Genomic DNA, 57,546 nt, shown 5'->3' with positions numbered 1-57,546 from the left:
TAGGCAGAGCAGAGCCCGAGGGGGGAGTTGAACATGTATTTCGATTCGCAGCAATCCGGTGGCACGGCATGCGCCTGCCCGGAGAGGCCTACGCCCGTCCGGCCGCACGTGGCCGTCCTGGAACGTCCACTCGCGCAGCCGACGCGTTCGACCGTCGGCGCCTTTCCGCTGACCGCAGCGCAGCGATCCATCTGGTTCGCGCAACAGCTCACGCCGGAGGTCCCGTACGTCATCGCCCACTACGTCGAGCTGAACGGGCCGGTCGAACTGGATGCTCTCCGCGACGCCACCCGTCGCGCGAACCGCGAATTCGGCTGGGGATCGGTGCGCCTGGTGGACATCGACGGACAGCCGCATCAGGTCGTGGATCCGACCGTCGACGATCGGGTGCCGACCACCGACCTGCGCGGCGAGGACGATCCCGTCGAAGCAGCGCACCGCTGGATGCGGAACGACCGGACCGCACGCACCGACATGTACGACGGTCCGCTCCTGGTCTCGCACATTCTGCGGCTGGGCGACGATCACTACTACTGGTATTCCCGCGCTCACCACATCGTGTCGGACGGGTACGCCGCGATGATGCTGATGAGCCGCACGGCCGAACTGTACGTCGCCGCGGTCGAGGGCAGAGAGCCCCCGGGTTGCCGGATCGAGGGACCGGAACGTCTCGTGCGGGAAGACGCGACCTACCGCGCCTCCACCCGGTTCGCCCGCGACCGCGACTATTGGCGAGAACAGGGCAGCGGGCCGGCTTCGGTCCTCAGCCTGAGCGGCCGCGCCGCGCGACCGGAGGTCGACGCCCGGACAGCGACCGGGCACACGCCTGCGAGCGGCGGTGTGCGGAATCCGACGGCCGTGACCGTCGCCGCCTTCGCGTCCTATCTCGCCAGGATGACCGGCGCCGACGACGTGGTCCTGTCCCTGCCCGTGTCGGCGCGGACGACGGCCTGCCTCAGGCATGCCGGCGGCTCGGTCTCCAATGTGATCCCGTTGCGGTTGAACGGAATCGGCTCTGCCACCGTGAGTCGTGCGGTCGGAACCGCGGAGGCGGCGTTGACGGCGGCACTGCGCCGTCAACGCTACCGCCGCGAGGACATCGGCCGGGACCTCGCCTCGGGTGGGGTCGAACTCCTGCATTTCGGGCCGGTGGTCAACGTCATGATGTTCACCAAGGAGATCACGCTGGGCGCCGTGCACGGGACGGTCCGGGTACTCACCACCGGTCCCGTCGCGGACCTCGCCGTCAACATCTATCCCGGGGCCGAGGGCAGTGCCCCCCGGATCGACTTCGAGGGAAACCCGGCACTGTACGACGACGCCGAACTGACCGGACACCACTCGCGTTTCCTCGCGTTCCTCGACCGCTTCATCGCATCGGCCGAGTCGGATGCACCGGTTGCCGATCTCGACGTCTTCTTCGCGGGCGAACGCGCGGAATTCGCTCCCGCGCGGGGTCGTCCGGATACGGACGCCGTCACGCTCGACCGTCTCCTGACGGGAACCGTCGCGAACGACCGGGCGGCGATTGCGATCACCGACCGGGGACGCACACTGTCCTACGGCGACCTGGACCGACTCGCCACCCGGTTGGCCCGCCTTCTGGCAGTTCGGGGCATCGGACCCGAGGACGTCGTCGCGGTCTCCATCCCACGGTCGATCGAGTCGGTGCTGGCGCTGTGGGCGGTCGCGAAGGCCGGCGCGGCCTATGTCCCGATCGACCCCTCACACCCGAGCGCTCGCATCGCGTACACCCTGGACGATTGCGGCGCGACGGTCGGGCTGACCGTCCGCTCGGAGCGGTCCCGGCTGCCCGGCACCGTCGCATGGCTGACCGCCGATATCGACGACCTCGACAGCCTCTGTGAAGAAACCCTCCCCGATGCGGAACGGACCCGTCCGCTGCTCGTGGATCATCCCGCGTATCTGATCTACACGTCCGGCTCGACCGGAACACCGAAGGGGGTCGTCGTCACCCACCGGGGTCTCGCCAACCTGGCACAGGAGATCCGGGACAAGTACGCGGTGTCCTCGCGTTCTCGTGTCCTGCATTTCGCCTCACCGAGTTTCGACACGGCGCTGGTCGAAGTACTCGCGGCCTGTATCGGCGGCGCGACGCTCGTCGTGACCCCGCCCGGCGTGTTCGGCGGTGACGAGCTGTCGCGACTGTTGCGCGACGAACACGTCACGCACCTCCTGACGACGCCGTCCGCACTGGCCGCGATCGACCCCGGCGCGACGAACGACCTGGAGTTGGTGCTGGTCGGAGGGGAAGCGTGCCCGCAGGAGTTGGTGCGGCGGTGGGCCGGCAGACAGGACATGCGCAACGCGTACGGTCCGACGGAGACGACGTGCAGCGTCACCCTCACCGATCCGATCTCACCGGACGCGCGACTGACGATCGGCTCCCTGATGCGCGGCGTGGACGCGGTGGTTCTGGATCACCGCCTGCGTCCGCTTCCTGTGGGCGCCGTCGGTGAGCTCTACCTCGCCACCTCGGCACTCGCACGGGGCTATCACCGGCGCCACGGTCTGACCGCCGCACGGTTCGTGGCCAACCCGTTCGGCCGCCGAGGATCCCGGATGTTCCGCACCGGGGACGTCGTCCGGTGGACGGCGACCGGGACACTCGAGTTCCTGGACAGGGCGGACGACCAGATCAAGATCCGCGGATTCCGTGTCGAGCTCGGCGAGATCGACGCCACGCTGACCGCGCAACCGGGCGTCACGTTCGCGGCGACGGTGCTGCACCGGACCTCGGCCGGAAACCCGAACCTGGTGTCCTACATCATGGCCGAGCCGGACGCCTCGATCGATCGTGACATGCTGACAGCGCAGCTGGCACGATTCCTGCCCGACTACATGGTTCCGAAATCGATCATGCTTCTGAATTCGATCCCGTTGACACCGACGGGGAAACTCGACCGGGCAGCGCTGCCGCTGCCGGAGTTCGGCTCGGACTCGGTGCCTCATCGTGACCCCGAGACGCCGGCCGAGCGTCGGGTCGCGCGAGTGTTCGCCCAGGTTCTCGGTGTGGACGCAGTAGGCGCCGACGATTCGTTCTTCGACCTCAGCGGCGACTCGCTGTCGGCGATCAGGGTGGTCGCGCGGATCAACGCCGAGCTCGGCACAAGCATGGGTGTGCGCGACCTCTTCGACGCACCGACGGTCGCTGCACTGGCAGTGACGGTCGCGGAGGCCTGCGCACACTCGCCGGCCATCCGCCCGCAGCGCGGACCGAAGCTGGGTGCCACACCGCTGCCCGCCCTCGTGCCGCTGTCCCCGTCACAAGTCTTCATCGACCGCACCGTCGTGGAACCCGCTCTCCACAACATCCCCTTCACCGTGCGCGTGCGCGGCGAATTCGACGTCGATGCCCTGCGCTCGGCGATGGCGGACGTCCTCGGCAGGCACCGGTCACTGAGGACCGTGTTCCCCGACTCGCCGTCGGGGCCGTACCAGTACGTGCTCGACGTGGCCGACGCGATGCCCGACCTCAGGCCGGTGGTGATCGGCGCGGCGGAAGCGGAAGCCCGGACGTCGAACCTGCTGTCCGCCGGATTCGACGTGCGGCGGGACCCGCCGCTGCGCGCCCGGCTGTTCCGGCTCGGCGACCGAGACCACCTGCTGGCGTGCGTCGTCCACCACATCGCCGCGGACGGCTGGTCGCTCGCGCCGCTGGCACGGGATCTCGCGGACGCCTACGGTGCCCGGTCTGCGGGCGGGGCGCCCGGCTGGGAGCCGCCGACCGCGACGTACGCGGACTACACCGTGTGGCGGCGGGCGCTGCTGGGCGACGAGGACGACCCGGCGAGTGTCGCGTCGAAGCAGATCGCCCACTGGGCGAAGGAACTGTCGGGGCTGCGCGGGGAGCTTGCGCTGCCCACCGATCGCCCCCGGCCGGAGCGGTGGACCTACCGGGCGGGGCGGCTTCCGTTCTCGCTCGACGAGCATGCGCATCGAGGCCTGCTGGCCACCGCGCACGAGCATCATGCCAGCCTGTTCACGGCGCTCAGGGCGGCAGTGGCGATCCTGCTCGCCCGCCTCAGCGGAGATCCCGACATCGCGATCGGCACTCCGATCGCGGGTCGGGGAGACCCGGCGCTCGACGACGTGGTGGGCATGTTCGTCAACACGCTGGTTCTGCGTACCCGGGTCGACCCGAGCATGACGCTGTGCGACATCGTCGAAGGATCCCGCGGCGTGGAGCTTCGCGCTCTGGCGAATGCCGATGTGCAGTTCGAACGACTCGTGCAGGTACTCGACCCGCCCCGGTCGCCCTCCCTGCACCCGCTGTTCCAGGTTGCGCTGTCGCTGAACAACTTCGCTCCCGCCGCCCTGAACGTGTCCGGGCTCGACTTCGAGGTCACTCCGCGTCCGCTCGACATCGCCAAGTGCGATCTGCACTTCCACTTCACCGAACGTCACGACGTCGACGGGAGGCCCGCCGGAATCGACGCCGAACTGGTGTATTCCGCCGACCTCTACGATGCATCCACCGCACAGGGTTTCGTCGACCTGCTGCACACCGTCGTCGACCCGATCGGTAGGTGACCGGGCATCGGACGTGGTAGAGATGCCTGATGAGAGGCTTCCGGAGATCGATTCTGGTGTCATTGCTCGGTGGCGCGGTGCTCCTCGCGCCCGCCGCCTGCTCCGACCCGTCGGGCACGGCGGTGAGCGAGCCGTCGACCGCGTCCGACGCGGGTCCGTCCACGACCGACCCGGCGACCGGTCCGGCGACACCCGCGGGGGTGCCCTACACGGAGTCCGAACTGCAGGTCACCGGTTCCACCGGACGCGTCCGCTACGACGTGCTCATCCCGCAGATCGAGGGCGGCGACCCGGCGGTCACCGCCGAGTTCAACGAATCGATGCGCGCCGCGCTCCAGGACCAGATCGACGGCTGGGGCACCGACGCGTTCACACTGAGCAGCCAGGAACACAGCGTGGCGCACATCGGTGAGCACGTGATCAGCGGGCTGCTCGTGACGTCCTGGAACGCCGATCCGCCCGGGGCGCATCCCACGCCGATCGTCGCGACGGTGGTGGTGAATGCCGACACGTCCGCACCGATCACGCTCGGCGACCTCTTCCCCGACCTGCCTGCCGGGCTGCAGGCGCTGTCGGACAGTTCCGAGCGCCTCCTCCCCGAGACGGTCGCCGGACCGGACTTCGAGCGATCGGGCATCGAGCCGACCGAGGCGAACTTCGCCAACTGGCTGGCCACCCCGGCGGGCATGGAGATCCACTTCAACGACTACCAGGTGGGACCGCACGCCATCGGGCTCGTCACCGTCACCGTGCCGTGGGACGACCTCGCGGACGTGATCGACCCCGAACTGGCTCCCGTCGTATCGAGTTAGCCGCCGCCCGACCGCTCACCGGGAACGAACCTGTAGCTGCCCGGGTGCTCCGACCTACCGTCCCAGACAGGCCTTGCTGCCGAAATGTGTCTGTCGAATGGGAGAGGAGCGCGCCCGTGAGTGCACGCACCGAAGTTGATGCTCGGGCGAATCGGATCGGCGACGTGGACGCGGTCGTCGTCGGCGCGGGATTCGCGGGTCTGTACGCCGTCCACAAACTGCGGAGCCTGGGTCTGACGGTCCAGGGTGTCGAGGCCGCGGACGGCGTCGGCGGAACGTGGTTCTGGAACCGCTACCCCGGCGCCCGGTGCGACGTGGAAAGCGTCGACTACTCGTACTCGTTCTCGCGGGAACTCGAGCAGGAGTGGGACTGGAGCGAGAAGTACGCCACCCAGCCCGAGATCCTGGCGTACATCGATCACGTCGCGGACCGGTTCGACCTCCGCGACCGTTTCCTGTTCGGCACCCGCGTGACGTCCGCGGAACTGGACGAGGACACGCTGCGGTGGGAGGTGCGCACCGACCGCGGCGACGTCCTGACCGCCCGGTACTGCGTCTTCGCGACCGGTGCCTTGTCCACCGCGAACATGCCGAACATCCCGGGACGCGAATCCTTCACCGGCGATACGCATCACACCGGCCACTGGCCGCACGAGGGGGTCGACTTCACCGGCCGCCGGGTCGGGATCATCGGCACCGGTTCCTCGGGCATCCAGTCGATTCCCGTCATCGCCGAGCAGGCGGATCACCTGTACGTGTTCCAGCGCAGCGCCAATTACAGCGTCCCCGCGGGCAACGAGATGTGGGACGACGAGATGCGGCGCGCGATCAAGGCGGGATACGACGAGCGCAGGCGGCTGTCGCGGGAGAGCGGCGGCGGGTCGCCGTACAACGCGCACCCGAAGTCGGCGCTGGAGGTGTCCGAGGAGGAACGCCGCGACGCCTACGAGACGCGATGGAAACTCGGCGGGGTGCTGTTCGCGAAAACCTTTCCGGACCAGACGAAGACCGAGGCCGCGAACGCGACCGCGCGGGAGTTCGCGGAGAACAAGATCCGCCGCCTCGTCGACGACCCCGCGGTCGCGGACAAGCTGATCCCGAACGATCACCCCATCGGGACCAAGCGGATCGTCACCGACACCCACTATTTCGAAACGTACAACCGGCCGAACGTCACCCTGGTGGATCTCAAGGCGGCGCCGATCGAGTCGATCACCCCGTCGGGGATCACCACCGCCGACGCCGACTACGGCCTCGACACGCTGGTGTTCGCCACCGGATTCGACGCCATGACCGGAGCCCTCGACCGCATGCGGATCGTCGGCCGGGACGGCGTGTCCCTCGCCGAGTACTGGAGTGAGGGACCGAAAACCTATCTCGGTCTGGGTGTTCCGGGATTTCCGAACCTGTTCGTCGTGACGGGGCCGGGCAGCCCGTCGGTGCTGGCGAACATGGTGCTCGGCGCCGAGCAGCACGTCGACTGGATCGCGGACTGCATCGAGCACCTGTGGGAGAAGGACTACGACGCGGTCGAGGCGTCGGTCCCGGCCACCGAGCAGTGGGTGGAGCACTGCCGCGAGCTTGCCGCGCAGACCCTGTTCCCGCTGGCGAACTCCTGGTACATGGGCGCCAACATTCCGGGCAAACCCCGCGTGTTCATGCCGTACATCGGGGGCTTCGGCGCGTATGGGCGGATCTGCGCGGACGTCGCGGAGGAGGGGTTCCGCGGGTTCGAGTTCAGCCGGTCCCGGACGCGGCTGGCAGACCCGGTGGGGTAGTTGCCCAGATATTGGTCAGCCGCGCAGGCAATTACCTGCGCGGCTGACCAATTGGTGGGAAAAAGGAGCAGTTCAGTCGGGCAGCGCGTACGTGGCCCAGGCCCGGGCGAGCACGTCGCCGTCGAGCGTGCAGGTGACGGTGACGTCGGTCATGCGCACGCCGTCCTGGACGTACGTCTGCTGCAGCGAAGACGTGAATTCGGCCCCGGACGGCACGGCCCGCCGGATGCGGGTGCGGAACCTGCGGAGCGTCCCGGGAAACTGCTCGGCGCAGTGGCGCTCGAGCAGTTCTGCCGACCGGTCGTCCTGTGTCGAGGCGCCGGTGAAGCTGTTCGTCCAGAATTCGAAGACCAACTGCTCGTCGCGGTTGTGGAAGCGGACCAGCAGGTCGTGGTCGCCCACCCTGCGGACCTGTGCCGTCAGCGCGTCGTCCGGCGTCCGGCGCGGTCGCAGGAGGAGGAAGTCCTGCTCGACGGCCGCCCCCGGCTGGGGTGCGACGATCACCCCGCTCGGGACGGCGTCGGCGCACAGCCGGCGAATCTCTGCTGTGTGCGGCTGCGAAGAGATGAGTGCGGCCATCGGTCCTCCCAATTTCCGGGTATGTGATCCGCACGGTAGTCGCCGCGGCGGGGAAACGGGGGGTGTGGGTCCCTGTGATCGGGACGCGGAAGTTCTGCCGCGATGCGTGGATACGAAAGCCTCTCGCTGAGTGGGAGAGTCGGGTACCGGAACGGACCGCGTGCGCCGACTATGAGCTACACCACACCCCGAGGGTGTTCTTGACGTACAGCGAGGCGGAGGTAGACATGGCGCGCAACAGTGCCGTTGACGGCGACGAAGTCCGGATGATCGAAGTGGGATCGGCACCAACGCGTTTCGCGCGCGGGTGGCATTGCCTGGGTCTGGCGAAGACCTTCAGGGACGGCGCCCCGCATCAGATCGATGCGTTCGGCACGTCGCTGGTGGTGTTCGAGACGTCGGACGGCACCCTGAGCGTGCTCGACGCCTACTGCCGCCACATGGGTGGCAACCTGGCGCACGGCACCGTGAAGGGCGACTCCATCGCCTGCCCGTTCCACGACTGGCGCTGGGGCGGCAACGGCAAGTGCACGGGAATCCCGTATGCGCGGCGCGTCCCGCCGCTGGCGCGGACCCGGGCCTGGACGACCATCGAGCGCAACGGCCAGCTCTACGTCTGGAACGACCCGCAGGGCAACCCGCCGCCCGCCGACGTGACGATTCCCGAGATCGAGGGATTCGGTTCTTCGGAATGGACCGACTGGACCTGGAATTCGCTGCTCGTCGAGGGTTCGCACTGCCGCGAGATCGTCGACAACGTGGTCGACATGGCGCACTTCTACTACGTCCACTTCTCGTTCCCGCGCTACTTCAAGAACGTGTTCGAGGGGCACGTGGCCACCCAGTACATGCAGTCGACGCCCCGCCACGACATCTCGGTGGGCACCAGCTACGACGACCCCAATTCGACGCTGCGCTCGGACGCGTCGTACTTCGGCCCGTCCTACATGATCGACAAGCTGTGGAGCGAGGCGAACGGCATGATGATCGAGACGGTGCTGATCAACTGCCACTACCCGGTCAGCGCCGATTCATTCGTCCTGCAGTGGGGCGCCATGGTGAAGAAGCCCGAGGGGCTGTCGGACGAGGTGGCGAACGGTATGGCGGCCCAGTTCGCGGAGGGCGTGGAGCTCGGGTTCAAGCAGGACGTCGACATCTGGCTGAACAAGTCGCGCATCGACAACCCGCTGCTGTCGGAGGAGGACGGGCCGGTGTACCAGCTGCGCCGCTGGTACCAGCAGTTCTACGTCGACGTCGAGGACATCACCGAAGACATGACGAAGCGCTTCGAATTCGAGATCGACACCACCAGGGCGGTGCAGAGCTGGGAGGCGGAGGTTGCCGACAACCTCGCCAACGGCGTCGTGCCGCTCGACACCAACGCCTGAGCCCGCTCGCAAAAGAAGGACACGACAGATGACCCACGAGGTTCTCGACAACATCATGGCGATCGCGGATCAGCTCCGCGATCAGGCGCCGGAGGCCGAGCGGATCGGCAGGCTGCCAGACGACACGGCGAAGAAACTCCGCGAGGCCGGACCGATCAAGCTGCTTCAGCCCGGCAAGTACGGCGGCCACGAGGCTCACCCGCGCGAGTTCGCGGAGACGGTGATGGCCGCGGCCTCCCTCGATCCGGCAACGGGATGGGTGTGCGGCATCGTCGGAGTGCACCCCTGGCAGCTGGCATTCGCCGACCCGAAGGTGCAGGACGAGGTGTGGGCGGCCGACAACGACACCTGGATGGCCTCGCCGTACGCGCCGACCGGGATCGCGACCCCAGTCGACGGCGGCTACCTCTTCAGCGGCCGCTGGCAGTTCTCCTCGGGCACCGATCACTGCGACTGGATCTTCCTCGGCGCCATGCTCGGCGACAAGGACGGCGCCATGGCGCTGCCGCCGAAGATGCTGCACATGATCCTGCCGCGCAGCGACTATGAGATCGTCGAGGACTCGTGGAACGTCGTCGGGCTCAAGGGCACCGGGTCCAAGGACATCATCGTCCGGAACGCCTTCGTCCCCGACTACCGGGTGATGGACGCCGACGAGGTCATGAACGGCACCGCGGTGCAGAAGTTCGGGCGCACCGAGACGCTGTACAACATGCCGTGGTCGACGATGTTCCCGCTCGGAATCTCCTCCGCCGTGGTGGGAATCGCCGAGGGCGCCCTGGCCGCCCACCTCGACTACCAGCGCGACCGCGTCGGCGCGCAGGGCACCGCGATCAAGGACGACCCGTACGTGCTGTTCGCCGTCGGCGAGGCGGCGGCCGACATCAACGCCGCCCGCCAGGAACTGCTCGCCAACGTCGACAGGATCTGGGATCTCGTCGAGTCGGGCAGGGAGGTCACGTTCGAGGACCGCGCCGCCGGACGCCGGACCCAGGTGCGGGCCGCGTGGCGGGCGGTCACCGCCGTCGACCAGATCTTCGCCCGCTCCGGCGGCAACGCGCTGCGCATGGACAAGCCCCTGCAGCGGTACTGGCGGGACGCGCACGCCGGCCTCGCGCACGCGATCCACGTGCCGAGCACCGTGTACCACGCATCGGCGCTCAGCTCGCTCGGCCTCGACCCGGCCGACAACCTCAAGTCGATGATCTGACCGCCGTCGCCATCTCGAAAACAGCAGAAGGACAACACATGACAGACATCAAGGGCCTGGGCTACGTCAAGATCCAGACCAACGACCTGGAGCGCTGGCGCACGTTCGCGTTCGACGTCCTCGGATTCGCCGAGGGTTCGGGACCGGACGAGGACGCCCTCTACCTCCGCATGGACGAGCGCGCTGCCCGCATCGTGATCGTGCCGGGCGAGTCGGACGAGGTGGTCACCATCGGGTGGGAGGTCCGTGACCATGCGGGCCTGGTCCGCGTCCAGGAGGCCGTCGAGGGCGCGGGCATCGCCGTCAAGCCGCTGTCGGTGGAAGAGGCCGACGCGCGCCGCGTCGAGGAGGTCGTCACGTTCCAGGACCCGACGGGCGCGACGATCGAGATCTTCCACGGCGCCGTCCTCGACCACAGCCCGGTGGTCACCCCGTTCGGCGCGAAGTTCGTGACCGGGGCGCAGGGCCTCGGCCACGTGGTGCTGCCGGTGATGGATTTCAGCGGGGCGTTCGACTTCTACACCGAGGTGCTCGGGTTCCTGCCCCGCGGCGCGTTCCGCATCCCGGCGCCGCCGGAGTTCGGGCCGATGCGGGTGCGCTTCATGGGCGTCAACGAGCGGCACCACAGCCTGGCCCTCTGCCCCGCACCGCACGGCGGCGCGCCGGGACTGGTGCACATCATGGTGGAGGTCGACACGCTCGACGCCGTCGGGCAGGCCCTCGACCGCGTCGTCAAGGACGGGTTCTCCGTCTCCTCGACGCTCGGCCGCCACACCAACGACAAGATGGTGTCGTTCTACGTGCGTGCCCCCGGCGGCTGGGACATCGAGTTCGGCACCGACGGCATGAAGGTGGACGAGACGTACTACTCCGCAGAGGAGATCACCGCCGACAGCTACTGGGGCCACGACTGGTCGGGGAGTGAGCCGCTGGCGGCGATGTAAGGGGTGTCCGGGCCCGGTGTGCGTATCCACTCGATGCGTGCACCGGGCCTTTCGGCTGTTCGGGGCCGTTCCGCCACCCACTATTGCAAATAGGTATATGCCTATTTATAGTAAGTGTCGCCAGTCACACAACGCGGCGCCGCACCGAGCAGCGCCGCTACGGAGGTCCCCATGACGACGACACTCAGCCCCACACCCACCGCCGGCCTCGATCGCGCCGCCCTTCTCCTCGACGCCTTCGACGGCCCGGGCAGGCTCACGCTCGCGCAGATCGTGCGCCGCACGGGGCTCCCGCGATCCTCCGCGCACCGAATGCTCGAGCGTCTCGTCCAGCTGCGGTGGCTCCGCCGGGAGGGCCGGGACTACGAACTCGGCATGCGGCTGTTCGAACTCGGGTCCCTCGCCGTGCACCAGGACCGCCTGCACCGGGCCGCGCTGCCCTTCCTGCACGAACTGCACCGCCTCACCGGGCACGCCGTGCACCTCGCGGTGCTGGAGGGGATCGACGTCGTCTACCTGGAGAAGATCGCCGGACGGTTCGGCGTCGGGCTGCCGTCCCGCGTCGGCGGCCGCCAGCCCGCGCACTGCACGAGCGTCGGCAAGGTGCTGCTGGCCCATTCGCCCGAGTCGGTGGTCGACCGTGTCGTCGAGGCCGGTCTGCCCCGCAGCACACGATTCAGCATCGACTCACCGGCCGCGTTCCGCGCCGAGTTGCAGAAGACCCGCGAACGCGGGGCGGCCTACGACCGCGAAGAGGATCTCGTGGGCGTCAGCTGCGTTGCGGTGCCCGTTGGCACCGAGGACAACGTGGTGGCGGCCATCTCCGTGTGCGGTCCGAGCAGCCAGATCAAGCTCGATCACCGTCTGACCGCACCGATTCGCATGTCCGCCAAGGGCGCCTGGCGCAACTACATGTCGACCGCGACACCGGGCGCCGGACGCGCCGACCGATACTCCGCCTGAGGCGGGACGAAGGAGCACGAATGCCGCTCGACGAGCAGGCCGAGACCATCCTGCGGGGACTGAACGAGAACTTTCCCCGGGTGGAAACCATGACGGGCGCCCAGGCGCGGGCGGCGACGAAGGCGGGACGTAAGGCCGTCGCCGACCCCGAACCGGTCGGTGAGGTGCGCGACCGGGAGATCCCCGGCGGTGCCGGATCGATTGCGGTACGGATCTATTCGCCCGCGGGGAACTCCGCGGGACCCCTTCCCGTCGTCGTCTTCTTCCACGGCGGCGGGTTCGTGATCTGCGACCTCGACAGTCACGACGGCTTCTGCCGCGCCATGTGCAACGGGATCGGCGCCGTCGTCGTCTCCGTCGACTACCGCCTGGCCCCGGAATCGCAATGGCCCGCCGCGGCGGACGACGCCTACGCTGCGACGCGCTGGGTCGCGCAGCACGCCCACGAGTTCGGCGCCGATCCGGACCGTCTGCTCGTCGCCGGCGACAGCAGCGGCGGCAACCTCGCGGCCGTCGCCGCGCTGATGGCCCGAGACCGGCAGGGCCCTGCCGTCGCCGGACAGCTCCTGATCTACCCCGTCATCGAACCGGCCTTCGACACCGAGTCCTACGACGAGTTCGCGGAGGATCACTTCCTCACCCGCGCTGCGATGCAATGGTATTGGGATCAGTACCTGCCGACGCACCGCGAGGCCGTACCCGCCTACGCCGCCCCGGTCCGGGCCGAGGACCTCGGCGGGCTCCCACCCGCAATCGTGATCACCGCCGAACGCGATCCGCTGCGGTACGAGGGGGAGAAGTACGCCGCGGCGCTCGCCGACGCCGGTGTTCCGGTACAGCTCGAGCGGGTCCGGGGAGTGTTCCACGGATTCCTGACGATCGACGCGATGACCGCGGCGCAGACCGAACGCCGGGCGCTGTGGCCCCGGCTCCGGAATCTGGTGGCCGAACGCGTGCGCACCCCGTCCGACTAGTTCTCCGTCTCGGCCTCGTCGCCGGAGTCCCGCGCCGCCTTCATGGCGGCCTGGTACTCCTGCTGCGCCTCGCGGGAGCGCCGGATCGACGGTGATGCGGTGGGTTTCGGCACACCGGGATGTTCCGGCGTCCCTTCTCCGTGCATCCGCTCGACGGCCTCGTCGATGTCGGCGAGCATCTGCTTCGCGAGTTCGCTCTCGGCGGCGTAGTAGCGCTCGGACCACTTGTTGACCATGTGTGCGAATGCCCACGTGGGTTCGACATCGGAATCGCGGGCGTCGAGTGCGGCCTGCCTGCTCATCCCCTCCACATACGAGATATGCTCCTTCAGGGCATCTTTGAGCTGCTCCGGCTCGGTGAGATGGCCGAGCCACATGCGCAGCATCACGCCGTGCTTGAGGACGGGCGGATCGATCGGCGCCTCCCGCGCCCAGCTGCGCATGACGGCCATGCCCGCGTCCGTGATCTTGTACAGGCGCTTGGGTTTCACCCGCGCCTCGTCGTCCACGACTGTCCGCGACGTCACGTATCCCACGTCTTCCAGCTTCTTCAGCTCCGAGTACACCTGACTGAACGACGGGCTCCAGTAGAAGAAGCGAACGCTGTACGAGGCCCACTTCTTGAGGTCGTAGCCGGACAGTTCCTCGCCGAACGACAGGATGCCGAGCACCGGCCAGCTCGTGGATCGGAGGCCGGCGAACCCGGAGCTCTGGGTGGGGTCGGACGAAGGCATTTCCCGAGCCTATCAACCGTGCGCCGCCGGTCGGACACGTGAAACCCTGCCGCTGGGCGGGACGGGGCATTTCCCGCCTGCAGGAGCCGCGGCCAGGCTGAACGCAACCCGTCGATCCGAGGAGACACGATGACCCGAACCGAAGAACCCGTGCCGCCGGTGGCACGTCGCATTGACCCTGCCGACCTCAAGTCGGTGCTCGGGCACTTCTGCACCGGCGTCACGGTGATCACCGCACACGACGGCGAGAATCCGCACGGCTTCACATGCCAGTCGTTCGTGTCGCTGTCGCTGGACCCGCCGTACGTGTCGTTCAGCCCCGCACGGACGTCGACCAGCTGGCCGCGGCTGCGGGCGAGCGAACACGTCTGCGTCAACGTCCTCGCTCACGATCAGCGGGACGTCTGCGGCACGTTCGCGACCAGCGGCGCCGACAAGTTCGCCGGAGTCGGGTGGTCGCACGCCGGCAACGGCGCCCCGGCGCTGGACGGAGTGCTGGCCCGGGTGCAGGCTACCGTCGAATTCGAGCACGACGCCGGAGACCACACGATCGTCGTCGCACGCGTGACCGGACTGGACGTGCTCAGGGATGTGCCGCCGCTCCTGGTGTACCGCGGCGGGCTCGGCATCTTCACCGCCGCCACCTAGCTCTGTCTCCCGCGCGGCGGCGGTGCCGCTGTCTCCCGCTCCGCGGGAAGGGCTGTGGGAAAAAGCAATTGACACCGGCAGGGTGTGATCGAGACCACTTCGGAAGGTGTGCACGATGAGCGTAGACGAGCAGAACTGGGACCGGGAGGTCGATCTCCTGGTGATCGGCAGCGGTGCGGGCGGCATGACCGCCGCACTTGCCGGCGCCGAGCGGGGGCTCGACACCCTCGTCGTCGAAAAGTCCGCGGTGTACGGCGGTTCGACGGCACTGTCCGGCGGCGCCCTGTGGATCCCCAACTCGCCGATCCTCGTCCGTGAAGGCCGCGCCGACGACCCCGGCGACGTCCGGAAGTACCTGGAGTCGATCGTCGGCGACAGCGTGCCCGCCGAACGCCTCGACGCGTACATCGAGCAGGGCCCGGCGATGATGCAGTTCTTCGAACAGCACTGCCCGCATCTCCGGTTCTCCTGGTGCGAGGACTATTCCGACTACCACCCGGAGAACGTGGGCGGACGGCCGAAGGGGCGGACGGTCGAACCGCTGCCGTTCGACATGAACCAGCTCGGCGCCGACCGCGAGCTGCAGCGCCCGAACTCCCTCGCTATGCCGGGCGGGCTCTACATGACGTCCACCGAGTTCCGGCACCTCAACATGTTCTTCCGCACCTGGGCCGGACGCCGGACCGCGCTGGGCGTCGGCTGGCGTTCGGTGGTGGCGATGGTGCGGCGCAGGCGGATGGAGACCCTGGGGCAGGCCCTCGTCGGCAGGCTGCGGCTCAGCCTTCAGGAGGCCGGCGTCCCGCTGTGGCTGAACTCCCCACTGAAGGGGCTGATCACGGACGAGTCCGGGGCCGTCACGGGCGCGGTCGTCGAGTCCGGGACGCGGGAACTGCGCATCCGCGCCCGCCGCGGCGTCATGATGGCCACCGGCGGATTCGAGCAGAGCGAGGAGATGCGGAAGCGGTACCTCCGGGAGGGCGGCAAGGACAACTACAGCGCCGGCTCACCCGACAACACCGGTGACGGAATCGTGGCCGGTGAGCAGGTCGGCGCCGCCCTCGACCTGATGGACGACGCCTGGTGGATGCCGTCGTTCCGGCGCCCGGACGGAATCATGCACGTCCTGGTGTCGGAGCGGTCGATCCCGCCGTCGCTGATCGTCGACCAGAACGGCAAGCGGTTCACCAACGAGGCATCCCCGTACGTGTCGTTCGTCCACGACCAGATCGCAGGCGGTCACGACCCGGTGTGGTTCGTATTCGACTCGAAGGCGAAGAGCCGCTACCAGTTCGGCGGGGTGATGCCCGGGCAGAAGTTCCCGGCGGAATGGTTCGAGACGGGCCTGATGCTGCGTGCGGAGACCCTCGGGGAACTGGCGCAACAGATGAGCGTGCCCGCCGACGCGCTGTCCGCCGAGATCACAAGGTTCAACGGGTTCGCCCGGGCAGGTGTCGACGCCGATTTCGGTCGCGGCGACAGCGCGTACGACCGGTACTACGGCGACCCGCGACTGCCCAACCCGACCCTGGACGAGGTGGACAAGGCCCCGTACTACGCGGTGCGGATGGAGGCCGGCGACCTCGGCACCAAGGGCGGGCTTGTATGCAATGAGTACAGCCAGGTGCTGAGCGGCAGCGGCGAACCGATCCCCGGGCTGTACGCCACCGGAAACACGTCGGCGTCGGTGATGGGCAACGACTACGCGGGCGCGGGCGCGACGATCGGCCCCGCGATGGTGTTCGGCTGGGTCGGCGCACGGCACGCCGCAGCCAGTGCAGAGGCGGTGAACTGAGTGCTTCCCGTCGAATGCCGGCGCTGCGGTAACGCGGTGCTCGTGGAGAAATACAGCGAGGCGCACACGAGCGTGCAGTGGCTGGGCGACGCCGAGCAGACCTGCCCGGAGTTCGCTCTGCGTGCGCAGGAGGGGGAGCACTCGATGTTCGTCCCCACCTGCGGTGCGCTGCGCGGATCGATCGACGACGCGGTGGAGGACGGGCGGGTGGGGCTCTCCCTGCGCAGCTACCCGACCCCCGGCCGCCTGGACTAGAGGGGACAACCGATGTCACGGATGGCAGGCAAGGTCGCCTTCATCACCGGCGCCGGAAACGGCATGGGACGCAGTCACGCGGTCCGGCTCGCGGAGGAGGGCGCAGACGTTATCGCCGTCGACCTTCCGTCGGCCGCAGCCGATCTCGACGAAACCCGAAGACTGGTAGTCGAACTCGGCCGCCGGGCGGTCGTGGCCCACGCCGATGTGCGGGACCCGTCGGCGCTGCGGGCGGCCGTCGACGCCGGAGTCGCGGAACTGGGACCCCTCGACGTCGTCGTCGCGAACGCCGGCATCTGCGACAACCCCGGTCCGGCCTGGACGATCGACGACGAGATCTGGCACCGGTCGCTCGACGTCAACCTCACCGGCGTCTGGAACACGGCGACCGCCGCGGTCCCGGCGATGCGCGACGGCGGCGGTTCCGTCGTGATCGTCAGTTCGACCGCGGGCATCAAGGCGGTGGCCGGGGCCGCCCACTATTCGGCGTCCAAGACCGCGGTGGTCGGGTTGGCCCGGACCCTCGCCACCGAACTCGGACCGCAGTTCATCCGGGTCAACGTGCTGCACCCCGGTGCCGTCGGCACCCGCATGACCCTGAACCCGGAGACGATGGCACGGCTGCGACCGGACCTCGAGAACCCGACCCGTGACGACGTCGTCCCCGTCCTCGCGGCCAACCACGTCCTGCCCGTTCCATGGCTGGACTCGCGGGACGTCAGCAACGCGCTGCTGTTCCTCGCCTCGGACGAATCGCGATACATCACCGGCACACAACTCGTGGTCGACGCCGGACTGACCCAGAAGGTGTAGAGATGACAGGTCGAGTGAACGGAAGAGTCGTCCTGGTCACCGGTGCCGCACGCGGGATCGGCCGGGCGCAGGCACTGCGATTCGCACAGGAGGGCGCGGACGTCGTGGCCGTCGACCTGTGCGGGCCGGTCGGCACGGTGGTGACGCCACCGGCGAGCCCGGAGGATCTCGAGGTGACCGCGAAACTGGTCCGGGACACGGGCCGCCGGATCGTGACTGCGCAGGTGGACGTGCGTGACGGAACGGCGCTCGCGGATGCGGTGACGGCGGCGGCCGGGGAACTGGGCGGGCTGGACTTCGTGTGCGCCACGGCGGGCATCACGTCCTCGGGCGCCGCGCTGGAGCTCGACTCCGAGACGTGGCAGACGATGCTCGACGTCAATCTGACGGGGGTGTGGCAGACGTGCAAGGCGGCGGCCCCGCACCTGATCGAGCGCGGCGGCGGGGCGATGGTCCTGACGAGCTCCATCGCCGGCCTGCGCGGTCTCGTCGGCGTCGCCCATTACACCGCGGCCAAGCACGGGGTGGTGGGCCTGATGCGGTCGCTGGCCAAGGAACTCGCGCCGCACCGGGTGCGGGTCAACAGCGTGCATCCCACCAACGTCGACACGGACATGATCCAGAACGACATGGTGCGGCGGGCGTTCCGGCCCGACCTCGAGCACCCCACCCGGGAGGAGTTCGCGGCGGCCGCGGTGACGATGAACATGCTGCCGATTCCGTGGATCGAGCCGGTCGACGTGGCCAACGCCGCGCTGTTCCTGGCCTCGGACGAGGCGCGGTACATCACGGCGGTCGCCCTGCCGGTCGACGCGGGCAGCGTCAGCAGATGATTGTCGCGGGCAGCGTCAGCCGGTAACACTCAGTCGCGACGCCGGCCGAACCGGCGACCGGGATCGTCACCGACGAGGCTTTCGCCACGGCCGCCGGAACGGAGAACTCACATTCTTGTGGGGCGGAGCCGTGAATTCGGTCTGCACCGACGAGATGGCCTGCTGCGCCGGGCCCGACGGCGACCCGGTGCGGGGCAGGAACGTGGCCGCGACGAGCCCGACCAAGCCGACCGCCGCCAGGACGACCATGGCGAGCGCGTACGACCGCTCGGGGGTGGAGGTGATTCCGGCGACGAGGACAGTGCCGGCGATCGCGGCGCCGAGGGACGAGCCGAGATTCGACACGCTCCGTGACAGGCCGGAAATTTCGCCCTGCTGGTGCTCGCCGAAGGCCGACTGCACGATGTTGACCGACGGGGTGAGCATGACACCGAGACCCAGTCCGATCAGCAGCAGTCCCGGCGCGAACGCCCAGACGTTCGGGGTGCGACTCACCAGGGCCAGCAGCACGGTTGTCCCGCCGATCACGACGAGGAAGCCGGCGAGGATCAGGGTGCGCTGCGCGTGCCGCTTCGCGAACCGTTCGGCAGCGAGGGAGGCCGCCAGCAGACCGGCCGTTTCCGCGGTGAAGATGACGCCGGTCTCGACCGCGTCGTAGTCGCGCACGACCTGGAGGTAGGCCGCGACCACGAATGACACTCCGGTGAGCAGCAGCCACTGAGTGTTCTGGGTGACCAGGCCCAGATTGGAAGTGCGGTTGCGGAACAGCGCCGTCGACAGCATCGGTTCCGTGCCGGCGCGTTCCTTGGCCCGCACCGAGCGTAAGAACCACACCAGCACCAGGGCGCCCGCAATGATGAGGGTGATCATCAACCAGGCGTTGTTGTCCGCGGCGAGGATTCCGGTGACGATCAGGACGAGGCCGACCGCCGAGAGGATCGCCCCGCCGGTGTCGAACGGACGTGTGCGGTCCGGCGGTAGCGGATCGGTGATGTTCCGCGCCAGCACCACGATGATCGCGATGACCAGGGCCTGGAACACGAATGCCGCCCGCCAGCTGATCGCCGAGGTGATGAGGCCGCCGATCAGCGGCCCGGCGGCCGCGCCGATGCCTCCCATCGCGCTGATCGCACCGAAGGCGCGGGCTCGCGAGGTGACCTCGGTGAACAACAGCGTGGTGAGGATGTAGACGGGTGGGATCAGCAGGGCCGTGCCCACTCCTTCGAGGATCGAATTGCCGAGGATGAGAATGCCCAGGCCGGGGGCTGCTGCGCTCATCACGGCACCGACTCCGTAGATGACCAGGCCGACGGTGAAACAACGCTTCCGCCCGTACTTGTCGGTCAGCTTGCCGCCGGGGATCATCAGTGCCGCCATCACCAACAGGAAGATGGTGATCGCAACCTGCACACCTTGCACGCTGGTGTCCAGGTCTTCGCTGATGTCGTTGATCATCACGTTCATGTTGGAGCCGGCGAAGCTGCAGATGAACTGGGCCAGCGCCAGCGGGATCAGAACCCGGCGGAGAGCGGCCGAGCGGTGACCTGCCTCGTTTCGTGGAGCCATCTCGCACCTGTTCCGGGTTGGCGGCCGTGACTTCGTCTCCCGGCGCACAGCCTCATGCAGTGTGCGCCTACGCGTGAATACGCGCCGTGCTCAGGGAATCAGACGTTGAGTGATGGAGTGATGTTACCGCCGGACGAGTTGGTCGGCCAGTGAAAGCGACGCCGGCGGCCCAGCGACCGTTGTTCCCGGGTTCGGCCCCGCAACAATGTTGCGGGGTGGTGAATTCACCTCCATTGCCTACTCGTTCGGAGGACACTTGCCCCGAAGGCCATTTCTCGCTCGTCCTGGGAAGGGAACTCCATGTCCGAGGAGTTGTCGGTCAAACAAGTTGTGGCACAAGGGACCGCGATGGCTCTGGGCCGCGTCGAGGTCGAATCCGGCGGACCTTTCATGAGTGTCGCGACCGTGTCGATGAACACCAAGTAAACAGTACGGCAACTCTTTTCGACCATGCAGGAAACATCTGAGGATGGGGAGATCGGTTATGCGTATCGAGGATTACGGACTCATCGGAGATCTACAGACAGCCGCTCTGGTGGGCCGCGATGGCGCCATCGACTGGCTGTGTCTGCCTCGCTTCGATTCCGCGTCGTGCTTCGCCGCCCTGGTCGGGGACGAACGGCACGGCCGCTGGAGCCTGTCCCCGGTCGGCGAGGCGCGGGTCAGTGCTCGCCGCTACCGTCCGGGGACGCTGGTGCTCGAATCGGATTTCGAGACCGCCGACGGCATGGTGCGCATCATCGACTTCATGCCGCGGCGCGGCGACGGTCCACCCCGGGTGATGCGAATCGTCCAAGGTGTGCGCGGCCGGGTGCCGATGAAGATGGAACTGGTGATTCGCCCCGACTACGGGACCATTGCCCCGTGGGTGGAGCCGGAACCGGACGGAATCCGCGCCACCGCAGGACCGGACGCCTTCCGCCTCTGCACACCCGTGCCCCTGCAGATCAACAAGGGGACGGTCGGCGCCAGGTTCGTCGTCACCGAGGGTGGCCGTGCCCGGTTCGCTCTGTGCTGGCACTCCTCCTTCGAAGACGCGCCGACGATGGAGGACGCCGACTCGGCGCTGGCCCGCACCGAGGCGTGGTGGCGAGAGTGGAGTGGGCGCTGCGTGTACTCGGGCCCCTACCGCGATCAGGTGCTGACCTCCCTGATCGCGCTCAAGGCCATGACCTACGAAAAAACCGGCGGTATGGTCGCCGCGCCCACGACTTCCCTGCCCGAGGACGTCGGGGGAGTGCGCAACTGGGACTACCGCTACTGCTGGCTGCGTGACTCCGCGCTCGCCCTCGAGGCGTTGCTTGCCGCCGGGTATACCGACGAGGCGCTCGCCTTCCGGGATTTCCTCACGCGCGTCGGCACCGGCGATCCGACGAAGATTCAGATCATGTACGGAATCAGCGGGGAGCGGCGCCTCACCGAATTCGAACTCGTCGGCTTCCCCGGCTATGAAGACTCCCGGCCGGTCCGAGTCGGCAACGCGGCATCCGAGCAGTTCCAGCTCGACGTCTACGGCGAGGTCGTCGGCATGCTCTTCGCCGGTGCGGAGATCCTCGGCCGGATCGACCCCCGGCGGTGGCCGCGCTGGCAAAAGCTCATCGAGCACATCGAAACCATTTGGCGCGAACCCGACGACGGCATCTGGGAGACCCGCGGGCCTCGCCGGCATTTCACCCACTCCAAAGTGATGGCCTGGGTGGTCTTCGACCGAGCCGTGCGCCTGGCCGAACGGTTCGAACTCCCTGCCCCCATCGAGCGTTGGAGGCAGGTACGCGACGAAATTCACCGCGACGTCTGCGCCCATGGGTTCGACAGGCAGCGAAACACTTTCACGCAGTATTACGGGTCCGAGGAGCTCGACGCGAGCGTGCTCACCATTCCGCTCGTCGGCTTCCTGCCCGGTTCGGATGCCCGCGTGAGCGGAACGATCGACGCGATCACCCGTGGGCTCGGCCGCGACGGGTTCGTCTCGCGCTACTCGACGGCGCAGACCGACGACGGATTGGCCGGCGACGAAGGGCAGTTCCTGGCATGCTCGTTCTGGTTGGTCAGCGCGCTGGCCTTGAACGGGCGGACCGAACACGCCCGGGCCCTGTTCGAGCGGCTCATTGCCCTGTGCAACGACCTGGGCCTGCTTGCGGAGGAGTACGACGTCCGCCGGCGCCGGCAGGTCGGCAACTTTCCCCAGGCGTTCAGCCATCTCACGCTCATCGGCGCGGCGTATGCCATTGCCGGTGCCGAAGGCGGCGCACAAGTGGCCGATTCCGATCCACTAGGTGTTTCGACGCGCAGGATGACACCGGCATGATCGTGAATGTCACACACGAGGAAGGCGGGCCCGCGGCTTCGCGCTGGCGATCGGCGACTCATCCCTTCCTGTACGAGATCAACACCTGGCCGTGGTTGAACCGGTTGAGCACCGACACCGGTCGTCGCATCGACCTCGGGAGCGTGCCCGACGAGCACTGGGACGCCATCGCGGACCTCGGTTTCGACGCGGTGTGGCTGATGGGCGTATGGGAGCGCAGCCCGGCGGGTGTGACCATCGCGTTGGCCGACGGCGAACTCGTTTCCGCATTCGAGGCGACGCTCGACGACTACACACCGTCCGACGTCGTCGGATCGCCGTACTGCATCCGTGACTACGAGGTCGACTCGAATCTGGGCGGTCGGGCGGGTCTCGCGGCGGCGCGGGCAGCCCTCGCGAGGCGGGGACTCGGCCTGATCCTGGACTTCGTCCCGAACCATGTGGCACCCGACCACCCCTGGACGACAACTCATCCCGAGCGTTTCGTCCAGGGCACCGCGGCGGATCTCCGACACGACGCCACGTCGTTCGTCGATGTCGCCGGCCGGGTGCTGGCCAACGGGCGGGATCCCTACTTCCCGGCGTGGCCCGATGTCGTGCAGCTCAACGCCTTCTCCCCGGACCTGCGGTCGGCGGTGGTGGACACGCTCCGCCGGATCGCAGAGCAGTGCGACGGCGTCCGATGCGACATGGCGATGCTTATGATGAACGACACGTTCGGCCGAACGTGGGGCGCCCGGGCAGGCGACGCTCCCGCCGACGACTACTGGCCGACTGTGATTCCCGCGGTGCGCGAGAGCCATCCGACGTTCCATTTCATCGCCGAAGCGTACTGGGACCTGGAGTGGGCGCTGCAACAGCAGGGCTTCGACTTCTGCTACGACAAGCGCCTCTACGACCGCCTGGTCCAGGGGGATGCCGAGCAGGTGGGCGGCCATCTCCTCGCCGACCGCGACTACCAGGAGAAGCTGGTGCGGTTCATCGAAAATCATGACGAGCCAAGGGCAGCGACGGTATTCGACCCGGCACGGGAGAACGCTGCAGCGGTGGCGACACTCACCCAGACCGGGGCGCGTCTCGTGCACGACGGCCAGATGGAGGGCCGGCGTACACGGCTGCCGGTCTTCCTCGGGCGCTTCCCCACGGAGCCCGTCGACACCGACCGGTCCCTGTTCTACCGCTCGCTGCTGACGACACTCGGCGACAACACGTTCCGCACCGGCGTGTGGCAGCTGTGCGACCGCTCGGGCAGCCCTGGCAACGACCGCACCGAGGATCTGGTCGCGTGGTGCTGGGACGGCGACCGTCGATGGCTGGTCGTGGTGAACCTGGGCCCCGACACCGCGATCGGCTACGTGCGCGTGCCGTGGCACGACCTGCGCGGCGTGCCTTGCCGGCTCGTCGACCCCACCCACGACGCGGTCTTCGACCGTGCCGGCACCGACCTCTGCGACGGTCTGTACGTCGAGCTCGGTCCGTGGCAGTGGCACCTTTTCCGTATCGACTCCGCAGAGGAGCACACATGAGCAAGCATGCATCCGACGGACGCACCACGGCGGAACACGCCCGCCTCGCCGAGGCCACCGGCCGTGCCGAGGACGACCTGTTCGCGGCGAACCCGTGGTATGAGTGGGGTCCCTACCTGTCGGAGAGGGCGTGGGGCACCGTGCGCGAGGACTACAGCGACAGCGGCGACGCCTGGGAGTATTTCCCCCACGACCACGCCCGTTCACGCGCCTACCGATGGAACGAGGACGGCATGGCCGGGCTGTCCGACATCCACCACGACCTGTGCCTGGCGCTCACGCTGTGGAACGGCGCCGATCCGATCCTCAAGGAACGGATGTTCGGTCTCACGGGCCCGCAGGGCAACCACGGTGAGGACGCCAAGGAGTACTGGTGGTACCTCGAGGGCCTTCCGAGTCACGCACTCCTGCAGTGGCGATACCACTATCCGCAGGCCGAGTTCCCCTATCAGCAGCTGGTCGACGAGAACGCACGCCGCGGCCGCGGCGAATTCGAGTTCGAACTGCTCGACACCGGGGTGTTCGACGACGGTCGCTTCTGGGTCGTCGACGTCACGTACGCGAAGGCCGGTCCCACCGAAGTGCTGGCCCGCATCACTGTCCGGAACCACGGACCCGAAGAGGCCGACATCGACGTCCTCCCCACGGCATGGTTCCGCAACACGTGGCGTTCGTCCGGGAGCGCCGAGATCCCCGGCCTGTCCCTCGACGGGGACGCCGTCGTCGTCGATCACCCGCGCCTGCGCGGCTATCGGCTCGAGGCGGCCCCCGCGAGCGACGGGACGCGGCCCGAACCCTTGTTCTGCGACAACGAAACCAACACCGCCCGGCTGTTCGGTGCGGCACCGATCACCCCGTTCCCGAAGGACGGCATCAACGACCACATCGTCGCCGGCGCAGACACCGTCAACCCCGACCTACGGGGAACGAAGGCGGCGTGGCGCTATCACCTGACGGTTGCCGCCGGGGAAACCGTGGAGCTGCGACTGCGCCTGTGGCGGCCCGAGCCGACCGGCTCTGCACCACAATCGACGATATGGTCGACGACTGCGTTCGACAACGTCCTCGCCCGCCGGCACGCGGACGCCGACGAGTTCTACCGCACCCTCGCCCCGAGCGACATCGATCCCGAACGCATGCGGATCCTCCGGCAGTCGTGCGCCGGTCTGATCTGGAGCAAGCAGATGTACCCGTATCGGATGACGACCTGGCTCGACGGCGATCCCGCCGAACCGGCTCCACCGCCGGGACACCGCAGCGGTCGCAACACCGGGTGGCGGCACCTCGACTCGTTCGACCTCCTGGCGATGCCCGACCCGTGGGAATACCCCTGGTTCGCCGCGTGGGACCTCGCATTCCACACGGTCCCCTGGGCACATCTCGATCCCGCCTTCGCCAAGTACCAGCTCATCGTGCTGCTCAAAGAGTGGTTCCTCCACCCCAACGGCGCCCTCCCCGCCTACGAATGGAGCTTCGACGACGTGAACCCGCCGGTGCACGCGCTGGCCGCACTGCGGGTATTCCTCATCGACGGCGGTGAGGACGTCGAGTTCCTCGAACGTGTCTTCCAGAAACTCCTGCTCAACTTCACGTGGTGGCTCAACCGCCAGGACCCCGACGGGAACAACCTCATCGGCGGCGGCTTCCTCGGGCTCGACAACATCAGTCCCCTGGACCGCTCCCACCTCCCTCCGGGGGTACGGCTGGAACAGGCCGACGGGACGGGGTGGCTGGCCTATTACTCCGCCGCCATGCTCGTTCTCGCCCTGACCCTGGCCGACGACAACGACGTCTACGAGGACATGGTCGTCAAGTTCCTGGAGCAGTTCGCGTTGATCACGGCGGCGCTCGACGAGTCGGGGCTGTACGACCCGAACGATGGATTCTTCTACGATCGGCTCGTCGACGCCGGTGGTAACGCCACGCCGATCCGGGTGCAGACTCTGGTCGGCGTGATACCGGTCCTGGTGGCTGTGTCTGTTCCCGAGCGCAATTCGGAACGGGCGCAACGGCTGAGCAAGCGCTTCGCTCGTATGGTGCGCGCGAAGGGAACGGGCTCGGATCAGTCGTGGCGGGTGCGGACCGCCGACACCGAGCGCCGACTGCTGCTGTCGCTGCTGACGGAGCAGCAGCTTCGAACCGTGCTCGCGACACTCTTCGACGAGGACGCCTTCCTCTCACCGCACGGGCTGCGCTCGCTGTCCAAGCAGTTCGAGTCGCCATACACCCTGCCGGGCACACCGGACGCGGTGATCGACTACCAGCCGGCCGAGTCCCGCACTTCGATGTACGGCGGCAACTCGAACTGGCGGGGCCCCGTCTGGTTCCCCGTCAACTACCTCGTGATCCGGGCGTTGCTGCAGTACGCACAGTTCTTCGGTGACGACTTCACCATCGACTACCCCACCGGTTCGGGGCGACGCCTCACCCTCCGGCAGGTCGCCGACGACCTAGCCGACCGCCTCGTCGGCATCTGGCTGCCGGACGCCGAAGGGAACCGGCCGGTGAACGGCGGCGAGAAACTACTCCAGACCGACTCCGCATGGAAGTACAACCATCTGTTCTACGAGTACTTCCACGGCGACAACGGTGCCGGTCTCGGCGCGTCCCACCAAACCGGCTGGACTGCGCTTGTGGCCGATCTGATCCTCGACCCGCCCGGTCGTAGCGCATGGATCGTCGGATCCGACGCCAATCCTGCCGATCCGTGATAGAACAGGTGTCAGTTTCGGGGGTGGACGAAGGGTGAATGCCGTGGATCTCGAGGCCGTCGCCGCGATCAGCAGGCTCAAGTACACGTATCTGCGGGCCCTGGACACGAAGTGCTGGGACGAGTTCGCCGACACGCTCCTTCCCGACGCGACCGCGAACTACGGCGAGCATCTCGCGTTCGAGTCGCGGGACGCCCTGGTCGCGTTCATGAAGTCGAATCTGGGGCCGCAGACCATCACCGAGCATCACTGCGGTCACCCGGAGATCGACGTCGACGGCGACACGGCGACGGGGCGGTGGTTCCTCTCCGACACCGTGCTGATCCCGGAGCACGACATGGTGCTGCGGGGGGCGGCGTTCTACTCCGACCGCTACGTCCGCGGGCCGGACGGTCGATGGCGGATCGCCCACACCGGATACGAGCGGACGTACGAGGCGGTGATGTCGCTGTCCGACATTCCCAGCTTCCGGCTGACGGCCAACCGGTGGGCAGCCGACGCGCAATCGGACCGAGGGGACTCGTGATGGGGACATTGGACGGCAAGGTCGCACTGATCACCGGCGCCGGGCAGGGCGTGGGCGCCGGGATGGCGTTCGCGCTGGCCAAGGAGGGTGCGCGGATCGCGGTGGTCGGGCGCACGGAGGCGAAACTCGTCGACACGTGCGCCGCCATCGCCGACTTTGGCGGCGTGGCCGAGCCGATCGTCTGCGACGTCAGCAAACGCGATCAGCTGGCACCGATGGTCGACCGCGTCGTGGAGGTGTTCGGCGGGATCGACATCCTCGTCAACAACGCCAACGCGAGCGCGCTCGGACCGCTCCTGGAGATCACGCCGAAGCTTCTCGACCGCGCGATGGCCGTCGGCCCGGTGGCCACCCTGTTCCTGATGCAGCTGTGTTACCCGCACCTGAAGGCGCGCGGCGGCGGCTCGATCATCAATCTCGTCAGCTCGTCGGCGGTGCGCTGGGACACGAGCGGTTACGGGCTGTACGCGGCCACCAAGGAGGCGATGCGCTCGCTCACCCGGACCGCGGCCAGCGAATGGGGCCCGGACGGCATCCGCGTCAACGCCATTGCGCCGCACGCGCTGTCCCCGGGGCTGAAGTGGTGGACGGAGACCAATCCGGAGGAGGCCGCCGAGTTCGTGAAGTCGATTCCGCTCGGCCGGATCGGTGATTGCGAACGCGACATCGGGCGCGCCGTCGTCTTCCTCGTGGGTCCCGACGCCGGTTACCTGTCGGGGGCCACCATCCCGCTCGACGGCGGTCAGGCGCGCTGGAGCTGATCGCACGCGATTGCCGCGAGCTTGCTCATTTCCCTCCCATCCGGTAGGAATTGCTTCGTGCATACGACTCACCTGGTGCGACGCCTGACCGTCGACCTGTGCCGTACGTGCGCCAACATCTGTTGTTGCTGATGGCCCCGGCGCGCGTACCGCGTGCTGTCCATTCCTCGGTAGGCTCCGGCATCCGGTAATTCCTCACGCATCCTCCGCGTTCGCAGGTCCGGGCCGGTGCTCCCGTACCCAGGCACGATCCACCTTGGCGGAAAGACATCATGAGCACTGCATTCGAAACCAGGACAGCGTCGCTGACGCTCGACAAGTTCGGCCCGTCGTTCGGGGCCGAGATCATCGGACTGGACGTCGCGTCCGCCACCGACGCCGAGGTGGCCGCGATCCGTTCGGCGCTGACCGAGCACAAGGTGCTGGTCCTGCGGGGCCAGTCGCTCGACGACTCGGGCCACATCGAGTTCGGTCGCCGGCTCGGTCGGCTTACCGCGGGCCACCCCGTCCACGACAGCGGCAACGTGGCCCGGGAGGTGTACGCGCTCGACAGCCAGGACAACGGTTTCGCCGACGTGTGGCACACCGACGTCACGTTCATGAAGCGGCCGCCGCTCGGGTCGATCCTCCGTCCCGTCGTCCTCCCACCGCACGGCGGCGACACCAACTGGGCCGACAGCCAACTGGCGTACGAGTCGCTGTCGCTGCCGATCCGGCAGATGATCGACCAGCTGACCGCGGTCCACGACGGCAACCGCGAATTCGGGTACTACCTCGCGCAGAAGCGCGGCGGCAAGGGAAACGTCTGGGACGGTGAGGAAGTCACCGCACTCGTGCCCGTCGAGCATCCCGTCGTGCGGGTTCACCCGGAAACGGGCCGCAAGGGCATCTTCGTGAACCCGGGCTTCACGTCCCACATCGCCGGAGTCTCCGAGGCGGAGAGCCGGGGGATCCTCGACTTCCTGTACGCCCACCTCACCAAACCGGAGCACGTCGTGCGGCACCGCTGGCGCCTCGGCGACCTCGTGCTGTGGGACAACCGCAGTACCGCGCACTACGCGAACCGCGACTACGGAACCCAGCACCGCGTCATGCACCGCATCACGCTGGAAGGCGATGTGCCGGTGGGCCCGCAGTAGGGCAACGTGCGCATTCACCGGGCGGGCGGCGTCCGCAGCGACTAGCGTCACGATCCGTGACCCCGGCATCGGACATCTCACGACGCAAGTTCCTCGCCTCCGCCGCAGCGGCAGGCGGCGCCGTATTCCTCAGTTCGTGGGCGGGCCCGGTGATCGACCGGGCGTACGCGCAGGATCCGGGTGGCAGCGGGTCGCTGAACGACATCGAGCACTTCGTCTACCTCATGCAGGAGAACCGCTCGTTCGACCACTATTACGGCACGCTGTCGGGGGTGCGCGGCTTCGACGACCCGTCGCCGGCGTGGCAGCAGTACGGCTGGACGCCGGGCGTCGGGCCGACGCCGACCGGGTTTCTCAACCCGTTCCGGCTCGACACCACGCAGGGCACGCACCTCGACGGCGAATGCATCAACGACCCCACCCATTCGTGGGGTCCGCAGCACGACGCGTGGAACGGCGGCGCGATGGACCGGTGGATGCCGGTGCACATCGCGCACGAGGGGCCGCTCAACGGTCCCGCCACGATGGGCTACTACACGCGGGCCGACATCCCGGTGCACTACGACCTCGCCGACGCCTTCACGATCTGCGACCACTACTTCTGCTCCGTGCTCGGGCCGACGGACCCGAACCGGCTCTACTGGATGACGGGAACGATCGACCCGGACGGGCTGGCGGGCGGTCCGCTCGTCGAGACGCCGACCGTGATCCCGAGGTTCGCCTACTCCTGGCGCACCTATCCGGAGAACCTGCAGGAGGCCGGCGTCAGCTGGAAGGTGTACGCGAACAAGGACCTCGGGCCGGTGTCGAGTGTCGCGCTCGACGGGATGCTCGGCTGCTTCACGCAATATAGCGACCCGAATTCGGAACTCGCTCGCCGCGGCCTCGATCCGACGTACCCGAACGACTTCCGGGCCGACGTCGCGAACGGCACCCTGCCCGCGGTGTCCTGGATCGTCCCCAACATCTTCACGTGCGAGCACCCGGCGCTGCCCCCGGCCGCGGGTGCGGTCGGGATCGTCGAGGTGCTCGACATCCTCACGTCCAACCCGGCGATCTGGGAGAAGACGGCGCTGATCATCAGTTACGACGAGAACGGCGGCTTCTTCGACCACGTCACCCCGCCCACCCCGCCGCCGGGCACCCCGGGCGAATACCTGACGGTCCCGTTGAACACGGTGTCGGAGAGCGAGAACAATCCGGGTCCGATCGGCCTCGGTTTCCGGGTACCGTCGCTGATCATCTCGCCGTACAGCCGCGGCGGCCTCGTCGCGTCCGACACGTTCGACCACACGTCGCAGCTGCGGCTGCTGGAGAAGCGGTTCGGCGTGCCCGTCCCCAACCTCACCGACTGGCGCCGCGGCGCCGTCGGCGACATGACGTCCGCGTTCGACTTCTCGTCGGCACCGAACTCCGGTGTTCCCGCGATGACCGACCCCGGGCCACGCCTGCAGGCGGCGATCGCGCAGTGCGGGCCGAACGTGGCCGCGGGGACGCTCAACGCCGGTGCGCCCTACCCGGTTCCGCCGAACCAGATGCCCGTGCAGGAACCGTCGCCGCTGCGGCGTCGGCCCAGCGGGCTGATCATGTAGCAACCTGCGCTCAGAGTCGGACCGTCCGGCCCCCGTCGATCGACTGCAGGATCGCCAGCGCGGCGGTCACCGAACGCAGTCCGTCGTGTCCCGTCGCCACGGGTTCACCGTCCCCGCGGACGGCGTCGACGAACGCCCGGATCCCCGGTGCGTAGAGGTTGTCGACGGCCTCGAGCGGGACGGCCGTGTCCTGCCCGTTCGTGATCATGCGCAGCGTCCCGGTGGGATCGGGGCGCATGCAGTCGGTGGCGACGAGAGTGCCCGACTTCCCGTGGATCTCGAATCCGGTGACGCCACCGGGGACCGTGTACGCGTCGTGGAGGGAGAACAGGGTGTTCGTGCCGAGGACGCCGCTCGTCATCGCGGCATCCGCCGGACCGTCACTGAGCCCCTGGCACACCCCCACCGCCGTCACCGTGGTCGGTTCCATCCCGGTCACGAAGCGGAGCGTGTCGATGTCGTGCACCGCGAGGTCGAGGACGACGCCGCCGCCCACGCCGTCGAGGCGCCACCCACGCAGGGCCTGGCGCAGCAGGATCGTGTTGCTCACGCGCACGGAGAGGATGTCGCCGATCGCGCCCTCCGCCAGCATCTTCCGCGCCGCTCGATGAACGGGGTGGGTGCGGAGGTGATGGTTCGTCGCGAACACGACCCCCGCGGCCGCGGCCGCGTCGACCATCTTCTGTGCCTGAGTGACGTCGAACGAGAGCGGCTTCTCGCACAGCACGTGCAGACCCGCGTCGATCGCGGCCATGGCGTGGTCGAAGTGCTTGTCGTTCGTGGAGGAGATGTAGGCGGCCTGGACGTCCCCGCCCACCGCCTCGCGCAGGTCGTCGGTGGCGGACTCGATGTCGTGGGTCCGCCGGTAGTCCTCTGCGCGCGCCGCGTCACCGCTGAGCACGACTGCCGCGGTCTCCCCGCACTCGCGCAGCGCGGGGAGCACGCGGGTGGCAGCGATGTTGCTCGCGCCGAGAATCGCCCACCTCATGAGCTTCGGTCCTTCCTGGGGCCGGTGGGTCCGGCCTTCCCTCGGCGGACTGTACGCCGAGTTCAGTGAGCGCACTACTGTTCGTTATACGAACATGCGGGACCGGCTCAGGGGCGGAGGGCGTCGACGGTTTCTTCGCCGGAGGTCGTGGGATCCGGAGTCGCGTCGCCGACCTGACGGGTCCGCTGACGGTAGATCCCGATTCCGACCACCACGACGGCGAGGCCCATCGAGACGTACATCTGGCTCCTGGTCTCCGGCAGCACGAGCATGCCGATGCAGAGCGCGATGATGGCGGCGATGGTGCACCACGTCAGATAGGGGAACAACCACATCTTCAGCGTGAGGTCCTTGCCCTCGGTCTCGAGCCGGCGCCGCATGCGCAGCTGCGACACCGAGATCGCCAGCCACACGAACAGGGCGATCGCGCCCGAGGAGTTGACGAGGAACAGGAACACGGTGTCCGGGTACAGGAAGTTGAGGCCCACTGTCAGGAACCCCACGACCGTCGAGACGAGCACGGCCTGGCGCGGAACGCCGGACGAGCCGATCTCCGACAACGAGGCCGGGGCGTCGCCGCGGCGGGAGAGCGAGAAGATCATGCGGCTCGCCGTGTACAGGCCGGAGTTCAGGCAGGACAGCACGGACGTGAGCACGACGACGTCCATGATGTTGCCTGCCGCCGGGATGCCGAACGAATCCATGACCGCGACGTATGGGCTCAGCGCGACGGAGGCGTCGTCCCAGGGGAGCAGCGTCACGACGATGGCGATGGACCCGATGTAGAAGATGAGGATGCGCCACACGACGGACCGCACGGCGTTGCGCACCGCCGCGACGGGGTTCGCGGATTCACCGGCCGCGATGGTGGCGATCTCGGCGCCGAAGAAGGAGAACACGACCACGAGTACCGCCGCGAAGACGGCACCTGCCCCGTTGGGGAAGAACCCGCCGTGACCGGTGAGGTTGGTGAGTCCGGGTGCTTCGACACCGGGCAGGAATCCGCAGATCGCGAGGATGCCGAGTCCCAGGAAGATGACGATCGCCGCGACCTTGATCGACGCGAACCAGAATTCGAACTCGCCGAACGACTTCACGGACGCGATGTTCGTCAGCGTGAGCAGCACCATCAGGATCAGTGCCCAACTCCACTGCGGGACGTCGGGGATCCACCGGTTCATGATGACGGCGCCCGCTGTCGCCTCGATGCCGAGGACGATGATCCAGAACCACGCGTAGAGCCAGCCGATGCTGAATCCCGCCCATCGGCCGATCGCCTGGTCCGCGTACGCGGAGAACGAACCGGTCTCGGGGTTGGCGGTCGACATCTCGCCGAGCATGCGCATCACGAGGATGACGACGATGCCTGCGAGTGCGTAGGCGACCAGAACGCCGGGGCCCGTCTCGCGGATCGCGACCCCGGAGCCCACGAAGAGGCCTGCTCCGATCACCCCCGCGATAGCGATCATCGAGAGGTGCCGCTTCTTCAGTGTGTGCTGAAGTTGCGGATCGGTGGTTCCTGACATGGAGAAATCCCTTCGGCGCTACTCCGGATGTGATGTGGGTCGCTGATTCGAGAAAGTGTGGACGAGTCGCGACGGCCGCGGAACCGCCGATTCGGTGAATTTGGAGCGGCCGGGATAGACGAATCGGCAGTACCACGCATCTATGCGGCCTTGACAAGGCGGAAACGCTATGGCTACCGTCACATTATTCAACCAGCGGACACGCGTTCGACATACGAACACACTGGGTCCGGCATCAACGTAGACGGGACATCGGAATGAGCGATCACGCCTTCACCCCGGCGGCCGAGAAGCAGGCGCGAAGAGCAGCGCTGAGCAGCTTCGTCGGCGCGGTCATCGACTGGTACGACTTCCTGCTCTACGGGCTGGTCGCGGCACTGGTGTTCAACTCGGAGTTCTTCCCGAACGTCAGCCCGGCGATCGGAACCCTCGCCGCGTTCGCGACGTTCGGCGTCGGATTCCTGTTCCGCCCGCTCGGCGGCGTGGTGTTCGGCCACTACGGCGACCGCATCGGACGCAAGCGGATGCTGATCCTCACCGTGCTGATCATGGGCACGAGTACCGCGCTGATCGGACTGCTGCCGTCCTTCGCGTCGATCGGCTGGTGGGCGCCGGTGCTGCTCGTCACGCTGCGCGCCATCCAGGGCTTCGCCGTCGGCGGCGAGTGGGGTGGGGCCGCGCTGATGGCCGTCGAGAGCGCGCCGCCGAAGAAGAAGGCGTTCTACAGCAGCGGAGTGCAGGTCGGGTACTCGGTCGGACTCATCCTCGCCACCGGATTCGTCATGCTCATGAGCAACCTGACCACCGAGGACGCGTTCAGCCAGTGGGGTTGGCGTGTTCCGTTCGTCGCCAGCGTCGTCCTGGTCGGAATCGGTCTGTGGATCCGCGCTGGAGTGCAGGAGAGCCCCGAATTCGTCGAGAAGGTCGAGAAGGTCGAAGAGGAGAGCCCGGAGGAGAAGAAGCGGATCCCGCTCGTGGAGGCACTGCGTAACCACCCGAAGGCGTTCCTCCAGATCATCGGCCTGCGTTTCGCCGAACTGTTCTCCATGTACATCGTCACCACGTTCGCGCTCAGCTACTCCACGCAGGAACTGGGGATGGAGCGCAACTTCATGCTCAACGTCGGTCTGCTCGTCGGCGCCGTGGGTATCGGCACCATCCCGCTGTTCGCCTGGCTGTCCGACAAGCACGGCCGGCGCCGCGTCTACATCCTCGGCGCACTGATCGGCGCGGTGTGCGCGTTCCCGTTCTTCATCTTCCTCGAGCACGGGTCGATGATCGGCACCGTCATCCTGGCCGTGCTGCTGGTCAACATCTCCCACGACATGGTCGTCAGCGTGCAGCAGCCGCTGTTCACCGAGATGTTCGGAGCGGAGTACCGGTACAGCGGTGCGGGCGTCGGGTACCAGGTGGCCAGCGCGATCGGCGGCGGCTTCACCCCGTTCATCGCGGCGGCCCTGGTCACCGCGAGCGGCGGGTCCTGGCACCTGGTGGCCGTGTACCTGGCAGGCGGCTGCGTCGCCAGCGCCCTGATCGCGTGGCGACTGCAACCCGATTCGGCTGCTGACGTGGCGGACGCCGCCACGGCCGCGAAGCTCGAGAACGCGCACTGAGCCGGTAGACGAGGAGACGACGGTCATGGCTGCACAGTCGGTGCTCTGCGGACTCATCGGAGACGGGATCGACGGTTCGTTCTCGCCCGCACTGCACGAGGCCGAGGGGCACGCGCAGGGGATGAACTACGTGTACCGGCTCCTCGACCTCGAGCGTCTGCACGGGGCGGCGGCCACCGTCGAGGGCATCATCGACCTGGCACGGCAGTGGGGGTTCGACGGGCTCAACGTCACCCACCCGTACAAGCAGCAGGTGATGGCGTACCTCGACGAATTGTCGCCGGACGCCGCGCGACTCGAGGCCGTCAATACGGTGGTGTTCACCGCGGGCAGGGCCGTCGGGCACAACACGGACTGGACCGGGTTCGGCAGCAGCCTGGGCCGCGAACTGCCGGGTGCGAGCCTCGACCGGGTTGTGCAGATCGGGGCGGGCGGCGCCGGGGTCGCCGTCGCCTACTCGGCGCTGTCCCGGGGCGCCGGGCACCTCACCGTGACGGATGTCGATCCCGATCGTGCCGAACACTGCCGGGACACGATGCGAAAGTTGTTTCCCGGCAGCGTCGTCGACGCGGTTCCGGCGTCGGAGATCGCCGGGCCGCTCGCGGAGGCGTCCGGTCTGATCAACGCCACACCAATCGGCATGGTCGGATTCCCCGGCACCCCCGTGCCCGTGGAACTGCTGCGCCCCGACCTCTGGGTCGCCGACGTGATCTACCGGCCGATCGAGACGCCGTTGATCCGGGCGGCCCGCGCGCTCGGTGCGCCCACCCTCGGCGGCGCCGGTATGAACGTCTTTCAGGCCGCCGACGCGTTCCAGCTGTTCACCGGTGTCACACCGGATTTCGAGCGCATGTACGCGCACGTGCTGATGCTCGTCGACCAGCAGTCCCGGCGCGCCGCGTAGGCGGTCAGCCCAGCGACAGGTCGGAACCGATCCGCTCCGCCGTCGCGACGAGTTTCGGCACCACCGTCGCCTCGACGTCGGAGCGCGTGTACTGGGTGCCCTGCAGCGAGGAGTTGAGGGCGGCGACCACGGCGCCCGTCCGATCGCGGATGGGAACGGCCGCGCCGCGGATGCCGACCTCGAGTTCGTTCTCCGACATCGACCAGCCGTCCCTGGCGACCTGCCCGACCGCGGTGCGCAGCTGGTCGACGTCCGAGATCGTCTGCGGGGTGAACGACTGGAACGTGGTGGTCTTCAGGTAGTCGCCGAGAGCGTCGGCCGACAGTCCCGCCAGCAGCACCCGCCCCGTGGACGTCGCGTACGCGGGGAACCGCATGCCCACCGTGATGGAGATGCGGATGATCCGGGGTGAGCGGACCCGCGCCACGTACACCACGTCGGGGCCGTCGAGGATGGTGACGGAGATGGTCTCGCCCAGTTCCTTCGCGAGAGCCTCGATGTGCGGATCGGCGACCTGCGGCAGTCGCAGCGCGGCAAGATACGAGAAACCGAACCGCAGCACCCGGGGCGTGAGCGAGAAGTTACGGCCGTCGAGACGCAGGAAACCCTTGTCCACCAAGGTGAGCAGAATGCGGCGCGCCGTGGAGCGGGTGATCCCGACGCTCTGCGCCACCTCGCTCAGCGTGCGCTCCCGGTGCTGCTCGTCGAAACATTCGAGGACGCTCAGTCCGCGGTCCAGTGACTCGAGGAAGTACCGTTCACCCGATGCCGGCTGCTCGGCCACCTCAGCAGCCACCTGTTTCGCACACGCCGTCATGGTACCGGTCTACAGACCGGTCTCCGCGGGAAGCCGCCCCGACTTCACCGCCGCCCGCAGCGCGTCGTAATCCTTCTCGGACTGGTCCGCATACAGTCGGGCCCAGGCGGTGATCGCCAGGTCGAACGATTCCCCGTTGCCGAGATATCCCGCGACGAAGGCTGATCCGGGGCTCTGGCTGTGCGCACGGGCGAGCATCGTGCCGCACAGTGCTGCATATTTCATGGACTGCGCCGGTTCCAGGGTCTGCAGGTCGACGGACCCCTTCATGTCGCGGAACTGCCGCAGGTAGAAGTCGCGCCGAAGTCCGTCGTCGCCCTCGACGCCGCGCACCCACCCCAGAAACGGGTCCGACTGCGCCTGGAGGATGCGCTGCGCGCCGACGACCCGGGAACCCTGACCGTTCTTCGCGACCGCACGAATGATCGAGTCCGGTGCGGTCGCGACCTTCCCGTGCGTCTCCAGAACCGACCGCGGTGCTTCCTTGGCCTGCAGGAAGAGCGGCTCGCCGGCCGGCCCCTGCAGCAGCAGCAACCAGCAGCGGGTCCCGACGCTGCCCACGCCCACGATGCGCATCGCATAATCGACCACTTCGTACTGCGTCAGCAACAGTCGAATGTCCGCGCGCAGGGTGTCGAGGTACAGAAGGTACAACTCGGTGATGCGGCCCAGGTCGTACTTCGTCGAATGTCGGATGACGGGGAACTGGTCGACGATGTGGGGCTTGCCGTCCTCCTCCATGGTGGTCAGCTTCCGGAGGACCTGTTCGGACGTCCGTTTGCGTGCCTTCTCGGCGATCGCGCGGATCCGCTGCTTCTGCGCGCGCGGGTCGTGCTCGAGGACGTCCGTCTCCTCCTGGAAGTAGTATCGCTCCGTGGCGGTCAGCTGAAACAGTGCACTCAAAGTGTTGCGGTACGCGCGGACGGCTGCGCCCGTGGCGTCGGCGCACTGCGCCTCGGTGTACGAGTTGGCGCGTCCGTGGATCCACACGCTCGCGGCGAGGCGGCGCACATCCCACTCCCACGGCGCCGGGTAGGACTCGTCGAAGTCGTTGAGGTCGAACAGCATCCGGCGTTCCGGTGAGGCGAACAGCCCGAAGTTGGCAAGGTGCGCGTCGCCCGAGGCGATGACCTGGCAACCGGTGACCGGTGAGTCGGCGAGATCGTGTGCCATCATCGCGGCCGACCCGCGGTACAGCGCGAACGGTGATTCGAGCATCCGTCCGACCCGGATCGGCACGAGGGTCTGCAGCCGGGTGGTGTTCTGCTCTTCGATCACCGCCACCGGGTCGCGCTCGGGAAGGGCGAATGCACCCTGCGCTTTGCGGGAGAGTGTTTCGCGTGCGGCCTTACCGGCCGAACGTCGGGCATCGATCACCGTGGTCCTACCGGCTCGGGAAGACGTGGCCATGGTTCGAGTCTAGGCACCGGACGCGCTCGGGAGGACGCTTTGCGCTGCGCGGTGGGGGAGTATGGACAGGGTGCGGTCGCGCGACGGGAGGACATCCATGGGACAGCGACTTTTCGCGGCCACCGCGGCGCTGCTGGTTGTCGCGTGCGCGGCCTGCCAGTCCGAGGGGAGTTCGGCGCAGGTGTCGCCGACCAGCGCGGCCGCCGCGCCGTCCGCCGCCGCGCCGGCCGTCGTGGCGTCCGACCTCGACGTGCCGTGGGGGATAGCGTTTCTGCCGGACGGGACGGCGCTGATCGCGGAACGGGACAGCGGCGCCATCCGGCACCTGCAGGCGGACGGGAGCGCCACCGTGATCGGCGAGGTGCCCGGTGTGTCGGCGCAGGGCGAATCGGGACTGCTGGGCCTGGCCGTCTCGCCGAACCTACGCGACGGATCGGACGATCTACGCGTACCTGACCACCGGTGACGACAACCGGGTGGTTTCCCTGCCCTTCGACGGCAACAGCCTCGGCGAGCCGGCCCCGATCCTCACCGGCATCCCCGCCGGATCGATCCACGACGGCGGCCGGATCGCGTTCGGCCCGGACGGCAAGCTGTACGTCGCCACCGGTGAAGCCGGCGACCGGCCGCGCGCCCAGGACCCGTCCTCGCTCGGCGGGAAGATCCTGCGCATCGACCCCGACGGATCGATCCCGGCCGACAATCCGACTCCCGGATCGCCCGTGTGGTCGCTCGGGCACCGCAACGTGCAGGGCCTGGCGTGGGACGACGCAGGCAGGCTGTGGGCCACCGAGTTCGGCGCGAACACCTGGGACGAGCTGAACCTGATCGAACCCGGCGGCAATTACGGATGGCCGGAGGTCGAGGGACGGGCCGGCGAGGCGGGCTTCGTCGACCCGGTGATCCAGTGGTCCACCGGCGAGGCGTCCCCGTCCGGTCTCGCGTTCCACGACGGCGCGCTGTGGGTCGCGGCGCTGCGCGGCGAACGGCTGTGGCGGATCCCCGTGGGCGCAGACGGTGCGGTCGGTGAACCGCAGTCGCTGTTCGAGGGCGAATACGGGCGGCTGCGGACCGTCGTCGCGACACCGGACGGCACCGTCTGGTTCAGCACCAGCAACCGCGACGGCCGCGGCGATCCGGGAGCGTCCGACGATCAAATACTGGAGATCCCGTGAGTACTTGTCAACCGCAGGACGTTGACAAGTACTCACAGGCGGCGGAGCGCAAGACCGTCCAGCACGAGGGCGAGTTTGTCCTCCATCCAGCCGCGGTCCTGCCACGTCGATTCGTCGCCGAGGGCCTGCGCCAGCACCGGCGAGCCGCCCCAGCTGTCCTGATACGCCTCCCGGGCGGTCCGCGAATCGGTTGGGCTGACGGTGTCGTCCAGACCGCCCATCATCGAGAACTGCGTCATGGTCAGTTCGGCGACGAAATCGACGACCAGCAACGCGTCCCGTGTGGAGAATCCCTGCCGGTGCAGCGACAGCACGAGTGTTTCGATGCAGTCCACCACCCCGGACGGTGTGCCGGGGACGGTCAACTCCACCTGCGCCAGCCCCGGGTACCGTTCGAAGCTCGCCCACAACCGGTCCGCGAACGCGAGAAGCAGTTCCCGCCAGTCCAACTCGGGGTCGGGCCAGTCCATCGACCGGGCCACGTGATCGACGCACGCCCGCAGCAGCGCCTCGCGGTCGGGAAAGTAGCGGTAGATCGTGGAGTGGCTGACCCCCAGCCGGCGCGCCACCGCGGGCATCGTCAGGGTGCTGAGGTTGTCGGCGAGGGCCGCCTGCACGATGTCGTCCTCGGACAGCGATCGGGGACGCCCGGTGCGTTTTCCCACCCGGGCACCGCCGACCGAGTCCGAGGTGCTCACACCTCTAGCCTGCCATCAACCTCCACCCAGCCGCCTTGCCCGCCGCGACGAACGGGACGCTCGTTGCGTTCGATCGAACGAGCGCCCCGTTCGTCCGGGAGGGAGGGGGAGGGGGAGGGGTGAGGTGAGGCAGGGGAACGCCGGCGCGAGATCTAGCGGTTCAGGTCCAGGGTTGGACCGGCGGCGTGACCCACATGATCTTCTCGTCGCGGTGTGCCGGGGTGGCGGCGGGATGGTCGGGGTGGCGCTGCGCCCACGCCGTCTTCTGATCGAGCAGTTCGACGACGGTGAGCCAGGTTTCCATGGTGCTCGGCGGGTTCGTCTCGGCCGCCCGGGCGAGTTTGCGCAGCGTGCTGTCGGTCAGGTCGAGCAGTTCTTGACCGCTGATCCCGCGATCCCACACGTACCGCGCGAGTCCCATCGCCTTCTCGCGTCGCCGCTTCGCCGCGCCCTCGGTGTGCGCGAAGTCGACTTCCTGAGGTTCCATCGTCTTCCCTTCTCGTGCGCGTCTCCACGGTAGGGCACCCGCGTGTCGGACCGGTATCGTGGGAGGACGATTCTCGCAGCAGACGCGAGCGGGCGGCGCGAGCAGTAGGGAAGACGGACGATGGGCAGGCAGCGCGGCGGTCGGGCTGCCGGGACATCCGACGGGGGTCCGGTCCCCGGTGTGTACCCGATCGACACGGGGACGTGCGAACTCGCCGTGGACAACCTCAACCCGCACGGCTGGGTGCTGAAGGTGAACGGCGTCGAGAGTTCCCACATCGACCTGTCGGACCCCACGTATCTGGATTTCGAGTACATGCGGTGGATCGCCGAACTGGTCGCCTCGCACTGGGGAACGGATCGGCGGGTGCGTGCCCTGCACCTCGGGGGCGGCGCCTGCTCGCTCGCCCGACATCTCGCCGCCCGCTATCCGGACGCCCGGCAGGTGGTGGTCGAACTCGACGGCAAGCTCGCCGAACTGGTCCGTGAATGGTTCGACCTGCCGCGGGCCCCACTGCTGCGACTGCGGGTGGGGGAGGCGCGGGCGGTCACCGAGACGTTGACGGAGTCGAGCCGCGACCTGATCGTTCGCGACGTGTTCGCCGGCAACACGACTCCGGCACCGTTGACGACCACGGAGTTCACCGGGCACGTGCGGCGGGTGCTGGCACCCGGCGGCATCTACGTGGTGAACTGCGGCGACACCCGCGACCTCGTCCTCGCGCGCCGGGAGGCGGCGACCATCGGCAGCGTGTTCCCGCACACCACGATCATCGCCGATCCCGCGATGCTCAAGGGACGCCGCTACGGCAACATCGTGATCGCGGGCAGCGACGTGCCGATCGGCGACGACCCCGCCCTCGTCCGCACACTGCTGGGTGGTGGTGTGCCTGCCCATGTCTGGGACGACCGGCAGGTGCGGACGTTCGCCGGAGCCGCCCGGGTGCTGCGCGACGCGGATTCCGGCACCTAGACGAGCACCCAGATCAGCGAGGCCATCGCGAAGCCCACCACCGACAGGATGGTTTCGAGCACCGTCCACGTCTTCAGGGTGTCTTTCACCGACATGTTGAAATACCGTGACACGATCCAGAATCCGCCGTCGTTGACGTGGCTGGCGATGATGGATCCGGCCGACACGGCGATCACGATCAGGGCGATCTGCGCGGACGAGTAGTTCCCGGCCGCGACCGACGGTTCGATGACGCCTGCGGTGGTGACGATGGCGACGGTCGCCGAACCCTGGGCGATGCGGAGTGCGCAGCTGATCAGGTACGCGGACAGGATGACCGGGAGACCGAGCGCGTCCATCGAGTCGGCCAGGGCCTGTCCGACTCCGGTGGCCCGCAGGACCGCGCCGAAGAACGCACCGGCACCGACGACCAGCAGGATCATGCCGACCGGCTTCAGCGCCGCCGCAGACATCGCACCGATCTCCTGCGCCGTGATCCCGCGCCGGGTCCCCAGCAGGTACAGCGCCAGCAGGACGGCGATGGTCAGCGCGATCGTGGGGGTGCCGAGGAAGATGAGGACCGACAGCAGCGTCGAGCCTTCCTCGAGGACCACGTTGCCGACCGTCGCGCCGAGGATCAGCACCATCGGCACCAGGATGATGAACGAGATCAGCCAGAGTGGCGGCGGGTTCTTGTCGGCTTCCTTCTCCTCCGGGATGAACTCGTCGGGGACCTCGATGATCACGCGCTTGCCGATCCAGCTACCCCAGACCACGCCGCTGACGAACCAGGCGGGGATGCCACAGGCGAGGCCCATGATGATGATCCAGCCCATGTCGACGTGCAGCAGACCGGCCGCGGCGACGGGGCCCGGGTGCGGGGGCAGGAACGCGTGGGTCATGGACAGGCCGGCGAGCATCGGCATCGCGTACAGCACCAGCGACTTACCGCCGCGCTTGGCCGCCACGTACACCAGCGGGGCGAGGATGAAGATGCCGATGTCGAAGAAGACGGGGATGCCGAGTACGAGACCGGTGACACCCATCGCCAGCGGTGCGCCCTTGGGCCCGAACAACTTCAGAAGACGCTCCGTCAGCACGTCGGCGCCACCCGAGCGTTCCATCATCGCGCCGAGGACGGTGCCGAGGCCGATGATCGGGGTGATGTGCCCGAGGATCCCGCCGAAGCCCTTCTCCAGAATGGAGTCGGCCGCCGACGTCGGGGTGCCCACCAGTTCGACCACCGACACTCCCGCGATGAGAGCGACGCCGACGCCGACGACGATCAGCGCGATGAACGGCTCGAGCTTGAGTTTGATGATGAGGACCAGCAGCACGGCGATGGATATCGCTGCGAGAGTGAGGAGTCCGGCTGTGTCGTGCTGCAGCCAGTCGACGAACGACGTCATTGCGTCTCCAGGGAGAAGGGGAAGGGTGCTCAGGCCGAGAGCGCGGTGACGAACGCGCGGGCGCGGTCGGTGATGTCGGTCCAGTTGCCTGCCGCGACACTGGACGGTGGGACGACGCTGGTGCCCGCGCACAGGGCGAGTGCGCCGGCGTCGAGGAACTCGCGGGCGTTGGAATCGTTGATCCCGCCCGACGGCAGGAGTTCCACGCCGGGATACGGGCCGTGCAGGTCGGAGAGGTAGCCGGGGCCGAGCCGCTTGGCGGGGAAGATCTTGACCGCGGCGGATCCGAGGTCGACGGCCATCGCCACCTCGGTGGGGGTGAACGCGCCGAGGAAGACGGGAATCGACCGTCCCGTGGCGACTTTCGCGACGTCCGGGCGGATACCGGGGGTGACGAGGAACCGGGCGCCGGCGTCGATCGCGGCCGCGGCCTGATCGCCTGTCATCACGGTCCCGACGCCGAGAATGCTGCCCGCTGCGGCGGCGGCGTCGGCGGCGCGGCCGAGGTGATGGAGCACGTCGGGGGTGGTGAACGTCAACTCGACCGTCCGGATTCCGCCCTCGGCGAGCGCATGGCACAGGTCGGTGGCGTCGGGGATGGTCTCCGCACGCACCACCGTCAGTACCCGGTCGGCACGCAGGATGTCGATCTCGGTCATCGGACTGCTCCTCCTTGTTCGCGGCGCAACGATCTTCCGGCGGTCGCGCCGGTGAGGCGGCCGTCCTCGAGGGCGAGGCGGCCGCGGACGAATACGTGAGAGAAACCGGCCGCAGCCTGACGCGGCCGGGCATAGGTCGCGGTGTCGCCGACCGTGTCCGGATCGAAGAGCACGAGGTCGGCGGCGTAGCCGCGGCGGACATATCCGCGGTCGACGAGCCGCAACCGGGTCGCGGCGCGGCCGCTGAGGTGGCCGACGCACTCCTCGAGGGACATCAGGCCGAGGTCGCGGCTGTAGTGCCCGAGGTAGCGCGCGAACGTTCCCCAGCCGCGGGGGTGCGGTTTCGCGCCGACCAGCAGTCCGTCGCTGCCGCCGGTGTGCCGGGGGTGCTGCATGATCGCGCGCACGTTCTCCTCGTGCCCGACGTGTTGCAGGATGCCGCTGCCGAGTTGGTCGCGGACCAGGATGTCGATGCACACGTCGAAGGGGTCGCGATTCTCGGCGACGGCGATGTCCGCGACGGTCTTCCCGACGTAGGCGTCGAGTTCGGGATTCTGCACGCCGCTGATCTCGAGGGTGTGCCACTCGGCGATCACGCCGTGGCAGCCGTCGGATCCGGTGACCTCGAGATGCTCCCGGATGCGTTCGAGCGCAACCGGATCCCGGAGCCGGTCGAGGGTCTGCTCCATGCTGCCCGCCGACGCCCAGCTGGGCAGGATCGCCGACAGTGTGGTGGCGCCGGGAAGATACGGGTAGGTGTCGAGGCTGATGTCCGCGCCGGCGGACTCGGCCGCGTCGAGCAGAGCCAGCAGTTCCGGGGCGCGGCCCTTGTTGGGTCCGAAGTTCAGCGTGGCGTGCGCAAGGTGCAGTGCGCACCCGGCCCGCGACGTCAGATCCACCATTTCGGCGTAGGCCTCCATGGCACCGGCGCCGTACGACCGGTGGTGCGGGGAGAAGTAGCCGCCGTATTCGGCGACGGTCCGGCACAGTGCCAGCAACTCCTCGTTGTCCGCGTACATCCCCGGCGTGTAGGTCAGCCCCGCGGACAGCCCGACGGCGCCCTCCACCATGGACTGCGCCACGATCCGCTGCATCTCCTCGATCTCCGGCGCCGTCGCCGGGCGATCGTCCCAGCCCACCACCAGCGCCCGCACCACCCCGTGCGGGACGAGATACGCGACATTGGTGGCGATCCCGCGATCGAGTCGGTCGAGGTATTCGCCCACACTCCGCCAGGAGAAGTCGAAATCCTCGGGATCGGTGTTCCACCCCGCGATCTTGCGCCGGACCACCGCGAGCACGTCGTCGGTGACGGGTGCGTAGGACAGCCCGTCCTGACCGAGTACCTCGGTGGTGACGCCCTGGGTGATCCGCGACGGATGGTCGGGGTTCAGCAGGATCTGCAGATCCGAGTGGGCGTGCATGTCGATGAAGCCGGGCGCGAGCACCAGGCCGTCGGCGTCGATCACACGATCCGCGCGAGGGCGTGCGGTCTCGGAGTGGTCTGCTTCGGGCCAGATTTCGGCGATCCGGTCGCCGTCGACGAGCACGTCGGCGCGGTACCTCGGCGCCTCCGACCCGTCGACGACGGTGGCGGAACGGATCAGAGTGGTCATGATGTGAGTCCTCGGCCGGGGATCAGAAGAAGGTGCGGATCAGGTCGACGACGACCGGATCGTCGGAGTCGTCGCCGACGACCGGAATCCACCGCCACTTGTCGAACGCGGTGCACGGGTGGGAGAGACCGAGCCGGACGACGTCGCCGACGCGCAGATCGTGTTCGGGCCGTGCGGGATCGAGCCGGAGGAACGCGTGCTGGTCGTTGACGGCGGTCACTTCGGCGCCGACGAGGGGCCGCGGCGTCGCCCCGAGTTGGCCGGCGACGGCCTGCGCGGTGGGGAGTCCTTCGTCGAACGGGACGTCGCGCTTGCCTGCGTCGAGCAGGGCGAGGCCCGGCTCGGGGCGGGACACCACCCGGGCCCACGTGTGCATCGCCGACGTGAGGCGACGCGCCTGCGTGTCTTCGCCACGGCCGAACGGTGAGATCCCGGTGTAGAAGCCGTCGTCGTGAATGATGTACGCGCCGGCGCGGACCACCACTTTGGTTCTGCCGCCTGCGAGTTCGGCGAGCACCTCGGCGACCACGTCGAAGTAGGCGCTGCCGCCCGCGGTCACGTACACGTCCAGATCCTCCGGGTATCGACCCTCGGCCTCGAGCCGGCGATGCAATTCGGCCATCGACCGGAGGTACGCGCGGACCCGGGCGAGGGACTCCTCGGAGGCGTCGTGTGCGAGGGCGCCCTCGTAACCGGAGACGCCGGCCAACCGCAGTGCGGGGCTCTTCCCGATACGTTCGGCTACTGCCACGGCTTCGGCCACGGAGCGTGCGCCGGTGCGTCCTCCCTCTCCGCCGAGTTCGACGAGCACGGGCAGCGGACGGGCCACCGCAACGTCCGCGAGCGCCGCGGTCATCGCGTCGACCGTCTGCGGGGAGTCGGCCCACATCAGGACTTCGAGTTCCGGGTCGGCTTCCATCTGCTCGGCCAGCCACAGCAGGGCGGTCGGGTCGACGAGCGAGTTCGCGATCTGCACCCGGCGCGCGCCGAATCGCACCGCCACCCGGAGCTGACCGAAGTTCGCCAGCGTGATCCCCCACGCGCCGCCGCGGATCTGCCGGTCCCACAGCACCGGTGACATGGTCGTCTTCCCGTGCGGAGCGAGGTCGACTCCGTGCGTTCGGCACCACGCCGCCATGGTGTCGAGATTGCCGGCGATGGCCGTCTCGTCGAGCACCATCACCGGGGTGCTGAAGGCGGACAGCCTCGGCCGGGTGGCGAGGAACTCGGCCTTGGTGTGGCCGTTCGCCGCGGAGGGGAGGGCTTTGTCCACGTCGGACAGGCGCAGCTCGTCGAGCTCCGCCAAGGCACCGGAATCGAGTGCGTCCGTTCCGCTGATCGTCATCGTCGATCCTGTCGTTCGGGTTCTGTGGGGCTGGCCGACATCGGAAGAAGGGCCGTGAAGTGCTACGTTGCGCTGTATGCAACGGTGATTGCGTTTTTGCGTCTCCTATGTCTAGCATTGGCCTGGGTCATCGTCAACGGTCCGATGCGGCATGCATCACCGCGGCGAGGGCTCTCGAAACCCAACCCCGTGCCGGTCCGAGCAGTCGCAGAGGTAACAAGTGCAGGAATCGACCCCCACCCCCGAGTCCGGTGTCGCGTGCCTCGGTGAGGCGATGGTGCTGGTGGCCCCGGACTCGGCACTCCACCTCGCAGGCGCGGAGGCGAACGTCGCCGCAGGTCTCGCCGCGCTCGGTGTCCCGGCCGCCTGGGTCGGACGGCTCGGCGACGACGAGTTCGGCACCCTCATCCGCACCGAACTGCGGGCGCGGGGCGTCGACGTCCGCGCGATCGAGATCGACCCCGAGCGGCCCACCGGTCACTACTCGAAGACCACCGCCCTCGACGAGCACGGCGAGCCGCGGACCGACAGCCTGTACTCCCGAGCGGGTTCGGCGGCGTCGGCCATGGACCCCGGATTCCTCGACCGGCCGGCGGTCGCGGAACTGTTCGGCCGCGCCGCCGTGGTCCACTGCAGCGGAATCACACCGGCCCTGTCCGATTCGTGCCTCGCCCTGATGCGGCGACTGCTCCGCGACAGGCCGGGGATCTCCGGTGTCGTCAGCTTCGACGTCAACTGGCGTGAGCAATTGTGGCCGGACGGCGACCCGCGGATGGTCGTGGAACTGGCGAATCTCGCCGATCTGGTGCTCGTCGGCGCCGACGAGGCCCTGCGCGTGCTGGGCACCGCGGATCCGCACGAGTTGCGGCTGATCCTGCCCGCGCCCGCCACCGTCGTCGTCAAGGACGGCGCGCACCGGGCCCTGGCCGTCGACCGGAGTGGTCGCAGCATCGCCGTTCCCGCACTCCGCGTGGACGTCGTCGAACCCGTCGGCGCGGGCGATGCCTTCGCCGCCGGATATCTCAGTGGTGTGGTGCGCGGCGAGGATCAGGCGCGCTGCCTGCGCCGCGGGCACATCGGTGCCGCCGCCACCCTGACCGTCGCCGCCGACTCGGCGCCCCCGCCGCCCGCCGCACTGCTCGACGCGATGCTGCACTGTTCCGAATCGGACTGGGCGGCAACGAGCGTCACCGCCGACGGCTTCTCTCTCGTGAAAGTGGAGTGAACGATGAGTCAGAGTGTCTCCCGCGCCCTGCACCTGCTGGTGCAACTCGGCAACGGCCCCGCCAACCTCGACCAGCTGGCCGAATCGACCGGAGTCCACAAGACCACCGTGCTGCGGCTGCTGCGGACGCTGTCCGACGAGCGGTTCACGTTCCGCGACAACAGCAACCAGTACCACCTCGGTTCCCGCATCTTCGAACTCGCCGCACAGGCCACCGATCAGCGGGAAGTCCGGCGCATCGCGTCACCGCACCTCGTCGCGTTCAACCGCGAATACGGGCGCACCACGCACCTCGCGGCGATGGAGGGCGGCGACGTGGTGTACATCGACAAACTCGAATCGCACGATCAGATTCGGATGTACTCGCGAATCGGGCTGCGCGCCAATCTCAATTCGACCGCCGTCGCGAAGGTGATCCTCGCCGACCTGCCGGATTCGGAACTGCGGACCGTCGTCGACTCGATGGATTTCTCCTCCCGCACCGCCAACACGATCACGACGCCCGAAGGCTACCTCGACGAGATCCGTATGGTCCGAGAGCAGGGCTGGGCGCACGATCAGGAGGAGAACGAGCCGTCCGTCAACTGCATCGGAGTGCCCATTCGCGGCGCGTCCGGTCGCGTCGTCGCCGCCGTCTCGGTCTCGGTGCCCGACGTCGTTCTCAGCTACGAACGCGTCCTCGACCTGCTCGAACCCCTCCAGGCCGTGGGGGCGCGGATCTCCCGAGACTGCGGATACCGCGCCCAGCCCTGACCGTCCCCGTCCACCGAAAAGTAACGACACACAGGAGTATCGATATGTCCGACACCACCGTCATCCGCACCGAAGGCGCCCCCGCCCCCGCGCACACGTTCAGCCAGGGCATCAAGAAGGGCAACATGCTCCAGGTGTCGGGGCAGGGCCCGATGGACCCCGTCACGAACAAGTACATCGCCGAAGGCGACGTGCGCGAGCAGACCCGTCGCACCCTCGAGAACGTCAAGGCGATCCTCGAGGCCGGCGGTGCGAGCGTGGAAGACGTGCTGATGTTCCGTGTCTACCTCACCACCCGGGACGACTTCGCGGCGATGAACGACGTGTACGGCGAGTTCATCGCGGAGAACGTCCCGAGCGGTCAGCTGCCGTGCCGCACCACGGTTTTCGTCGACCTCCCGCACGAGGTCATGCTCGTCGAGATCGACGCGCTGGCCGTGACCGGCTAGGTCGCTACGCAGTGACGAGGTGGCGGCAGCTCATCCGCGGCGACACGGGCAGTTCCGTGAAGACGGGCTCGGACGTGTCCGCGGTCGCCACCTCCAGGTAGAGGTGGCTGCCGTCCGCCACGACGCCCTGCGGGTGCAGGCCGATCAGCTCGGCCACCACGTACGTGGCACTGAGGCTGGTGACGTCGCGGATGATCCCGAGCCGCAGCAGCGACCTCGTCTCCGCGATGGCCTCCTGCTCACCGGCCCGCAGGACCAGTCGAAGTCCGGGGGACAGGGCCTGCGCTGCCACGGACACGGCGATGTTGTCGAGGTCGTCGGAGCCGACCGCGGCCAGCGCCAGCGCGCGGCGCACGCCCAGCCGTTCGAGGAGTTCGCGGTCGCCACCGTGCCCCACGACCGTCGGGATGTTCATCGACCGCACGAGTCGCAGGTTCTTGGCGTGGGGGTCGCGCTCGACGCCCACCACCGCGACCCCGAGCGCCTGCAGTTCCCGGCACAGCCGGAGGCCGACCTGGCCGAGACCCACGACGATGACGTGGCCCGACCGGGGCAGGACCCGGCTGCCCACCAGGCCGACGAGCCGGGGGCCGAGCAGGCGCTCGATGATTCCGGCGGTGAACATGGCGGTGAACACCACGGTGAAGAGCATCGCCACCGACGCGAACACGGCGTAGGCGGGGCTGCCGTGGGTGTCGGCTCCCGGGCCCACGGTGGTCACCACGCGGACGGCTTCGTTGAACGCGTCGAGCGGCGCCACGTGCTGACCGAGGATCAGCCACAGCCAGTCGGCGAACAGGACGGCGAGGAGTCCTGCGAGCCCACCGAGCAGGATGCGCGTACCGATGTCGTGCGACCGCAGCAGACCCGTCGCGCCGGTCGCCACCGTGCGCCACCAGTTCCGCCGGGGCAGGTCGACGTGCGCAGCCTCGGGGTGGCCGTCGATCGTCCGGACCGTCAGCATGTGCTCGCCCGCGTGCCGGGCCGCGACGAGTTCGGGGTCCAGGCACGGACCGGCGAGCGTCGGCGCTGCGAGGTCTGCCGGTGACGTCACCGTGCACTGCGGGAGCAGGTGGGACAGCTGGTCCGCGACCGTGCGGTCGAAGATCGTCACCACCAACGGAATCGACGCCGAGATGTGCGCGGCGGCCAGCGCGTACCGCAGAGCGACGACGTCGTCGCGCACCAGGATCGCCATCCCGCGCGGTTCGTCCGCCATCGCCAGGCGCAGTTCGTCGTCGTCGGGGGCGACGAGATGGCGGACGTCGAAGTCCCTTTCGCGAAGGGATGCACAGACCCGTCGGGCCACGGTGGTTTCGCCGATGACGAGATATGAGTCGTTCACGTGTGGTCCTTCCGGCTCGGGATCACGAGAGCGTACCCGAGAAAAACCACAGATCCCACACGAGAACGTCTACCAACGAGTAGCCGGAACACGTTATCGGCCAATGAGTTTGCGATACATCCACCCTACTCGTCGGTAGGAGCGCCCTGGATCGCCAGACGAGTCCGATCACACCGATCCGGACGAGGCCGCCGAGGGCCGCCGGGAACACCGCCTCGGCGACCGTGGTTGGGTGAGACATGACCCTCGATGCGAATGACGACCGGCGTCCACTTCTCGACCTCGTCGCCACACACAACCGGGCCGTCCTCGCGACGGTCAAACGCGACGGACGCCCCCAAATGTCGAACGTGATCTATGCCTGGGATCCCGACACGCAGACGGCGCGGGTGTCGGTGACGGCGGATCGGGCCAAGACCCGCAACGCCGCGCGCGACCCCCGGGTGTCGCTGCACGTCAGCGCGACCGACTTCTGGAGTTACGCGGTGGTGGAGGGCGACGCGGAACTGAGCGCGGTGGTGACGGACCCGCACGACGCGGCGGCGGACGAACTCGTCGAGGTGTTCCGGCAGGCAGCGGGGAAAGAGCACGACGACTGGGAAGATTTCCGCCGCGCAATGGTGTCCGAGCGCAGGCAGGTGCTCCGGGTCCGCGCGACGAATGTGTACGGCATGGCCCAGCTGCCCTGAGTGCGCGGAACGTAGCTGTGGCAGCGGATCGGAGGCGGTGGGACGATTGAGTCGTGCGCAAGAGGCGGTGGCCGGCGGCACCACCGCCTGCCACGGAGGGAATCGTGGTCCACGGGCCGGTCGAGCTCGTGACGAGCCGCGATGTGAGCCTACGTCTGTCGGAGGTCGTCGCCCACCCGAAGGGCATGCTGCTGCGCATCGAGCTGACGGCGAGAGGCAGATCCGCTGATCTTGCGCGTCACGAGACGCGTCCGCTCGACGATCCCGACGACCCCTCGGCGCGCTGGTCGTATCTCGCGGTGAACGTCCGGGTCGACGACCTCGAGGGCGTCGCCGACGCCCGGCACCCGCATTCGACGTCGACGCCCGCGGCCGCGGACGCGTCCGAATATCACTCCGCGCCGCACTACTGGATCAGCGACTACCCGGAATCTGGGACGATCACGCTGACCGCGGGGTGGAAGGAGATCGGGCTGCTGCCGAGGACCCGGACGATCACACTCGGCCCCAATCCGAGTATGCGGCCCACCCGGTAGCACTACGGCCGGTAGAAATACGGCCGGTAGAAATACGAAGGTGCCCTTCGGCGCCGTGGGAGCGTCGAAGGGCACCTTCGTCCTGTGAGGAAACGCAGATCAGGGCAGCGGAACCCAGGTGCCGAAGAACCAGAATCCGTGCGGGCTCGGCGCCGGTGCCTGCTGCTGCGGAGCGTGCTGCTGCTGCGGCTGGGGCTGCGGTGCCTGCTGCTGCTGGGCGGGGGCGGGGTTGTGGCCCACCGGGTCGGCGCTGGCAACGCCGGCTCCGATGCCGAGTGCTGCGAGGGCGATACCACCGGTTGCGACGGCCTTGGTCACGACAGACTTCATGCGGTTCCTCCTGGAACGTATCGGATGCGGTGTCAGAACTTCCTGACACAGATCAGATTGCTCCCCGTCCCTGCCACAACTCTTCGTTCAGCCTGGCAATCTCCTGCACGTCAGCGAGGCTGCTCCGCCAGCTTGGCGGCGATCACCCCGTTGAGTCGCTGCAGACCGCTCGGCGTGATCCCGTGGATCTGGCCCTCGATGCTGCGCACGACATGGGTGTCGCTGAGGACCTTCTCGCTGGACTGGATCAGAACCGTTCCGGCGCCGGTGAAGTCGAACTGCCGCTCCTCCCCGGAGTTGATACCCATCATGTGGGCGCCCGCGGCGAGGAAGTTGCTGATCCATCCCTGGTCGTAATGGTGGCTCGGGGACGGGCAGTCGGCCCACCCGACGAGCGCCTCGGGGTCGATCCGCAGCGGCGGTTCCGCGAACATCACCGGACCGTTGGACGACGCCAGGAACTTCCCGGTCCCGATGAGGGTCAGGAATCCCGGCACGATGGACTGGTTCAGCGACAGACCCGGTTCGAACGCAAGGAGATTCGATGCCCGGATCGTGAGGTTTCCGTCGTCGAGGTCGTACGAGTTGATGTCGTACCCGCGGTCGCCGATGATCAGTTTCCCGAATCCTTCGGCCACCGCGTAGTCGCCCATGTACAGCGGCGCCGAGAACTGGTTGGCGACCATGTGCAGTGCGGCGCCGTGCAATCCGTGGGTCAGCGCCTGAAACTGCATCTGGCCGTAGTACGCGATCATCGCACCCTTGCGGATGAACCAGGGCGCGGTGAGGTCGATGCAGAACGCGTAGCTGTTGTCGGGAATGTTGTCGCTGGCGCCCAGCGTCGACGGATTGTGGATGGCGGTCACAGTTTCTCCTCCGAGGCCTGAACGTAGACGATTCCCTGACCGGTGCACTGCAGTTGCATCGCTTCTCCGACGCCGCGGCCCATGGCCTCGCGCCAGCCGACGGCGGATTTCAGTTCTACCTGGACGCTCCCGTACGTGCCGACGAACGCGTCGGGGTCGACGAACACCGGATTCGGTCCGCCCACCGGGAGTTCGATGAAGCCGCCGTGCGCGAGCAGGACCGCCGACCCGTACCCGGACAGCTGCGTCGTGAACATTCCGGTGCCGGACAGGGCTCCTGCCGCCGCACCGCGCAGCGCGCCGAGCATGCCGCGCCCGCCGCCACCGCCGCCCTGACTCACCACCGAGACCACTGAACTCTGCAGTCCCGCGTTGTGGGCGAGGAGCCGGGACGCCTCGACGCACAGGGTGCCGCCCTGCGACATGTCGACGACGTGCACCTCGAGCCCGGCGTGGCCGTAGTGCACCTCGCCCTGCCCCTGCGCCAGCATCGTGCGTTCGTGCTCGCCCTGCATCATGCGTCCGGCCATCCGGGTGAATCCACCCATGCCCGCCATCGACTGGGAACCGGGCACCTGGTGCGGAGAGAACTGGACCTGACCGGTGTAGAACAGCATCGCGCCGGTGCGGGCCACCACACCGCCTGCGGCGCCGACGTCGACCTTGACGACCTTCGAGTTCACTTTCGAGAAGACCATGGGGCTCACCGCTCTGCCGGTTGGATGGAGACGACGCCGTGACCGTCCCACTTGAGGGAAAAGGCCTCACCGTTGCCCTGGCCGACGGCGTTGCGCCACGACACGTCGGTCACGAACGACTGCGTCACCTGCCCGCGCGCCGAGACGAACGCGTCGGGATCGACTACGAGGGGGTACTGCGGCGACACCTCGAGGTGGATGAGCGGTCCGCCCGCCGACAGCAGGGCCACCTGACCCTGACCGGAGACGGTCGTGGTGAACAGGCCCTGACCGCCGACCCCGCCGCGCAGTCCGGTGAACGTGACGTTGGTGTTCAGGTTGCCGCTCAGCGCGAGAAGTTGCTGCGATTCGACCTGCAGGGTCTCGTTCGCCAGGTCGACGACCGAGACGTACTGTCCGCCCACGGCGAGATACACGACACCGTGGCCGGAGCACTCCATCAGCGACAGCGCCTCGCCTGTGGCACGCCGCTTCATCCCGGCGAGGACACCGTCGCCGCCACCGAAGCCTGCCGACTTGAAACTGACATTGCCCTCGTAGGCGATCATCGAACCCTGAATCGCCCGGATGGTGGTTCCGGCGAGCTGCGCCTCCACCACCTTCTTCGACTTGCCGAGCAGCCGCCCCATGGTGCCCTTTCCAGTGTCGAGCGGCAGTGCCCGTGACCGAGTCACGTGCACTGCCGCTGGATGTGAGTACAGGCAGAACCTAGCCGACGGACACCGGGTTCTGCTCGTCCACGTCGTCTGCCGCTTCGCCGACCGCCGCGGCGGCCTTGCGGTTGCGGACGATGCTGGAGATGAACGCGGCGCCGATGAGGGCGACACCGACGAGGCCGGTGACGTTCTCGTTGACGTGGTAGCCGATGGACACCAGCAGGATCACGGCCAGTGCGCCGATGGCCCAGTGGGCGCCGTGCTCGAGGTACACGTAGTCCGAGAGCGTGCCCTTGCGGACCAGGAACACGGTGATGGAACGGACGAACATCGCGCCGACGAAGCCGAGGCCGAGGGCGATGATGATCGGGTCGGACGTGATTGCGAAGGCGCCGATGACACCGTCGAAGGAGAACGACGCGTCGAGGACCTCGAGGTAGAGGAAGAGGAAGAACCCGGCCTTGCCGGTGGCCTTGGCCAGCGCGGTCGGGCCACCGGTGGATCCTTCGATCGGTTCGCCGTCCTCGTCTTCCTCGGGGGTGTTGAACAGTTCACCCAGACCGTTGACGGCGATGTAGGTGACCATGCCCAGGACGCCGGCGATCATCACCGTGGACACGGTGTCCTCGGGGGCGATGTAGGCGGCGGTGATCAGCAGCAGGACGCCGGCGAGGATGACGGCCAGCTGGTCGAGCTTGCCCGCGCGGGCGAGGGGCTTCTCCAGCCAGGACAGCCAGGTGATCTCGCGCTCTTCGAGGATGAAGCCGAGGAACAGCATCAGCAGGAACATACCGCCGAACGCCGCGATCTGCGGGTGCGCGTCGGTGAGCAGGGTTTCGTAGCTGGCGCTGCCGTCGGGGAAGTACGCGGCGCCGTCGGCGGGCGGGTTGAGGGCCAGGTCGAGGGCGGCGACGGGACCGAGGCCGGAGGCCAGCCAGACGATGACGAGGGGGAAGACCAGGCGCATGCCGAACACCGCGATGACGATGCCGACGGTGAGGAAGATCTTCTGCCAGAACTCGCTCATGCGGCGCAGGACGGTGGCGTTGATGACGGCGTTGTCGAAGGACAGCGAGATCTCGAGGATCGAGAGGATCACCACGAGGAGGACGGCCTGGGGGCCCCCGTAGATCGCGGCGATGATGAGGGAGATCACCGTCACGGCGAAGGAGAGACCGAATATTCGCAGAACCACGAAGCGTGGCCTTTCTCTAGTGGGCATGCAGGGTGGTTACTGCAGGGGACGAACACCGGGGGAGGGTTTCACGTCGGTGCCGTGAAACCCTCCCCCGGCTGAAGAACGAAACGACTGTCAGACGTTGACGCCGTAGTCGCGGGCGATACCGGCCAGCCCGGACGCGTAGCCCTGGCCGATGGCACGGAACTTCCACTCCGCGCCGTGGCGGTACAGCTCGCCGAAAACCATAGCGGTTTCGGTCGACGCGTCCTCGGACAGGTCGTAGCGGGCGAGCTCGTTGCCGTTGGCCTGGTCGACGACGCGGATGTACGCGTTGCGGACCTGGCCGAACGACTGCGAACGCGTTTCCGCGTCGTAGATCGAGACGGGGAACAGGATGCTCTCGATGTTCGCGGGGACCGCCGCCAGGTTGACGTTGATCACCTCGTCGTCGCCCTCGCCCTCACCGGTGGTGTTGTCGCCGACGTGCTCGATCGAGCCGTCGGGGGAGCGCAGGTTGTTGAAGAACACGAAGTGCTGGTCCGACACGACCTTCTTGTCGGCACCCGCACCGATGGCGCTGGCGTCGAGGTCGAAGTCGGTGCCGGTGGTCGAGCGGGCATCCCATCCGAGTCCGACAGCCACCGCCGTCAGGTTCGGCGCCTCCTTCGTGAGAGAAACATTGCCGCCCTTGGTCAAGCTGACGCCCATTCAGGGGTCCTTTCGAGAGGAGGTGGGTGGACCCTCGACAGCTGTCGAAGTTCCGAGTTCGTCGTGCGACACCACGATAATGAATTTGTCCGACTTGTCCCATCCGTCGATCTGTCCACAGGTTTGTGCACAGGCAATTCCGGTCCACTCGGAGTTGTCGCCCCGACCAGTACGATTCAGGGCGTGACGAGCGGATGGGCGGGACGCTTCCGAGGAAGAGCCCGGGGCGACGACTCGGCTCGTCGCGCCCACGACACGATGGTCGCAGCGTTTCTCGATATGGACAACCGGCAGAGCATTGCCGCCGCGGCCGTGGACGCCTCCGCAGAGCTGACTCCGGAACGCGGAATCCGCCGGGCGTGGGAACCGGTCCGCGACGGGTGCTACCAGGCCGCGACGGCGTACCTCGCGGCGGAAGACCGGTTCGAGAACGTGGAGACGCCGGCGGCCGCCGCCGCGTACGAGCAGGTGACGCGGCAGTTGGTGGCGGCGACGCAGACCCTCGACGAGTTCTATCGCACACATCGCGGCCATCTCGAGGAGTCGACCGCGATGCTGGCGGCCGTACCCCAGGTTGCCCAGCAGGCACTGCAGGTCGCCGCTGCGGCGCAGCGCCGGGTGCAGACCGAGGGCGCCGCCTACGCCGGCTACCCGTCGGTGCGCGACCGGGGAGCCGCACTCGATGCCGCGGTCGTGGCGCTGCAGGGTGCCCGCGGCGCCAACCCGGTCCGCGCCGCGGCGGCGCGGGTGCGGGAGGAGGCGGCGGCGCTCGAGAAGGCGCTGGCCGCGGCTCCGTCCAAGGAGCGGGATGCCGCGCACGCCGTGTCGTCGGTGTCGACGAGGATCGCCGCGGTGCAGACTCGGGCCGAACGGCTCGCGCCCGCCTACTCGGCCCTGCTCCGCGAATTCAACGCGGCCAGTTCGGCGGATCTCGTCCACAACGACCGCGAGAGCCGCACGCACATCGAGCAGGCGCAGACCGATCTGCAGCAGGCGCAGAAGGCTCTGACCGCGGGAAACCCCGAGGGAGCGCTGGATCTGACGGCCGCGGCGCGGACCCATCTCGTCGACGCGGAGGCGAACGTCGACGGCGTCACCGATCGTCTGCTGTTGCTCCGGGAGGTCCGGGAGAACCCGCGGGCGAAGGAGAACGAGATCAGATTTCGCCTCCGCGACGCCCAGATGTTGGCTGTCAATCGTGGGCTCGTGAGGGAATGGGGGTCGGTCCTCGACGCTCAGCTCGAGCGAATTGACCGAATTGCAGGGACACTGACCGGGCGGCATCCCGACTACTGGGCGTACGTCACCCAGCTCGATGCCGTGTCGGCGTTCATTGCCGAGGTGGTTCAGAAGATGAGAGGACACACAGCGCAGCGATGACACGGGGGGACGATGAGCATTAGCGAAGAGACCATGCCGGCGGTGCGGCACGTTCGGCATTTCCACCACCTCGATACCGAGACGCACGGCCGGCTGTTCCTGCACGCTCCGCAGGCGCTCGGGCCGGACGAGGATCGAACGGTGCTGGCCGTCGCGCTGGGCGCGACGCTGTACGTGCCTGCGACGAGGTCCGACCTCGCGGACACCATCCTGCGCCGGTCCGGTGACGGGGTCTGCTCGATGGTCCTGGACCTCGAGGACGCGGTGGCCGACGACCAGGTGGAAGCGGCGCTGCTCAATGCCGTCGACGCCCTCGATCGGCTCGCGGTCCACGGTGGTGCGCGGATGCAGTTGTTCGTCCGGGTGCGGGCCGCCGAGGACCTTCGGCGGATCGCCGACCTGCTGACCACAGGCGTCGAGGTGTTGTCCGGGTTCGTATTTCCCAAGTTCGGAAGTGCGACGGGCGGTGCGTTCCTCGACGAGCTGGCCGCGGCGTCGGAGCGGCTCGGCAAGCAGTTGTATGCGATGCCGGTGCTCGAATCGCCTGCTCTGGTGCACCGCGAGTCCCGAGACGACGAACTCGCGAAGATCGGCGCACTGCTCGTCGAACACCGCGAGCGGATTCTCGCCGTGCGCATCGGCGCCACCGACATGTGTGCCACGTTCGGCATCCGCCGCGACCGCGACCTGACGATCTACGACGTGCGGGTGGTCGCGGACGCGATCG

50 protein-coding genes and 1 pseudogene (1 of these 51 running past the window's edge) are annotated in these 57,546 nt (G+C 68.1%); 31 read left to right on the top strand and 20 right to left on the bottom strand.

Annotated elements, in window-relative coordinates:
* Positions 1–27 precede the first annotated feature (27 nt).
* The 3 genes from JWS14_RS13090 to JWS14_RS13080 all read left to right on the top strand — a co-directional run bounded on the left by JWS14_RS13090 (position 28) and on the right by JWS14_RS13080 (position 7,144).
* The gene (locus JWS14_RS13090; RefSeq protein ID WP_206013436.1) at positions 28–4,554 is read left to right on the top strand and encodes a non-ribosomal peptide synthetase; all 4,527 of its coding nucleotides are present in this window, start codon (positions 28–30) and stop codon (positions 4,552–4,554) included.
* A 29-nt stretch (positions 4,555–4,583) separates the two neighbouring features.
* A complete protein-coding gene (locus JWS14_RS13085) occupies positions 4,584–5,366 on the top strand; it encodes an RsiV family protein (RefSeq protein ID WP_206013435.1) in 783 nt (260 codons plus the stop codon).
* 155 nt (positions 5,367–5,521) lie between these two features.
* Entirely contained in the window at positions 5,522–7,144 is a 1,623-nt protein-coding gene (locus JWS14_RS13080; protein ID WP_206016000.1) for a flavin-containing monooxygenase, read from the top strand.
* Positions 7,145–7,216: 72 nt separating this feature from the next.
* Here the strand turns inward: JWS14_RS13080 and JWS14_RS13075 are convergent, their stop codons facing one another.
* Entirely contained in the window at positions 7,217–7,723 is a 507-nt protein-coding gene (locus tag JWS14_RS13075; protein WP_206013434.1) for a hypothetical protein, read from the bottom strand.
* 227 nt (positions 7,724–7,950) lie between these two features.
* Here JWS14_RS13075 and JWS14_RS13070 point away from each other — a divergent pair, with 227 nt between their 5' ends.
* From JWS14_RS13070 to JWS14_RS13050, 5 genes are all read left to right on the top strand, one after another.
* On the top strand, positions 7,951–9,111 hold the full coding sequence (locus JWS14_RS13070; RefSeq protein WP_072946411.1) for a 3-ketosteroid-9-alpha-monooxygenase, oxygenase component: 1,161 nt from the start codon (positions 7,951–7,953) through the stop codon (positions 9,109–9,111).
* A 28-nt stretch (positions 9,112–9,139) separates the two neighbouring features.
* Entirely contained in the window at positions 9,140–10,321 is a 1,182-nt protein-coding gene (locus JWS14_RS13065) for an acyl-CoA dehydrogenase family protein (protein ID WP_206013433.1), read from the top strand.
* Between the two features lie 38 nt (positions 10,322–10,359).
* Positions 10,360–11,265, top strand: coding sequence for a biphenyl-2,3-diol 1,2-dioxygenase (bphC, locus tag JWS14_RS13060; protein WP_206013432.1), 906 nt, complete (start codon positions 10,360–10,362; stop codon positions 11,263–11,265).
* Between the two features lie 171 nt (positions 11,266–11,436).
* Entirely contained in the window at positions 11,437–12,228 is a 792-nt protein-coding gene (locus tag JWS14_RS13055) for an IclR family transcriptional regulator (protein ID WP_072946408.1), read from the top strand.
* Between the two features lie 20 nt (positions 12,229–12,248).
* Positions 12,249–13,202, top strand: coding sequence for an alpha/beta hydrolase (locus JWS14_RS13050; protein ID WP_206013431.1), 954 nt, complete (start codon positions 12,249–12,251; stop codon positions 13,200–13,202).
* Here JWS14_RS13050 and JWS14_RS13045 read toward each other — a convergent pair.
* Positions 13,199–13,936: a PadR family transcriptional regulator gene (locus JWS14_RS13045; RefSeq protein WP_072946406.1), complete on the bottom strand. Its 738-nt coding sequence runs from the start codon at positions 13,934–13,936 to the stop codon at positions 13,199–13,201. The two genes, JWS14_RS13050 and JWS14_RS13045, sit on opposite strands and share 4 nt — an antisense overlap.
* Before the next feature lie 129 nt (positions 13,937–14,065).
* On the opposite strand from JWS14_RS13045, the gene JWS14_RS13040 reads away from it, so the two are divergent.
* The 5 genes from JWS14_RS13040 (at position 14,066) to JWS14_RS13020 (ending at position 18,277) form a co-directional block, all read left to right on the top strand.
* Entirely contained in the window at positions 14,066–14,584 is a 519-nt protein-coding gene (locus JWS14_RS13040) for a flavin reductase family protein (protein WP_072946405.1), read from the top strand.
* Positions 14,585–14,699: 115 nt separating this feature from the next.
* On the top strand, positions 14,700–16,376 hold the full coding sequence (locus tag JWS14_RS13035) for an FAD-binding protein (RefSeq protein WP_206013430.1): 1,677 nt from the start codon (positions 14,700–14,702) through the stop codon (positions 16,374–16,376).
* Positions 16,377–16,631 carry a hypothetical protein gene (locus JWS14_RS13030; protein WP_005251194.1) on the top strand — a complete coding sequence of 85 codons (255 nt, stop codon included), beginning with the start codon at positions 16,377–16,379 and terminating at the stop codon, positions 16,629–16,631. It begins immediately after the preceding gene.
* Between the two features lie 12 nt (positions 16,632–16,643).
* Positions 16,644–17,444, top strand: a complete 801-nt coding sequence (locus JWS14_RS13025; RefSeq protein WP_206013429.1) for a mycofactocin-coupled SDR family oxidoreductase — start codon at positions 16,644–16,646, stop codon at positions 17,442–17,444.
* A 2-nt stretch (positions 17,445–17,446) separates the two neighbouring features.
* Positions 17,447–18,277, top strand: coding sequence for a mycofactocin-coupled SDR family oxidoreductase (locus JWS14_RS13020; protein ID WP_095862316.1), 831 nt, complete (start codon positions 17,447–17,449; stop codon positions 18,275–18,277).
* A 66-nt stretch (positions 18,278–18,343) separates the two neighbouring features.
* On the opposite strand, the gene JWS14_RS13015 is transcribed toward JWS14_RS13020, so the two are convergent.
* On the bottom strand, positions 18,344–19,843 hold the full coding sequence (locus tag JWS14_RS13015; protein ID WP_206013428.1) for an MFS transporter: 1,500 nt from the start codon (positions 19,841–19,843) through the stop codon (positions 18,344–18,346).
* 463 nt (positions 19,844–20,306) lie between these two features.
* On the opposite strand from JWS14_RS13015, the gene JWS14_RS13010 reads away from it, so the two are divergent.
* From JWS14_RS13010 to JWS14_RS12980, 7 genes are all read left to right on the top strand, one after another.
* Positions 20,307–22,151: a glycoside hydrolase family 15 protein gene (locus JWS14_RS13010; RefSeq protein WP_255315003.1), complete on the top strand. Its 1,845-nt coding sequence runs from the start codon at positions 20,307–20,309 to the stop codon at positions 22,149–22,151.
* Positions 22,148–23,677 carry an alpha-amylase family glycosyl hydrolase gene (locus JWS14_RS13005; protein WP_206013427.1) on the top strand — a complete coding sequence of 510 codons (1,530 nt, stop codon included), beginning with the start codon at positions 22,148–22,150 and terminating at the stop codon, positions 23,675–23,677. The genes JWS14_RS13010 and JWS14_RS13005 overlap by 4 nt, the downstream gene beginning before the upstream one ends.
* On the top strand, positions 23,674–26,388 hold the full coding sequence (locus JWS14_RS13000) for an MGH1-like glycoside hydrolase domain-containing protein (protein ID WP_206013426.1): 2,715 nt from the start codon (positions 23,674–23,676) through the stop codon (positions 26,386–26,388). Before JWS14_RS13005 ends, JWS14_RS13000 begins: the two co-directional genes overlap by 4 nt.
* A gap of 43 nt (positions 26,389–26,431) precedes the next feature.
* Positions 26,432–26,914 carry a nuclear transport factor 2 family protein gene (locus tag JWS14_RS12995; RefSeq protein WP_072946397.1) on the top strand — a complete coding sequence of 161 codons (483 nt, stop codon included), beginning with the start codon at positions 26,432–26,434 and terminating at the stop codon, positions 26,912–26,914.
* The gene (locus JWS14_RS12990; protein WP_072946396.1) at positions 26,914–27,675 is read left to right on the top strand and encodes an SDR family NAD(P)-dependent oxidoreductase; all 762 of its coding nucleotides are present in this window, start codon (positions 26,914–26,916) and stop codon (positions 27,673–27,675) included. The genes JWS14_RS12995 and JWS14_RS12990 overlap by 1 nt, the downstream gene beginning before the upstream one ends.
* A gap of 272 nt (positions 27,676–27,947) precedes the next feature.
* Complete coding sequence (locus JWS14_RS12985) at positions 27,948–28,814, top strand: TauD/TfdA dioxygenase family protein (protein WP_072946395.1); 867 nt, start codon at positions 27,948–27,950, stop codon at positions 28,812–28,814.
* A gap of 56 nt (positions 28,815–28,870) precedes the next feature.
* On the top strand, positions 28,871–30,406 hold the full coding sequence (locus tag JWS14_RS12980; RefSeq protein WP_206013425.1) for a phospholipase C: 1,536 nt from the start codon (positions 28,871–28,873) through the stop codon (positions 30,404–30,406).
* A 10-nt stretch (positions 30,407–30,416) separates the two neighbouring features.
* Here JWS14_RS12980 and JWS14_RS12975 read toward each other — a convergent pair whose 3' ends face one another.
* Together JWS14_RS12975 and JWS14_RS12970 are read right to left on the bottom strand one after the other, a co-directional pair.
* Positions 30,417–31,394 carry a Gfo/Idh/MocA family protein gene (locus JWS14_RS12975; RefSeq protein ID WP_206013423.1) on the bottom strand — a complete coding sequence of 326 codons (978 nt, stop codon included), beginning with the start codon at positions 31,392–31,394 and terminating at the stop codon, positions 30,417–30,419.
* 107 nt (positions 31,395–31,501) lie between these two features.
* Positions 31,502–32,920, bottom strand: coding sequence for an amino acid permease (locus JWS14_RS12970; RefSeq protein ID WP_206013421.1), 1,419 nt, complete (start codon positions 32,918–32,920; stop codon positions 31,502–31,504).
* 257 nt (positions 32,921–33,177) lie between these two features.
* Between JWS14_RS12970 and shiA the strand changes: the two genes are divergently transcribed.
* Entirely contained in the window at positions 33,178–34,533 is a 1,356-nt protein-coding gene (gene shiA / locus JWS14_RS12965) for a shikimate transporter (protein ID WP_072946391.1), read from the top strand.
* Between the two features lie 25 nt (positions 34,534–34,558).
* Positions 34,559–35,437 (top strand): shikimate dehydrogenase, encoded by an 879-nt coding sequence (locus tag JWS14_RS12960; RefSeq protein WP_072946390.1) that lies wholly within the window; start codon positions 34,559–34,561, stop codon positions 35,435–35,437.
* Positions 35,438–35,441: 4 nt separating this feature from the next.
* Here JWS14_RS12960 and JWS14_RS12955 read toward each other — a convergent pair whose 3' ends face one another.
* Positions 35,442–36,254 carry an IclR family transcriptional regulator domain-containing protein gene (locus tag JWS14_RS12955; protein ID WP_371851574.1) on the bottom strand — a complete coding sequence of 271 codons (813 nt, stop codon included), beginning with the start codon at positions 36,252–36,254 and terminating at the stop codon, positions 35,442–35,444.
* A gap of 9 nt (positions 36,255–36,263) precedes the next feature.
* Positions 36,264–37,664, bottom strand: coding sequence for a DUF2252 domain-containing protein (locus JWS14_RS12950; RefSeq protein WP_072946389.1), 1,401 nt, complete (start codon positions 37,662–37,664; stop codon positions 36,264–36,266).
* 97 nt (positions 37,665–37,761) lie between these two features.
* Between JWS14_RS12950 and JWS14_RS12945 the strand changes: the two are divergent.
* Positions 37,762–38,839 (top strand): annotated as a pseudogene (locus JWS14_RS12945) (PQQ-dependent sugar dehydrogenase).
* Between the two features lie 32 nt (positions 38,840–38,871).
* Here the strand turns inward: JWS14_RS12945 and JWS14_RS12940 are convergent.
* On the bottom strand, positions 38,872–39,537 hold the full coding sequence (locus JWS14_RS12940) for a TetR/AcrR family transcriptional regulator (protein ID WP_072946387.1): 666 nt from the start codon (positions 39,535–39,537) through the stop codon (positions 38,872–38,874).
* Between the two features lie 160 nt (positions 39,538–39,697).
* Positions 39,698–40,024: a hypothetical protein gene (locus tag JWS14_RS12935; RefSeq protein ID WP_072946386.1), complete on the bottom strand. Its 327-nt coding sequence runs from the start codon at positions 40,022–40,024 to the stop codon at positions 39,698–39,700.
* A gap of 120 nt (positions 40,025–40,144) precedes the next feature.
* Here JWS14_RS12935 and JWS14_RS12930 point away from each other — a divergent pair, with 120 nt between their 5' ends.
* Positions 40,145–40,996: a spermidine synthase gene (locus tag JWS14_RS12930; RefSeq protein WP_095862323.1), complete on the top strand. Its 852-nt coding sequence runs from the start codon at positions 40,145–40,147 to the stop codon at positions 40,994–40,996.
* Here the strand turns inward: JWS14_RS12930 and JWS14_RS12925 are convergent.
* The 4 genes from JWS14_RS12925 to JWS14_RS12910 are packed head-to-tail and all read right to left on the bottom strand — an operon-like array spanning position 40,993 to position 46,004.
* Complete coding sequence (locus tag JWS14_RS12925; protein ID WP_095862324.1) at positions 40,993–42,384, bottom strand: GntP family permease; 1,392 nt, start codon at positions 42,382–42,384, stop codon at positions 40,993–40,995. The genes JWS14_RS12930 and JWS14_RS12925 overlap by 4 nt on opposite strands.
* Positions 42,385–42,413: 29 nt before the next feature.
* Positions 42,414–43,043, bottom strand: a complete 630-nt coding sequence (locus JWS14_RS12920; RefSeq protein WP_206013419.1) for a bifunctional 4-hydroxy-2-oxoglutarate aldolase/2-dehydro-3-deoxy-phosphogluconate aldolase — start codon at positions 43,041–43,043, stop codon at positions 42,414–42,416.
* Complete coding sequence (locus tag JWS14_RS12915) at positions 43,040–44,659, bottom strand: N-acyl-D-amino-acid deacylase family protein (RefSeq protein ID WP_206013417.1); 1,620 nt, start codon at positions 44,657–44,659, stop codon at positions 43,040–43,042. The genes JWS14_RS12920 and JWS14_RS12915 overlap by 4 nt, the downstream gene beginning before the upstream one ends.
* A gap of 22 nt (positions 44,660–44,681) precedes the next feature.
* Positions 44,682–46,004 (bottom strand): amino acid deaminase, encoded by a 1,323-nt coding sequence (locus JWS14_RS12910; protein WP_206013415.1) that lies wholly within the window; start codon positions 46,002–46,004, stop codon positions 44,682–44,684.
* A gap of 220 nt (positions 46,005–46,224) precedes the next feature.
* On the opposite strand from JWS14_RS12910, the gene JWS14_RS12905 reads away from it, so the two are divergent.
* Genes JWS14_RS12905 through JWS14_RS12895 form a run of 3 tightly spaced genes read left to right on the top strand, consistent with a single transcriptional unit; the run spans position 46,225 to position 48,431 of the window.
* Complete coding sequence (locus JWS14_RS12905) at positions 46,225–47,229, top strand: sugar kinase (RefSeq protein ID WP_206013413.1); 1,005 nt, start codon at positions 46,225–46,227, stop codon at positions 47,227–47,229.
* A gap of 3 nt (positions 47,230–47,232) precedes the next feature.
* The gene (locus JWS14_RS12900) at positions 47,233–47,982 is read left to right on the top strand and encodes an IclR family transcriptional regulator (protein WP_206013411.1); all 750 of its coding nucleotides are present in this window, start codon (positions 47,233–47,235) and stop codon (positions 47,980–47,982) included.
* A gap of 44 nt (positions 47,983–48,026) precedes the next feature.
* A complete protein-coding gene (locus JWS14_RS12895; protein WP_005251231.1) occupies positions 48,027–48,431 on the top strand; it encodes a RidA family protein in 405 nt (134 codons plus the stop codon).
* Between the two features lie 4 nt (positions 48,432–48,435).
* Here the strand turns inward: JWS14_RS12895 and JWS14_RS12890 are convergent, their stop codons facing one another.
* Positions 48,436–49,776, bottom strand: a complete 1,341-nt coding sequence (locus JWS14_RS12890) for a potassium channel family protein (protein WP_072946379.1) — start codon at positions 49,774–49,776, stop codon at positions 48,436–48,438.
* Positions 49,777–50,015: 239 nt separating this feature from the next.
* On the opposite strand from JWS14_RS12890, the gene JWS14_RS12885 reads away from it, so the two are divergent.
* Positions 50,016–50,465 carry a PPOX class F420-dependent oxidoreductase gene (locus JWS14_RS12885; RefSeq protein ID WP_206013409.1) on the top strand — a complete coding sequence of 150 codons (450 nt, stop codon included), beginning with the start codon at positions 50,016–50,018 and terminating at the stop codon, positions 50,463–50,465.
* A 53-nt stretch (positions 50,466–50,518) separates the two neighbouring features.
* Positions 50,519–51,001, top strand: a complete 483-nt coding sequence (locus JWS14_RS12880; RefSeq protein ID WP_206013408.1) for a hypothetical protein — start codon at positions 50,519–50,521, stop codon at positions 50,999–51,001.
* Between the two features lie 99 nt (positions 51,002–51,100).
* Here JWS14_RS12880 and JWS14_RS12875 read toward each other — a convergent pair whose 3' ends face one another.
* The 6 genes from JWS14_RS12875 to JWS14_RS12850 form a co-directional block, all read right to left on the bottom strand.
* Entirely contained in the window at positions 51,101–51,331 is a 231-nt protein-coding gene (locus tag JWS14_RS12875; protein ID WP_072946376.1) for a hypothetical protein, read from the bottom strand.
* Positions 51,332–51,441: 110 nt separating this feature from the next.
* On the bottom strand, positions 51,442–52,197 hold the full coding sequence (locus JWS14_RS12870; RefSeq protein ID WP_012689382.1) for an AIM24 family protein: 756 nt from the start codon (positions 52,195–52,197) through the stop codon (positions 51,442–51,444).
* Positions 52,194–52,895 (bottom strand): AIM24 family protein, encoded by a 702-nt coding sequence (locus tag JWS14_RS12865; RefSeq protein WP_072946374.1) that lies wholly within the window; start codon positions 52,893–52,895, stop codon positions 52,194–52,196. The genes JWS14_RS12870 and JWS14_RS12865 overlap by 4 nt, the downstream gene beginning before the upstream one ends.
* 5 nt (positions 52,896–52,900) lie before the next feature.
* On the bottom strand, positions 52,901–53,524 hold the full coding sequence (locus JWS14_RS12860) for an AIM24 family protein (protein ID WP_072946373.1): 624 nt from the start codon (positions 53,522–53,524) through the stop codon (positions 52,901–52,903).
* A gap of 79 nt (positions 53,525–53,603) precedes the next feature.
* Positions 53,604–54,746, bottom strand: a complete 1,143-nt coding sequence (locus JWS14_RS12855) for a DUF475 domain-containing protein (protein WP_072946372.1) — start codon at positions 54,744–54,746, stop codon at positions 53,604–53,606.
* A 117-nt stretch (positions 54,747–54,863) separates the two neighbouring features.
* On the bottom strand, positions 54,864–55,439 hold the full coding sequence (locus JWS14_RS12850) for a TerD family protein (protein WP_072946371.1): 576 nt from the start codon (positions 55,437–55,439) through the stop codon (positions 54,864–54,866).
* 258 nt (positions 55,440–55,697) lie between these two features.
* Between JWS14_RS12850 and JWS14_RS12845 the strand changes: the two genes are divergently transcribed.
* Both JWS14_RS12845 and JWS14_RS12840 read left to right on the top strand, forming a co-directional pair.
* On the top strand, positions 55,698–56,819 hold the full coding sequence (locus JWS14_RS12845; protein WP_072946370.1) for a hypothetical protein: 1,122 nt from the start codon (positions 55,698–55,700) through the stop codon (positions 56,817–56,819).
* A 12-nt stretch (positions 56,820–56,831) separates the two neighbouring features.
* On the top strand, positions 56,832–57,546 hold the 5' portion of the coding sequence (locus tag JWS14_RS12840) for an HpcH/HpaI aldolase/citrate lyase family protein (protein ID WP_072946369.1). Its footprint extends 485 nt past the window's final position; the window shows 715 of its 1,200 coding nt (coding positions 1–715); its start codon is at positions 56,832–56,834; its stop codon lies off the right edge, out of view.

The sequence above is a fragment of the Rhodococcus koreensis genome (genome assembly GCF_017068375.1).
GTDB classification, from domain to species: Bacteria; Actinomycetota; Actinomycetes; order Mycobacteriales; family Mycobacteriaceae; genus Rhodococcus_F; species Rhodococcus_F koreensis.
Note: the sequence above shows the minus strand (reverse complement) of the source record. Positions and strands in the feature narration are given on the sequence as shown.

What these genes read in the sequence shown, in the direction of transcription:
- JWS14_RS13085 (WP_206013435.1), top strand. Translation starts at nt 4,584, where the DNA reads ATGAGAGGCTTCCGGAGATCGATTCTGGTGTCATTGCTCGGTGGCGCG.
- JWS14_RS13075 (WP_206013434.1), bottom strand. Translation starts at nt 7,723, where the DNA reads ATGGCCGCACTCATCTCTTCGCAGCCGCACACAGCAGAGATTCGCCGG.
- JWS14_RS13070 (WP_072946411.1), top strand. Translation starts at nt 7,951, where the DNA reads ATGGCGCGCAACAGTGCCGTTGACGGCGACGAAGTCCGGATGATCGAA.
- JWS14_RS13065 (WP_206013433.1), top strand. Translation starts at nt 9,140, where the DNA reads ATGACCCACGAGGTTCTCGACAACATCATGGCGATCGCGGATCAGCTC.
- bphC (WP_206013432.1), top strand. Translation starts at nt 10,360, where the DNA reads ATGACAGACATCAAGGGCCTGGGCTACGTCAAGATCCAGACCAACGAC.
- JWS14_RS13055 (WP_072946408.1), top strand. Translation starts at nt 11,437, where the DNA reads ATGACGACGACACTCAGCCCCACACCCACCGCCGGCCTCGATCGCGCC.
- JWS14_RS13050 (WP_206013431.1), top strand. Translation starts at nt 12,249, where the DNA reads ATGCCGCTCGACGAGCAGGCCGAGACCATCCTGCGGGGACTGAACGAG.
- JWS14_RS13045 (WP_072946406.1), bottom strand. Translation starts at nt 13,936, where the DNA reads ATGCCTTCGTCCGACCCCACCCAGAGCTCCGGGTTCGCCGGCCTCCGA.
- JWS14_RS13040 (WP_072946405.1), top strand. Translation starts at nt 14,066, where the DNA reads ATGACCCGAACCGAAGAACCCGTGCCGCCGGTGGCACGTCGCATTGAC.
- JWS14_RS13035 (WP_206013430.1), top strand. Translation starts at nt 14,700, where the DNA reads ATGAGCGTAGACGAGCAGAACTGGGACCGGGAGGTCGATCTCCTGGTG.
- JWS14_RS13025 (WP_206013429.1), top strand. Translation starts at nt 16,644, where the DNA reads ATGTCACGGATGGCAGGCAAGGTCGCCTTCATCACCGGCGCCGGAAAC.
- JWS14_RS13020 (WP_095862316.1), top strand. Translation starts at nt 17,447, where the DNA reads ATGACAGGTCGAGTGAACGGAAGAGTCGTCCTGGTCACCGGTGCCGCA.
- JWS14_RS13015 (WP_206013428.1), bottom strand. Translation starts at nt 19,843, where the DNA reads ATGGCTCCACGAAACGAGGCAGGTCACCGCTCGGCCGCTCTCCGCCGG.
- JWS14_RS13005 (WP_206013427.1), top strand. Translation starts at nt 22,148, where the DNA reads ATGATCGTGAATGTCACACACGAGGAAGGCGGGCCCGCGGCTTCGCGC.
- JWS14_RS13000 (WP_206013426.1), top strand. Translation starts at nt 23,674, where the DNA reads ATGAGCAAGCATGCATCCGACGGACGCACCACGGCGGAACACGCCCGC.
- JWS14_RS12990 (WP_072946396.1), top strand. Translation starts at nt 26,914, where the DNA reads ATGGGGACATTGGACGGCAAGGTCGCACTGATCACCGGCGCCGGGCAG.
- JWS14_RS12985 (WP_072946395.1), top strand. Translation starts at nt 27,948, where the DNA reads ATGAGCACTGCATTCGAAACCAGGACAGCGTCGCTGACGCTCGACAAG.
- JWS14_RS12975 (WP_206013423.1), bottom strand. Translation starts at nt 31,394, where the DNA reads ATGAGGTGGGCGATTCTCGGCGCGAGCAACATCGCTGCCACCCGCGTG.
- JWS14_RS12970 (WP_206013421.1), bottom strand. Translation starts at nt 32,920, where the DNA reads ATGTCAGGAACCACCGATCCGCAACTTCAGCACACACTGAAGAAGCGG.
- shiA (WP_072946391.1), top strand. Translation starts at nt 33,178, where the DNA reads ATGAGCGATCACGCCTTCACCCCGGCGGCCGAGAAGCAGGCGCGAAGA.
- JWS14_RS12960 (WP_072946390.1), top strand. Translation starts at nt 34,559, where the DNA reads ATGGCTGCACAGTCGGTGCTCTGCGGACTCATCGGAGACGGGATCGAC.
- JWS14_RS12955 (WP_371851574.1), bottom strand. Translation starts at nt 36,254, where the DNA reads ATGACGGCGTGTGCGAAACAGGTGGCTGCTGAGGTGGCCGAGCAGCCG.
- JWS14_RS12950 (WP_072946389.1), bottom strand. Translation starts at nt 37,664, where the DNA reads ATGGCCACGTCTTCCCGAGCCGGTAGGACCACGGTGATCGATGCCCGA.
- JWS14_RS12935 (WP_072946386.1), bottom strand. Translation starts at nt 40,024, where the DNA reads ATGGAACCTCAGGAAGTCGACTTCGCGCACACCGAGGGCGCGGCGAAG.
- JWS14_RS12930 (WP_095862323.1), top strand. Translation starts at nt 40,145, where the DNA reads ATGGGCAGGCAGCGCGGCGGTCGGGCTGCCGGGACATCCGACGGGGGT.
- JWS14_RS12925 (WP_095862324.1), bottom strand. Translation starts at nt 42,384, where the DNA reads ATGACGTCGTTCGTCGACTGGCTGCAGCACGACACAGCCGGACTCCTC.
- JWS14_RS12920 (WP_206013419.1), bottom strand. Translation starts at nt 43,043, where the DNA reads ATGACCGAGATCGACATCCTGCGTGCCGACCGGGTACTGACGGTGGTG.
- JWS14_RS12915 (WP_206013417.1), bottom strand. Translation starts at nt 44,659, where the DNA reads ATGACCACTCTGATCCGTTCCGCCACCGTCGTCGACGGGTCGGAGGCG.
- JWS14_RS12910 (WP_206013415.1), bottom strand. Translation starts at nt 46,004, where the DNA reads ATGACGATCAGCGGAACGGACGCACTCGATTCCGGTGCCTTGGCGGAG.
- JWS14_RS12900 (WP_206013411.1), top strand. Translation starts at nt 47,233, where the DNA reads ATGAGTCAGAGTGTCTCCCGCGCCCTGCACCTGCTGGTGCAACTCGGC.
- JWS14_RS12895 (WP_005251231.1), top strand. Translation starts at nt 48,027, where the DNA reads ATGTCCGACACCACCGTCATCCGCACCGAAGGCGCCCCCGCCCCCGCG.
- JWS14_RS12885 (WP_206013409.1), top strand. Translation starts at nt 50,016, where the DNA reads ATGACCCTCGATGCGAATGACGACCGGCGTCCACTTCTCGACCTCGTC.
- JWS14_RS12875 (WP_072946376.1), bottom strand. Translation starts at nt 51,331, where the DNA reads ATGAAGTCTGTCGTGACCAAGGCCGTCGCAACCGGTGGTATCGCCCTC.
- JWS14_RS12865 (WP_072946374.1), bottom strand. Translation starts at nt 52,895, where the DNA reads ATGGTCTTCTCGAAAGTGAACTCGAAGGTCGTCAAGGTCGACGTCGGC.
- JWS14_RS12860 (WP_072946373.1), bottom strand. Translation starts at nt 53,524, where the DNA reads ATGGGGCGGCTGCTCGGCAAGTCGAAGAAGGTGGTGGAGGCGCAGCTC.
- JWS14_RS12850 (WP_072946371.1), bottom strand. Translation starts at nt 55,439, where the DNA reads ATGGGCGTCAGCTTGACCAAGGGCGGCAATGTTTCTCTCACGAAGGAG.
- JWS14_RS12845 (WP_072946370.1), top strand. Translation starts at nt 55,698, where the DNA reads ATGGTCGCAGCGTTTCTCGATATGGACAACCGGCAGAGCATTGCCGCC.